This is a genomic window from Cupriavidus sp. GW821-FHT07C08, from assembly GCF_059419025.1.
The window spans coordinates 172253-228860 of record NZ_JBWKQZ010000004.1; the positions used below are offsets into that span (position 1 = coordinate 172253).

Genomic DNA, 56608 nt, shown 5'->3' on the forward strand with positions numbered 1-56608 from the left:
AACGGCAAGTCCGTGCGGCTTGACGGCGGCGCGCTCGATGCGGGCTCGGCCGCTGTGGTATGGGGCACGACCGGCACCAACGGCCAGCACGCCTACTTCCAGATGATGCACCAGGGCTCGCAGCTGGTTCCGGTAGACTTCATCGCCACGCTGGAACCCGTGAGCGACTTGCCCGGCCACCATACCAAGCTGCTGGCCAACTGCTTTGCACAGGGCGAGGCGCTGCTGCGCGGGCGCACCGCCGACGAAGTGCGCGCCGAGGGCGTGCGCGACGAAGCGCTGGTGCCGCACCTGGTGTTCGAGGGCAACCGGCCCAGCAATACGCTGCTGCTGCAGCGGCTGGACCCGTACCACCTGGGCGCGCTGCTGGCGCTGTCGGAACACCGCACCTTCGTGCAGGGTGCGCTGTGGCAGATCAATTCGTTTGACCAGTGGGGCGTGGAACTCGGCAAGAAACTGGCCGCGCCGATCCAGCGCGAACTGGAAGGCACGGCCGGCGCCGCCGCGCATGATGCCTCGACCGCCGCACTGATCCGCCGTGCCCAGGCAGTGCGGGCAACGGCCGCAAGCTAACCCGCGGCAGACAACACAGGAGACTCCGATGTCCACGCCCCTTCCCCGCTATGTCGTGTTCGGCGAAGCCCTGACTGACATGGTCCGCCAGGCCGACGGCAGCTGGCTGGGCCTGCCCGGCGGCTCATGCTGGAACGTGGCGCGCGTGGGCGCCCGGCTGGGCATTGCGACCGCCTTTGCGGGAGCCGTCAGCCAGGACCTGTTCGGCGATGACCTGGCCCAGGCCAGCGCTGACGCCGGCCTGGACAGCCGCTTCCTGCAGCGGGTGGCGCGCTCGCCGTTCCTGGCCTTTGTCGCGTCACGCCATCCGCCGCAGTACTTCTTTGTCGGCGACGACAGCGCGGACCTGCATTTCGATCCGGCGCGCCTGCCAGAGGGCTGGCGCCAGGCGGCAGAGGTGATCCACTTCGGCTCCATCAGCCTGGTGCGCCAGCCGCTGGCGGCACGGCTGTGTGAAGAAGCCACGCTGGCCGCAACGGCGGGCAAGCGCATTGCCTTCGACCCCAACTTCCGGGACCTGATGCGCGCACCGGGCTACGCCAACGTCCTCGCACACATGCTGCGGCTGGCCAGCTACGTCAAGATCTCCGACGAAGACCTGGCCGGACTCTTTCCCGCGCTCGATACCGACGCGGCACTGGCACAGGTACGCGCCATGGCGCCCGATGCAACCGTCATGCTGACACGCGGCGCGCATGGCATGACGTTGCTCAAGGGCAGTATTGTCGTCGAGCAGCCCGCGCTCGCAGTTGATGTGGCCGACACCGTCGGCTGTGGCGATGCGGCGATGGGCGGCTGGATGGCCGGCGTGCTGTCCGGCGCGGCGGGCGACCTTGCCGCGCAGGCGCGGCTGGCTGCCGCCGCGGCGGCCATTGCTGCGACCCGGGCCGGCGCGTATCCGCCGCGGCGCGAGGAAGTGGAAGAATTACTGGCTGCCTGAAGGGCCGGCGACAGGAGCCGCAAGCGATCAGCAACGGGAAAGCCGGAGCCAGCAAGGAAAGCCCTTTGGGAAAGCTCTGAATATGCGCCAGATTTCCAGAAAATAACCTCCTCGTTACATTGTCGGTGGCAAAGTGATGTGCTAGCCAGACGGGCCTTGGCCACAGACAAACGTTGTTCGGGCGTCTTATGGACGTACGAAACTATGCAAGCGGTCGGGCTCGCCATACTTATCACACTGTGATAGCATACCTATGCGCGACCGTAGCCTCGACACACTATTGGACCTGGATGGGCTCCGCTTCGTCATAGATGACGAAAGCTTGCATTGGGTGAAAATCGTGGTGCGCACCTGCCCTGTCTCGCAGGAACGCCCTCACGGACTGAGGTATTCGCTGACACTGCATGACAGGATTGGCTGCCGTTTGCTTGGCTTTGACAATGCGCACGGCATCAATGAGGGATCCGGGCCAGGAGTGCGGACGCGCATTGAATACGACCACCAACACATGGCGGCGGGGGTTCGATTCTACGACTACCAGGATGCTTCCACCTTGCTGGAAGATTTCTGGACAGAGGTCGACACGATCCTGCAGCAAAAGGAGTGAATGATGAGCGGCAACCTCAAGATTGGCATCGCCTCACTGGAAGACTTCAAGGCCCGCACCATGGCGATCGCCCGCGGCAAACTCAAGCCCGGAAAGGATGAGCCCAAGGTCTGGTTTCAATCGCTGGACGTGCTGGCAAAGGTCCTGTCCCCTGCCAATCGCCAATTGCTTGCGCTGATCGCGGAAACGAATCCTGAATCGCTCGAAGAGCTGTCGCAGAAAACCGGACGGGCCGTGTCGAACCTGTCGCGGACACTCCGCACGATGGAGGGCTACGGCTTGATTCACTTTGAACAAGGGCCACGCCGCAAGCTTGCTCCGCGCGTTGACTACAGCGGCGTGGAGCTTGAGCTTGCCTTTCACTAACGTCCGCTGACATGGTTGGCTGCATGGCCGGCGCGCTTGCCACTACAGCAGGAACGCCGGCCGCAGCAGCTGCCCTGGCGGTGAGCGCCGCGAAACTGCTGCTCTTGAGCAGGCGGCAATGTCCGGGCGGCAAATACTCTCAACGACGCGATCCCCCCGAGCCATGCGCTACACGCATGCATTCATGCGGAGAATTCGCTACCGTTCGCTCCCGTCCTTCTCCTAACATCGGCTGCATCATCTGCCAGGCCGGCATGCGCATCAGCAGGCCCTTACCACGGCAGCTGTCAAAGAGGAGGAACCCATGCAAAACAGTGCTGCGCCCACGAGCGCGCCCTACACACCGGCAGCGCCAGCGGCGCCCGCCATCCAGCCCAGCCAGCGCCGCCGCGCCATCATCGCCACGGTGATCGGCAATGGCCTGGAATGGTTCGATTTCACCGTCTACAGCTTCTTCGCGGTCATCATCGCGAAGCTGTTCTTCCCCACCGGCAACGACCTCAGCTCGCTGCTGCTGGCCGTGGCCACCTTCGGCGTGGGCTTCTTCATGCGCCCGGTGGGCGGCATCGTGCTGGGTATCTACGCCGACCGCGTGGGCCGCAAGGCAGCACTGTCGCTGACCATCCTGCTGATGGCGCTGGGCACCACGCTGATCGGCATTGCGCCGACCTATGACCAGGTCGGCATCTTTGCCCCGCTGCTGATCGTGGTGGCGCGCCTGATGCAGGGCTTCTCCGCCGGCGGCGAGATGGGTGGCGCCACCGCCTTCCTGACCGAGTACGCCCCGGCGCGCCAGCGTGCCTACTACTCCAGCTGGATCCAGGCCAGCATCGGCGTGGCCGTGCTGCTGGGCGCGGCGGTGGGCACCTTCGTCACCAGTTCGCTGAGCACCGAGGCACTCAACAGCTGGGGCTGGCGCCTGCCGTTCCTGCTGGGCATCGTGATCGGCCCGGTGGGCTACTACATCCGCCACCACCTCGATGAAACCCCGACCTTCCGCGACAACGCCGAGCGCGCCGATTCACCGCTCAAGGAGATCGTGCAGGCCTACCCGCGCGAGACCCTGGCCAGCTTCTCGATGGTGATCCTGTGGACGGTGTGCACCTATGTGCTGCTGTTCTACATGCCGACCTACGCGGTCAAGGTGCTGAAGGTGCCACAGGCCGACGGCTTTATCGCCGGCATGGCTGGCGGCAGCGCCATCATGGTGTTCGCGCCGCTGGTGGGCCTGCTGGCAGACCGTATCGGCCGGCGCGTGCTGCTGAGCGGGTCGGCGCTGCTGATCCTGGTGCTGGCGTGGCCGATGTTCACCTTCATCAACCATGTACCGGGGCTGTCGTCGCTGCTGGTGTTCCAACTGGTGTTCGGCGTGCTGATCGCCACCTACACCGGCCCGATCCTGGCGGCTTTCTCCGAGCTGTTCCCGGCGCGCGTGCTGTCGACCGGCCTGTCGGTGGCCTACAACTTCGCGGTGACGATCTTCGGCGGCTTTGCCTCGTTCATCATCACCTGGCTGATCGCCACCACCGGCAGCAGCATGGCCCCGGCCATTTACGTGATGATCGCCGCCGCCATCAGCCTGGTCGGCACCCGCTTCGTGCGCGAACCTTCCTACCTGCAACAACGCTGACATGTCCCAGAGTCCCCAGATCCTTTTCCACGGCGGCGATGTGCTCGAACCCGGCACGGGCGAGCTGCTGCGCGGCCACGATGTCCTGGTTGAAGGCGAGCGCATTGCCGCGGTCGGCCCGGCGATCGATGCCCCCAACGCACAGCGCATCGACGCGCGCGGCAAGACCGTGATGCCCGGCCTGATCGACTGCCACGTGCACGTGCTGGCCTCGCTGGCCAACCTCGGCCTGAACGCGGTGCAGCCCAACGTGCTGGTGGCTATCCGCGCGCTGCCGATCATGCAGCGCATGCTGGAGCGCGGCTTCACCACCGTGCGCGATGCCGGCGGCGCCGACTGGGGCCTGTCGCAGGCGGTTGCCACCGGGCTGGTGCCGGGCCCGCGCATCTTTGCGTCGGGCAAGGCGCTGTCGCAGACCGGCGGCCATGGTGATTTCCGTCCGCGCTCGGATGTGCTGGAGCCCTGTTCGTGCGCCTTCCGCGCCGGTGCCATCGCGCGCGTGGTGGATGGCGTCGACGCGGTGCGCCTGGCCGTGCGCGAAGAAATCCAGAAAGGGGCCAGCCAGATCAAGATCATGGCCTCGGGCGGCGTGGCCTCGCCCACCGACCCGATCGGCAACACCCAGTACAGCGAAGACGAGATCCGCGCGATCGTGGCCGAAGCCGAAGCCGCACAGACCTATGTGATGGCCCACGCCTACACCGGCCGCGCTATCACCCGCGCGGTGCGCTGCGGCGTGCGCACCATCGAGCACGGCAACCTGGTCGACCGCGCTGCCGCCGACGAGATGCGCAAGCACGGCGCCTTCGTGGTGCCGACGCTGGTCACCTACGACGCGCTTGCGCGCGACGGTGCCCGCCTGGGCCTGCCGGCCGACTCGGTAGCCAAGATCGAGACCGTGCGCCAGGCCGGCCGCGACTCGCTGCGCATCTATGCCGATGCCGGCGTGCCGATGGGCTATGGCTCGGACTTGCTGGGCGAGATGCACGACCACCAGTCCGAAGAGTTCCGCATCCGCGCCGAGCTGCTCGGCAATCTGGAAGCGATCCGCTCGGCCACCTCGATCGCCGCCGCCATCCTGCAGCGCGACGGCGAGCTTGGCACCGTGCGCGCCGGCGCACTGGCCGACCTGTTGCTGGTCGACGGCAACCCGCTGGCCGATATCGGCCTGATCGCCGGCCAGGGCGAGCGCCTGAGCGTGGTGATGCAGGCCGGCCGCATCCACCGCCGCGAAGGCTGACCCGGGCGGCGCGCCCCTCCCGCTGGCCTGCACCGGCGGTCTATCATGGGGGCCTCTCTGACCGGAAGCCCCCATGCGCATTTCCCCGCTCCCGCCCCTGCCCAACCTGGTCGCGTTTGAAGCCGCGATGCGCCACGGCAGCTTCACCCGCGCCGCGGCCGAGCTGCACCTGACCCAAAGCGCGATCAGCCGCCAGGTGGCGCAGCTGGAACGCTTTCTCGGGCGCAAGCTCTTTATCCGCGAACCGCGCGCGCTGCGCCTGACCGTCAGCGGCCAGCGCTATGCCGAGGTGGTGCAGCGCCTGCTGGTGGGCTGCGCCGAAGCGACCGAAGACGTGATGAAGGTGCGCAGCCATACCGCCTTGACGGTGGCGTGCTCCAGCGGCGTGGCGGTGCTGTGGCTGACGCCGCGGCTTGCCTCGTTCCGCGAGGCGCACCCCGAGATCCAGCTGCGCCTGACCGTCAACGACAGCCTGGCGTCACTGTCGCCGGCGGAGTTCGATATCGGCATGTACTACCTGCGCGAGGGTCCGCCGCCCGGACTGGCGGCGCGACGGCTGTATGGCGAGGAAGTGTTCCCGGTGTGTGCGCCGGGCTACCTGAACGGCCGCACGCTGACCCCGACCGCGCTGGCCAATGAAACGCTGCTGATGCTCGACGACGGCCAGCGCCAGTGGATGTCCTGGCAGACCTGGCTGGCCAGCCAGGGCTTGCCCGATGCCACGCTGCGCAACGTGCTGACCTCCAACCAGTACCCGATCCTGCTGCAGCTGGCCATGGAAGGCCAGGGCATCGTGCTGGGCTGGCGCCATATGATCGACGCCTGCCTGCGCGAAGGCCTGCTGGTGCGCGCCAGCGACGCCAGCGCCAGCCTGGGCGGCGGCTACTACGTGGTGTGGCCGCGCGACCGGATGGAACCGGCCGCGGCGCGGGCGTTCCGCAGCTGGCTGGTGCGGCAGGCGACACCTGCACCAGCCTGAGCCCTCACGATCCCGCCTTGTAGTTCGTATCCTTGACGATCTTGACCCACCGCGCCGCATCCTCGGCAATGGTCGCGGCGAACTGCTCCGGCGTGCCACCCACCACCTCGTAGTCGATCGCTGCCAGGCGCTGCCTGATCTCGGGCTGCGCCAGGATGCGGTTCACTTCCTGGTTCAGCCGCGTGACGATCTCCTTGGGCGTGCCGGCCGGTGCCAGCAGCCCCGCCCAGGAATTGAAGGCCATGCCGTCATAGCCGGCCTCATGCATGGTCGGCACATCCGGCAGCGCGGGCGAGCGCTTGGACGCGAACACCGCCAGCGGGCGCAGCTTGCCGGCCTTGATCATCGCCATGCCGTTGAACGGGTCGATGGTCATGTCGACCTCGCCCGCCACCACCGCCTGCATCTGCGGCCCGGTGCCGCGGTAAGACACGCTGACAACGTCCGGCGTGCCCGCCGCGGACTTGAAGGTGGCGCCGATCAGCTCGATCATGCTGCTGCCGGCCGACAGGCTCAGCGGCTTGGTCTTCGACTTGGCCAGCGCCACGAACTCCTGCACGGTCTTGGCCGGCACCGACGGGTGGACCACCATCACGAAGCCGATATTGCTGATCTGCGAGATCGGCGCAAAGCTCTTCAGCGGCTCATAGCCCGCCTTGTACAGCACCGGGCTGAGGGTCTGCGCGCCGGCGCTGTTCAGCAGCAGCGTGTAGCCGTCCGGCGCCGCGCGCGCCACGATATCCGTGCCGATGATGCCGTTGGCGCCGGGGCGGTTTTCCACCACCACCGACTGCTTGAGCGCTTCGCCGAGCTTCTGCGAAATCAGCCGCGCCACCACGTCGGTGGCCCCGCCTGGCGCAAACGGCACCACCATGCGGATCGGCTTGCTGGGATAGGTGTCACTCCAGGCCAGCGCGGGCATCGCGCCCAGCACGGCGGCGCACAGCATCAGGCGGCGGCGCGAAAACGGCTTCATTCGGGGGGTCTCCTGGACGGCGGTTGTCGAAATCCGGCGCCGGCACGACGCGCGGCCATCAGGGGCCCGGTGCGTGCCGATATTCATATTTATGAATTGAATTTTACGCACATAAATTTCGACGTCAACTGAGGGTATGTGCTGACAGCCCTCCGGGGCGCATGGCCGAGGGCGTCGCAGCCCGGTCGTCAGTGGGCTGACGCGAGGGTGAGGGAAAGCAGGGTTATCGAGAGACGATATCCTTCCTCATTGGCCCTAGCATGCCGAGCAACTCTTTCTGTTCCTGAGGCGGCACCTTGAATTTGGCGAGCGACTTCACCAGGTCTTCCACCAGCGCATCAAACTCGCCATTGGTGATTCCCATGCCGGCATGGGCGGTCCTCATGTCACGCCCGGAGTAAGTGCATGGCCCCCCTGCGCCAGCACAAATCTGTTCAACCAGTCTCGTCTTCAGGCGCGGAATATTGGCCGTGGCGAACTTTGCATTGATGCGCGCGTCGGCAGCAACATTTCCAACAAAATCGTCGACGACCGCTGTAATCGCCTGGATGCCGCCAAGCCGCTCGTATAACGAAGGCATGGTTGGCTTCGGCTTGTCCGGCATGGCGCAACCGCCGAGTCCAATCAATGCGGCCAGCAGAACGCCGTACAGAGAAGGCGGAATGCGCATGGTTGTCTCCTGCCACGGGCGGGAAGGTATTCGAGGGGGACGGGGCAGCGGCCTTAGCGAAACCGCGCGACAGCCTTCAGAAGGGAATCGCCACGCTGGGTGAGGCGGGGACACGCTTGACCGGAAGGCTGGTTTTCCAGCGTGACAAATTGATGCGCGAGCAGCGTGTCAATCGCCATGGGGTCCAGTTCTTCCGGGTTCGGGGCTTGCTTGACCAGAATGAGTGCGGCAAATTCATGAGGACTCAGCACGTTCGTCTCCTGCGTCTTTTTGATTTACTGGGAAGCGTTGATGACTATCGTCGCGCCAGGCGCCTGGTCCATGCGGCGAATTGCCCCCCTCTGCAAGGTGCTTGACCACCGGGCGCGTACCGCGCGCGCCGGGAAAATTCATTCAATACCGCCCTATACGAATTATCAAGGCGTGACATGAATTTTTTAAGACAGTCTTCGGCAAATAGACGTCCACGCGCGACTTGATGTACAACGCCTTCGACGCGGCTGCCGCGAACCCGCCGGGCCTACCACGGAATCGGCTGGCGATCGCGGAAGAACCCGCCGGTGGGGCCATCGTCGGGCAGCGTTGCCAGCCAGATCACAGTGTCGATGCCCTGCTCCGGCGAGCGCGGCGCATCGGGGCCGCCCAGGTCGGTGCGACACCAGCCGGGGCACACCGAGTTGACCTTGACGCCGCTATCCGCCATCTCGGCGGCCAGGATGCGCGTGACGGCATTCAGCGCCGTTTTCGAGATTCGGTAGGCCGGCACGCCGCGGCCCATCTCCGCCAGCTGCCCCATGCCCGAAGCCAGGTTGACCACCCGGCCGGCGCGGCTGGCGCGCAGCAGTGGCGCCAACGCCTGGGTGGTCCGCAGCACGCCGAACAGATTGGTTTCCAGGGTGCGGCGCAGGGTCTCGAGCGGCAGTTCGAGCAGGCTGGTGCTGTAGTGATCGAGTGAAACACCAGCGTTGTTGATCAGCACGTCCACGCGACCGAAGCGTTCGGTCAGCCAGCCGGCCAGCGCGGCCGCCGAGCCTTCCTCCGTGACGTCAAGGGGACGGCATGCAATCGGATGGCCCGCAAGCCGGAGTTCTGTCTCAAGCGCCGCGAGGTCCGTCGGCTTGCGCGCCGTGGCGACGACCAGATGACCTTCAACTGTGGCCAGACGGCGCGTGGCTGCGCGGCCCAAGCCGCGGCTCGCGCCGGTGATGACGGTAATGGGTTGGTTGACCATGCCTGAGTCCTCGCCGCTCGCGCAGATAATCATCTATACACCGTCGCCTGCAACCTTGTGTCAGCGGATCCCCCGGATCCTGGCCTGATTTGGAACCCGGATGTCGGAACAAATGAGGACCGAATTGGTTCTAATTAGCAAATACTGGTGGCGACGATGCTCAGACTAAGCAAGCTGACTGACTATGGCACGGTGATCATGACGCACTTGGCGCGAGACCCGGGCCGAATCCATAGTGCCGCCGAGGTCGCCGCCGCGATCGGCGTCGCGGTACCGACGGCAAGCAAGATTCTGAAGATGCTGGCAAGACACAACTTGGTGGAGTCCATGCGCGGTGCCAATGGCGGCTATCTGCTGGCGCGACCGCCGGAACAGATCTCGATCGCACAGGTGATTGACGCCATGGAAGGTCCGGCCGGCATGACCGAGTGCAGTGTCGCCGCCGGCCTGTGTGCGCAGGAAGGCCTGTGCGCCATCCGCGCCAACTGGCAATCGATCAATCGAGTCATCTTTAGCGCACTGAATGGCGTAACGCTGGCAGATATGGCGCAACCGGTATTGCACCCGGTGGATATTGGCGCCTTGCGCGCCCGACGCACAAACGGGCCGCAAGCCGACATTCTGTGATTCAGGTGACAGTGGCAAGTGAAGGCAGATCATGGCAACCCCGGCACGCAAGCTCGACGAACTGATCAACCAGGGCTATAAGCATGGCTTCTACACGGCCGTGGAGACGGACACGGTACCGTGCGGGCTGGATGAGGACGTGATCCGCATGATCTCGGCCATCAAGGGCGAGCCGGAGTTCATGCGGGAGTGGCGTCTCAAGGCCTTCCGCCACTGGCTGACGATGTCCGAGCCGCACTGGGCAACGGTCAAGCACCCGCCCATCGACTACCAGGCGATCGCCTACTATTCAGCGCCGCACTCCCAGAAGGCGGGACCGAAGACGCTGGACGAGGTCGATCCGGAGTTGCTGCGTACCTACGAAAAGCTGGGCGTGCCACTGCATGAGCGTGAACTGCTGGCAGGCGTGGCGGTGGATGCGGTATTCGACAGCGTCTCGGTGGCCACCACCTTCAAGCAGAAACTGGGCGAACTCGGCATCATCTTCTGCTCGTTTTCCGAGGCGGTGCGGGAGCATCCGGCGCTGGTGCAGCAGTATCTCGGCTCGGTCGTGCCCTATACCGACAACTTCTTCGCCTCGCTCAACTCCGCCGTGTTCAGCGACGGCTCGTTCTGCTATATCCCGCCCGGGGTACGCTGTCCGATGGAGCTGTCGACCTACTTCCGCATCAATGCCAGCAACACCGGCCAGTTCGAACGCACCCTGATCATCGCCGACCAGGGCGCTTACGTCAGCTACCTGGAAGGCTGCACCGCGCCGATGCGCGACGAGAACCAGTTGCATGCCGCGGTGGTGGAGCTGATCGCGTTGGAAGACGCACAGATCAAGTACGCGACCGTGCAGAACTGGTATCCGGGCGACAAGGATGGCAAGGGCGGCATCTATAACTTCGTCACCAAGCGCGGTGACTGCCGCGGCGCGCGCTCGAAGATTTCGTGGACCCAGGTGGAGACCGGCTCCGCCATCACCTGGAAGTATCCGAGCGTGATCCTGCAGGGTGACGACTCGGTCGGCGAGTTCTATTCAGTCGCGCTGACCAACCACTACCAGCAGGCCGACACCGGGACCAAGATGACGCACCTCGGCAGGAACACCAGGAGCACCATCCTTTCCAAGGGCATCTCGGCCGGCCACGGCCAGAATGCTTATCGCGGGCTGGTGAAGATGGCCAGGAGCGCGGTCGGCGCACGCAACTACTCGCAGTGCGATTCGCTGCTGCTGGGCGACAAATGCGCCGCCCATACCTTCCCTTATATCGAGGTGAAGAACGCCACCGGCCAGGTCGAGCACGAGGCCTCCACGTCGCGCATTGGCGAGGACCAGTTGTTCTATTGCCAGAGCCGCGGGGTCAGCGCAGAGGATGCGGTTTCGATGATCGTGAACGGTTTTTGCAAGGAAGTATTCAAAGAGCTGCCGATGGAATTCGCGGTGGAAGCCCAGAAGCTGCTGGGCGTGAGCCTGGAAGGCAGTATCGGGTAAACGTGGCGCGCACGGCGCGCGCCGCAGGGCGCACTGGATGAAAGAAGCCGGCCATGCTTGAGATCCGCAAGCTGCATGTCAGCGTAGATGACAAGCCCATCCTGCACGGCATCGACCTCGCCGTGAAGGCCGGCGAGGTGCACGCCATCATGGGCCCGAACGGTTCGGGCAAGAGCACCCTGGCCCACGTACTGGCCGGGCGCGATCGCTTTACCGTGACAGAGGGCGAGGTCCTCTATGACGGCACCAGCCTGCTCGGCATGCCGCCGGAAGAGCGCGCCCGCGCTGGCATCTTCCTCGCCTTCCAGTATCCGGTGGAAATCCCCGGCGTCTCCAATATCTACCTGCTCAAGGCGGGGCTCAACGCGATCCGCAAGCACCGCGGGCAGCCAGCGCTGGACGCCATGGATTTTCTCGCCCTGGTCAAGGACAAGCTCCAGCTCATGGAAATGGACCAGGACCTGCTTTACCGATCGGTGAACGAAGGCTTCTCCGGCGGCGAGAAGAAGCGCAACGAGATCCTGCAGATGGCGGTGCTGGAGCCGCGGCTCGCCATTCTCGACGAGACCGACTCTGGCCTCGATATCGACGCGCTCAAGATCGTCGCCAGGGGCATCGAGGCCATGCGCAGCCCGCAACGCGCGATTGTGCTGGTCACGCACTACCAGCGCCTGCTCGATTACATCGTGCCGGATCAGGTTCACGTGCTTGCGCAAGGCCGCATCGCCAGGTCTGGCGGGCCCGAGCTGGCGCGCGAGCTGGAGCGGCACGGCTATGCCGGGATGGAGTCTTCAACATGAGCGCAAGCGGACTGGAGCACTATCTCGCCGAGTTCGCCCGCGTCGAGGCCGCACTGCCCGGCCGCCGCCTGGGCTGGCTTGCGCACGCGCGCCGGCAGGCGCTGGACTATTTCGCCCAGGCCGGGTTCCCCACGCTGCGCCAGGAGGACTGGAAATACACCAGCGTGGCCGCACTCGAGCGAAGCCGCTTTGCCGTGGCACTGCCGCAGGCCGGCGACGGCCTGGACGGCGCGGTGGCAGCGCAGATCGAGGCGCTCGCCCTGGCCAGCGCGCACCTGATGGTGTTTGTCAATGGCGTGCACCAGCCGCAATGGTCGCGCATTGGTGCCCTGCCTGCGGGCACGGAGCTGGCCAGCCTGGCCGCGACGCTGGAGCGCGCGCCGGACTGCCTGGAAGCGCTGTTCGTGCGTCGCGCTAACGACTACCCGTCCGGTTTCGCCGCCTTGAACATGGCGTTCATGACCGACGGTGCCTATATCCGCGTGGCGGCCGGAACCGTCCCGGAACAGCCAATCCACTTGCTGTTCCTCGCCACGGCTGGCGAGCTGGCAACCCATGCGCGCAACCTCGTGGTGGCGCAAGCCGGCAGCCAGGTCTGCATCGTGGAGCATCACGCGGGCCTGGATGGCCTGGCCTATTGCACCAATACCATCACCGACATCGTTGCCGAGCGCGATGCGCAGGTCGAACATCACAAGCTGCAGCAGGAGAGCCTCAAGGCCTTCCATATCGCCGGCGTGAACCTGGACCAGCGGCATGGTAGCCGCGTCGCCTCCAGTTCCTTTGCCCTGGGCGGCGCCCTGGCGCGGGTCGACATCGAAGTCGGGCTGAATGCCGAGCATACCGAGTGCTCGCTGGACGGGCTGTATATGACCGGCGGGCGGCAGCATATTGACCACCACACCCGCATCGACCACGCCAGCCCGCACAGCAAGAGTCGCGAGTTCTATAAGGGCGTGCTGGCGGGCGCCTCGCGCGCCGTCTTCAACGGCAAGGTGGTGGTGCATGCCGATGCCCAGCACAGCGACGCGCATCAGTCCAACCGCAACCTGCTGCTGTCCGACAACGCCGAGGTCGACACCAAGCCGCAACTGGAGATCTATGCCGACGACGTCAAATGCAGCCACGGCGCCACCGTAGGCCAGCTCGATCCCGAGCAGATCTACTACCTGCGCTCGCGCGGGATGGACGATGCCGAGGCGCGTGCCCTGCTCACCTTTGCCTTCGCCGAGGAGGTCGTCAGGCGGCTCGGCCCTGCCCCATTGCGCACGCGGCTGGAAACGCTTTTGCGCGGCCGGCTGCCGGAGCCCGTGAAGGAGCTGCCATGAGCACGCCTGCGCATGAACTGATGGCCGTGGAGCAAGCTTTGACGGTCGCCAGCCCGGAGGTAGAGCGGCTGCGGCAGGATTTCCCTATCCTGCGCCAGACCATCAACGGCAAGCCGCTGGTCTATCTGGACAACGCCGCCACCACCCAGAAGCCGCAAAGCGTGATCGATTCCGAAGCGCATTACTATGCCGCGCTCAACGCCAATATCCACCGCGGCGTGCATACCCTGAGCCAGCGCGCCACAGATGCCTATGAGGCCGCGCGCGACGCAGTGCGAGACTTGATCAACGCCGCCGGGCGCGAAGAAATCGTGTTCGTGCGCGGCACCACCGAGGCGATCAACCTGGTGGCGGCAACTTTCGGCCAGCGTCTGCGCCCGGGCGACGAGATCCTGATCAGCGCGATGGAGCACCATTCCAATATCGTGCCGTGGCAACTGGCGTGCCAGCGCACCGGCGCCTTGCTGCAGGTGGCGCCGATCAACGATGCCGGCGAGCTGATGCTGGAGCAGTTCGCGCAATTGCTCGGCCCGCGCACCAGGCTGGTCGCGCTGACGCACCTCTCCAACGCGCTTGGCACCATCAACCCTGTGCGACACATCATCGAGCTGGCGCATTTCCATGGCATCCCGGTGCTGATCGATGGCGCCCAGGCCGTGCCGCACCTCAAGGTCGACGTGCAGGCCCTCGATTGCGATTTCTACGCGTTCTCCGGGCACAAGCTTTACGGCCCCACCGGCGTCGGCGTGCTCTACGGCAAGGCCGCGCTGCTCGATGCCATGCCGCCTTACCAGGGCGGCGGGGACATGATTCGCGAGGTCACGTTCCGCAAGACCACCTACAACGAGCTTCCCTACAAGTTCGAGGCCGGCACCCCCAATATCGCCGGCGTCATCGCCCTTGGCGCCGCCATCGGGTACGTGCGCGCGGTCGGCCTGGAAGCCATCGCCGCCCACGAGCACGCGCTGCTCGCCTACGCCGGCGCTCAGGCAGCGAGGATCGCCGGCCTGCGCATGATCGGCACAGCTGCCGACAGGGCGAGCATCCTCTCGTTCACCCTGGACGGCATCCATCCGCACGATGTCGGCACCATCCTCGATCAGCACGGCGTGGCGGTCCGTGCCGGCCACCATTGCGCCATGCCGGTGATGGAGCGCTTCGGCGTGCCTGCCACGGTGCGGGCTTCCTTCGCGTTGTACAACACGCGTGAAGAAGTGGATGCACTGTTTGCTGCCGTGCGCGCGGCACAGGAGGTATTCGCCTGATGTCTGACCTGCGCAACCTCTACCAGGAAGTGGTTGTCGACCACAGCCGCTCGCCGCGCAATTTCGGGCGGCTGGCGGCAGCGAACCGCAGCGCCGAGGGCTTCAACCCGCTGTGCGGCGACCGGTTGACGCTGTACCTGAGAATCCGCGACGGGGTGATCGAGGACGCCAGCTTCGAGGGCTCGGGCTGCGCCATCTCCACCGCCTCGGCCTCGCTGATGACAGAAGCGCTCAAAGGCAAGACCGAGGCGCAGGCGCGGGTTCTGTTCTCCGGCTTCCACGCGCTGGTGACCGGAGCGCCGGGGCAGGCCGAGGTGCCGATGGGAAAGCTGGAGGTCCTGGCCGGCGTGCGCGAGTTCCCGGCACGCGTGAAGTGCGCCACCCTGGCGTGGCATACCATGCAAGCCGCTTTGGAGAACAGCGCCAGGCCGGTCTCAACGGAGTAAAACCATGAGCATGATCGATTGGCTGCACAAGGCCAGGGAACACGAAGACAGGTTCGAGCCTGAGCCGGACAGCCTCGAGGGGCGGGTGATAGCGGCCTTGCGCACGGTGTACGACCCCGAGATCCCGGTCAATATCTACGACCTTGGCCTGATCTACCAGCTATCGGTGGACGAAGACAGTGGCAAGGTGGGCATCCGCATGACGCTGACCGCACCGGGCTGCCCGGTGGCGCAGACCTTCCCTGGCGTGGTGGAGGGCGCCGTGATGGAAGCCAGCGGGGTGGAAGAAGTCGAGGTGGAACTGGTGTGGGACCCGCCCTGGTCGAGAGAACGGATGAGCGAGGCGGCACGCCTGGAACTGGGGCTGCTCTGAAATGAGCGATTGGATCGATGTCGCCCAAGCCCAGGACTTCGCGCCCGGCACTTGCCGCAGCGTCGATGTCGATGGCGTCCAGGTCGCGGTATTCAATGTGGATGGCAATTACTTCGCCATCGAGGACCTCTGCTCGCATGAGGCCGAGCCGCTTTGCGGCGGCGACGTGGAAGGCCAGGAAGTCGTCTGCCCGCGCCACGGCTCGCACTTTTCCCTGCTGACGGGCGAGGCGCTGTCCCCGCCCGCCTACGAACCGGTGGCGACGTTCCCGGTCCGGGTGGCGGACGGCAAGGTGCAGGTCAGGGACGAGCGCGGGGAATAGGCGTACATCCCGAGTCGGTGCAAGATCAGTCACTTGGCCTGGAGCAATCTGGACGCACTGTCATCAGGCAGCACCGCCTTGCCATCCCCGTCGATCCCACCTCTAATAGTCTTGAGTACCGTCCAGGCGACCAACGACGGCCAGGAGGCGAAATGCGCTGCACCAGTTGCGGTTTCGCGAACCTTGCGGGAGCCAACTTCTGTGAGGCATGCGGGGCAAGGCTTGGCCGAGCCTGCCCACAGTGTGGCGAAGAGGCCACTGCAGCCGCGAAGTTCTGCCGCGCTTGCGGCTTTGCGCTGTCCGACGCCCCTGCCAGCACTGCTTCCACGCCAGTGCTGCCTGCGGCCACGGCCCCGGTCCTCTACACGCCGCCCCACCTTGCCGGGCGCATCCTGGCCGAGCAGGCTGCAATGGAGGCCAGGGGCGAGACTGCCGGCGAGCGCAAGACCATCACCGCGCTGTTTGCCGACATGGCGGGCTCGACCGCGCTGACGCAGGACCTGGACCCCGAAGACGCGCGCCGGCTGATTGACCCCGTGGTGACGCTGATGATGGAAGCCGTCCACCACTATGAGGGCTATGTGGCCAAGTTCCTCGGCGACGGCATCCTGGCGCTGTTCGGCGCGCCGATTGCCCACGAGGACCATGCCTTGCGCGCGCTCTACGCGGCGCTGCGCATGCAGGACGCGATGCATCGCCACAGCGACCGCGTGCGGCTGGAGCAAGGCATCCCGCTGCAGATCCGGATCGGCGTCCACACCGGCGAAGTCGTGGTGCGCTCGATCCGCAAGGATGACCTGCATACCGACTACGATCCGGTCGGGCACACCATCCATATCGCTTCGCGCATGGAGGGTATTGCCACGCCGGCGTCGATCCTGGTCAGCGAATCGACCCACAGGCTCACCGAAGGCTATTTCGAGTTCACGGCGCTGGGGACCACCCATGTCAAGGGCGTGCGCGACCCGCTCGCGGTGTATGAGGTGGTTGGCCTGGGGGCCTTGCGCACGCGCCTGCAGGTGGCGGCGCACCGCGGCCTGGCCAGGTTTGTCGGGCGCCAGGATGAGCTGGCGCACTTGCACGCGGCGCTGGAGCAGGCCAAGGCGGGTCACGGGCGCATTGTTTCTGTGGTCGGCGAAGCGGGGGTCGGCAAGTCCCGGCTGTTCCATGAATTCAAGGTCAGGTCGCAGCAGGGCTGCCTGGCGCTGGAAACCTTTTCGGTCTCGCACGGCAAGGCTTTTGCCTACCTGCCGCTGATCGAGATGCTGAAGAGCTATTTCCAGATCACGGCGCAGGACGGCGACCGCAGCTGCCGCGAAAAGGTGACCGGCAGGCTGCTGACGCTGGACCGTTCGCTGGAAGAGCACCTGCCCTACCTGCTCTACCTGCTCGGCACCATTGAGCCTGACTCGCCGTTGCCGACCATGGACCCGACCATCCGGCGCCAGCGCACCTTCGACGCCATTGCGCGGCTGCTGGTCCGGGAAAGCCTCAACCAGCCACTGGAAGTCATTTTCGAAGACCTGCAATGGCTGGACGGTGAGACCGAGGCGTTCCTCAACATGCTGATCGACCATGTACCCGGCGCGCGGATCCTGCTGCTGGTGAACTACCGGCCGGAGTACAGCCATCACTGGAAGGCGGACGGGCATTATTCGCAGCTGCAGCTGCAGCCGCTGGGGCAGGCGGAGGCGCAGGAACTGCTGACCGCGCTGCTCGGGGACGACCGCAGCCTGGTGCCGCTGAAGCGGCTGATCCTCGACAAGACCGAAGGCAACCCCTTCTTCATGGAGGAAGTGGTCCAGACCCTGGCCGAGGAAGGCACGCTGCTCGGCCAGCCCGGCTGCTACCGCATCGAGACCGCGCCGGCCCTGCTCCATATCCCCACCACCGTGCAAGGCGTGCTGGCCGCCCGTATCGATCGGCTGCCGCTGGCCCAGAAGGAGCTGTTGCAGACGCTGGCCGTGATCGGCAAGGAGTTCCCGCTGAGCCTGGTCCTGCGCGTGACCGGCTTGCCGGAAGACCACTTGCATCCGCTGCTGGCCGACCTGCAGGCTGCGGATTTCGTCTACGAACGTCCGGCGTTCCCCGAGGTCGAGTACGCCTTCAAGCACGCGCTGACCCAGGAGGTGGCGGGCAGCTCGCTGCTCACCGAGCGGCGCAGCGCCTTGCATGAAAGCTCCGCCCAGGCCATCGAGGCGCTCTTCCATGGCCGGCTCAAGGACTACTGCAGCGAACTGGCGCACCACTACAGCCTCAGCGGCAACATCCCGAAGGCGGTCGAGTACCTGCACTGCGCCGGCCAGCAGGCACTGCTGCGCTCCGCGCAGGCCGAAGCGATCCGGCACCTGAGCACCGCCATCGACCTGATCAAGCGGCAACCCGACAGTGCCGAGCGCGCGCGCCAGGAACTGACGCTGCTGCTTGCGCTCGGGCCCGCGCTGATTGCGGCCCGGGGCCAGGCATCGCCCGAAGTGGAGGGCAATTACCGGCGGGCGCTGGCCTTGTGCGAGCAAGGCCAGCAGACGCCCTACCTGTTCTCGGCACAACTGGGGTTGTGGGCGTTCTATCAGCTGCGTGCGCAATACCAGGTCTCGCTGCCTTTGGGCAAGCGGCTGCTTGCGCTGGCCATGAAGTCGCAGAAGCCCAAGCAACTGGCGGAGGGCCATCGCGCGATTGGCGCCACGCTGTTCCGCCTTGGCATGCTGGACGCTGCGCGCAAGCACGTGGAGGCGGTGCTCGCGGTGCCGCATCCTGAGCAACCCGCGTACGACTTCCTGACCGGCTACGGGCGCGACCCGGCCGTCCACGCCACCAGTACGCTGGGCTGGATCCTGTGGTACCAGGGGTTGGCGGACCAGGCACTGGCGCGCTGCCAGGAGTCGCTGGCCATGGCGCGGGCCCGGCCGGATGCATACAACCTTGCGCTGTGCCTGGTATTTGCCGCGGAACAGCATCGATGCCGGCACGAAGTCCGGCTGACACAGGAGTATGCCGAAGCCGCCATCGCCATCTCGGGCGAACAGGGTTTTCCGATCTACCTGTCGTGGGGCACCGTCCTGCAGGGCTGGGCGATGGCGGAGCTGGGCAGTCACCAGGAAGGCGTTGCGCTGACGCGCCAGGGCGTAGCCGCCTATGAGGCCACCGGCGGCAGACTGGGCATGCCGAACCTCCTGGCCCTGGTTGCAGAGGCCTGCGGCAGGGCAGGCCAGACCACCGCCGCGCTGGACGTGCTCACGCAGGCACAGGCGCTGGTGGAAGAGACCGGAGAGCGGCTCGATGAGTCAACCGTGTACCGGCTGCGCGCCGAGATGCTGCTGCAGCTGTCGGCAGAGCACCCCGCGCCGCCAGCCGCGCAGGAGGAAGCCGAGGCCTGCTTGCACCGGGCCATCACGGTCGCCCACGAACAACGTGCAAAGCCGCTGGAACTGCAGGCCACCCTGAGCCTGGCCCGGCTGTGGCGTCAACAAGGCAAGGGCGACGCGGCGCGTGAAGCGCTGGCCCGGATCCATGGCAGCTTCAGCGAGGGCACCGATACCGCGGACTGGCGGGAGGCCCAGGCGCTGCTCGAAGCGCTGGCCGCCGACCAGACCAATACCACGGAGCGCCCGCACGCATGACCCCGACGCCAGGCCTCCCCCTGCAAGACCGCTTTGTCGCCCTGTGGACACGTGCGGGCGGCACGCGCGCGGCCGACGTCTATGCCGATCTCGCCCGTTGCTACGGTGAACCGACGCGGCACTACCACACCCTCGACCATGTCCGCCGCTGCCTGCACGACCTGGACTGGGCGCGCAGCGCGATACCGGATACCGACGAGGTGGAACTGGCGCTCTGGTGCCACGACGTCATCTACGTGCCCGGCGCCACGGACAACGAGCAACGCAGCGCCGAATGGTTGCGCCATTGGGCAGGCGGCACCATCGCCGCCGCCGCGCGCGTGGCCGCCCTTATCCTGGAAACCACCCACGCCGAAGTGCCGGCAAGCCTGGCCGGCCGCTTCACCGCCGATATCGACCTGGCGGCGCTGGGCTGCAGCCGCGCGCGCTTCCAGGAAAATGGCGCCAACCTGCGGGCCGAACGCACCGACCTGGACGACGCCGCCTATGACGCCGCCGAGCGCGCCTTCCTGGGTGCGCTGCTGGCCAGCCCACGCATCTACACCACCGAGCTGTTCCAGGCGCGCTACGAGGCGCAGGCACGCGCCAACCTGACGTGGCGGCTGGCGCAGCCGGTCCGGCCTACAGGAACTCTCCGCTGATATCGATGCTGGAGCGCCGGCCCACGCTGTCGTAGTGCTGCTCCAGCCACCGGCTCGCTTCTTCCCGGCCCTTGTCGCGCAGCGAGCACAGGAAGTCCCAGTCGGCGTTGTACTTGGTGGAGACCCCCAGCGCGGCCATGGTCTGGTCCGAGCGGATCGAGTGGATCCACATCTCCTTCATCTCCGTGCGGTCGACCTTGCCCTGCTGGATCAGCGACGTGACGAAGGCAATGGCGCGCATCTCGCGCATCAGCGACGAGTTGAAGCTGACCTCATTGACGCGGTTCAGGATATCCGCGGCCGTGGTCGGCACACCGTGGCGCACGATCGGGTTGATATGGACGATCACGACATCGTGGGTCTGGCAGTGATAGATCAGCGGAAAGATCGCCGGGTTGCCGACATAGCCGCCATCCCAGTAGTGCTGGCCGTCGATGCTGACCGCCTGGAACAGCGTAGGCACGCAGGCCGAGGCCAGCACAGCGTCGATGCTGAGTTCCTCGGGCGGGAAGATGCGTATCCGGCTGGTCTCGATATTGGTCGCACACAGGTACAGCTGGATCGGGCAATGCTCGCGCAGTGCCGCAAAGTCGACCTGGCTGCCAAGCACTTCGCGCAGCGGATTCAGGTTATTGGGATTGAACTGGTACGGCGACAGCAGGCGCAGCGCGATGTCGGCCATCGCATACATCGGGGAATGGTTCAGGCCCAGCGTATGGCTGCTTTTGAACCAGGGCAGCCACCGGAACGGGTTGTAGCGCTGCGCCGAGTACGCGATCGCCTTCCAGAAATCATGCAAGGCCAGGCGTGCGCCGTCACTGCCGCCCTGCAGCAGCCCGTAGGCCAGCACCGTGGCGTTCATGGCCCCGGCGCTCGTGGCGCTGACGCCTTCGATCGCCAGCCTGCCATCCTCCAGCAGCCGGTCGAGCACGCCCCAGGTAAAGGCGCCATGCATGCCGCCGCCCTGCAGGGCGAGCGCCACAGGCTTGGGTTGTGCAGGCTCTGGCTGCATGCGTTCTTCCCTTCAGCGGCGGCAACCCGCCATGATCAAGTGTAGGGAAGAACTGTGCGTGCAGCGTAGTGCCGGACGCGCGCAGTGGCACACACCACGCATGCCCTGGCCAGGGGACGATACGCTGGCGCACAAGGCAACTGAGCCAGGCAGCGGCCAGGTACTACAATGGCCGCATAAAAAGCAGAACAGCTCTCCTTCGTGCGTCAAATACCTCACTTTCCGGCCCAAAAAACCATTTCCCGCCCGGCCTCCCTGATCGTGGCCGCCAGCCTTGTCCTGGTCTGCATGATCGCAGCCCTTGGCGCGCTCGCGCTGGTGCAGATGCGCAGAGATGCACTGGACAATGCCGGCGAGGCCGCGGCCAACCTGGCGCTGACACTGGAACGCAGCATCACGCGCAACCTGCAGATCCATGAACTGGCGATCGGAGGCGTGGTGGAAGCCATGCACGATCCCGCACTGCTGGCGCAGCCGCCGGCGCTGCGCCAGCGGCTGCTCTTCGACCGCTCGATCAATGCCGAAGACATGGGCTCGCTGCTGGTCACCGACGCCAACGGCATGCTGGTGTTCGACTCGCACCAGTGGCCACCGCGCCCGGTCAGCGTCTCTGACCGCGACTACTTCCTGGCGCACCGTAGCGGCGATCACAGCGGCCTGTTCCTGAGCCGGCCGTTCCAGCCGCGCCTGACGCCGGAGAACAAGTCCATCGGCATCAGCCGGCGGCTCTCCGGGCCGGACGGCAGCTTTGCCGGCATCGTGGTCGGCACCTTGCGCCTGAGCTACTTCCGCAAGCTGTTCGATGGCGTAAGCCTTGGCGCGGGCGGCACCCTGACGCTGCTGCGCACGGACGGCACCATCATCATGCGGCGGCCCTATGAAGCCGAATCGATCGGGCGCGACATCTCCGGCAACCCGTCATTTGCACCACTGCTGCAAGGCACGCAAGGCACGTTTATCAGCGTCGCGGCAGTCGACGGAATCCAGCGGCTCTACAGCTTCAGGCGCATTCCTGGCTTTCCGCTGCTGGTCGTGGTGGGACGCGCCACCCACGACGTGCTGGCACCGTGGCACAAGCGCGCCTGGGTGTTCGGCGCGCTGATCATCGCGCTGAACGCGGTCATCATCGCGCTCTCGGTATTGCTGTCGCGCCAATGGCGGCGCCGCGCCGAGATGGAAGAGCACCTGCGCTGGATGGTCAACACCGATGGCCTGACCGGCCTGGGCAGCCGCCGCGCGCTGGACGATGCCGCCGACGTGGAATGGCGGCGCGCGCGGCGGCACGGCGAGCCATTGTCGCTGCTGATGCTCGACGTCGACCATTTCAAGGAGTTCAATGACCGCTACGGACACCAGGCCGGTGACGATGCGCTGGCCGCGGTGGGCGCTTGCATCGAGCGCCATGTGCGGCGGCCGGGCGACTATGCGGGGCGCTATGGCGGCGAAGAGTTTGCCATCCTGTTGCCCCACACCAACGCAGCCGGCGCGGCCGCCATGGCCGAGACCATCCGCGCCGCCGTCCAGGCCTTGCGGATTCCGAATGCGGCCGGCGCCGACGGGCACTTGACGGTCAGCATCGGTGCGGTGACCGATGCCAACAACGCTGGCAACGAAAAGGATTTCGCGGAGCTGCGCGCCTTTCTCCGTGCCGGCGACGAAGCGCTCTACCTGGCCAAGCGCTCCGGGCGCAATTGCGTCGCAACCTTCGGCGCGACGACGGCGGTGGCAATAGCGCCCTGAACGCGTGCCGCTGCGTGCTCGCTACACAAAGTGCCTATGCCCGCCAGACCTGCAGCAGATCCCACGCCGGCTCTTCCCCTTCCGGCTGTGGCAACGCTTGTGCCTCCGCCAGCATCGCGCCGGCCTGCGCCTGCAGCTTGTCCAGGCAGCGCGACAGCACGCGCGCCTCTTCCGCCGTCAGGCAGCCAGCCAGCCGCGTATTGAAGTCCCGCGCCTGCACGAACGCTGCACGGTAGACGGCTTCGCCTTGCTCGGTCAGCGTGAAGGCTGCTGCGCGCCGGTCCTGGGTACGCGTTTCGCGGCGGACCAGGCCGCGTTCCACCAGGGCGTGGACGGCGCGGCTGGCTAGCACCTTGTCCAGGCCGGCGCTTTCGGCCAGTTCGGTCAGCCGGGTGCCGGGCTGCTCGCCAAGGAAGGAAATCATGCGCCATTCGCGCCGCGTGACGCCCGCCCTGGCGCGCAGGTGCAGCGCCGCGGCGCCCAGCGCGACGCGGTTCAGGTGGTAGACCCGGTAATTGATGAAATCCGCCAGCCGCTGCGGCCGCTGCAGGCGGTTGCCGCTGTTGTCGTGTGCCATGCCACACCTGCCAATTAGTTGACTTTGTCAATTATATCGACGGGTGTTAGCTTGCATCGACGCCGCTTGCCGGTGGACAACAAACTGGAGACATCGTGAGCCCTCGCACCTTCCTTCCCCGATTCGCCGCTTGCCTGCTGGCCGTTGCCACGGCATGGTCCGCGCCCGCCAGCGCGCAATCGGACCGTCCGCTGCGCATCCTGGTGGGCTATCCGGCCGGCGGCACTGCCGACCTCGCCGCACGCCTGGTCGGCGACAAGCTGCGCGAGACCCTGAACCAGACCGTGGTCATCGAGAACAAGCCCGGCGCCGGCGGGCGGCTGGTGATGGACTACGCGCGCACGCAGCCGGCCGACGGCAATACGCTGGTGGTGGCCAACTCGGCGGTCATGACGATTGCGCCGCTGGTCTACCGCAAGCTCAACTACGATATCCAGCGCGATTTCACGCCCGTGGCGCAGGCCGCCAACTTCCAGCTGGCGCTCGCCACCGGGCCGGCCAGCCCGGCACGCACGCTGAAGGACTATGTGGCATGGCTCAAGGCCGGTCCGCAGAACAACTCCTACGCCTCGCCGGCGCTGGGCAGCATCCCGCATTTCTTCGGGCTGATGATCGGCAAGCAGGTTGGCATCGACATGCTGCACGTCCCCTTCAACGGCTCGGCGCCGCTGATGAGCGCGCTGGTCGGCGGGCAGGTGCCGGCTTCGGTCGACACCCTTGCTGACCTGACCGAAATGCACCGCGCCGGCAAGATCCGCGTGCTGGCAACTTCCGGCACCCGCCGCTCGGTGGCGCTGCCCGATGTGCCGACCTTCACCGAACTTGGCTACAAGGGCATCGAAGGTGAAGGCCGCTATGGCCTGTTGGCACCCGCGGGCACGCCGCGCCCGGTGCTCGACAAGCTCAACGCCGCCATCGTCAAGGCCGTGCAGTCACCGGACGTGCGCGATAAGTTCCTCAAGCTGGGGCTGGAACCCGCAACCGGCCCGGCCGATGCCTTTGCCGGCGTGCTCAAGGCTGACGCCGGCAAGTGGGCACCGGTGGTCAAGGCGTCCGGCTATACCGGCGACTGAAGCGCGGCAAACCGACCATGACCATCCGCAATACCCTCTTCATCATGTGCGACCAGCTGCGGCGCGACCACCTGGGTTGCTACGGGCATCCGGCGCTGCGCACGCGCAATATCGATGCGCTGGCCGCGCGCGGCGTTCGCTTCGACCGCGCCTTCGTTACTTCCGGGGTCTGCGGCCCCAGCCGCATGAGCTTCTATACCGGCCGCCATGTCAGCAGCCACGGCGCCACCTGGAACCGCGTGCCGCTGTCGGTCGGCGAAGTCACGCTGGGCGAATACCTGAAGCACAGCGGCCGCGCGCTGGCGCTGGCGGGCAAGACCCATATGATGCCCGACAACGCCAACCTGAAGCGGCTGCACCTGGATGGCGGCACCGAGCTGGAAACGCTGCTGCGCAGCGGCCACTTCACCGAAGTTGACCGCCATGACGGCCACCACGCCGAACCGCGCAGCGCCTATGCCGACTGGCTGCGCCAGCAAGGCTACGACAGCGCGGATCCGTGGACCGACTACGTGATCAGCGCCGAGAACGAACGCGGCGAGATCGTCTCCGGCTGGCACATGCGCAACGCCGGCCTGCCCGCGCGCGTGGCCGAGCCGCATTCCGAGACCGCGTACACGGTGGACCAGGCGATGCAGTACATCGCCACGCGCGGCGATGATCCATGGGTGCTGCACCTGTCGCTGGTGAAGCCACACTGGCCCTACCTGGCGCCCGCGCCCTACCACGCCGCGTATTCGCTCGACGACTGCCTGCCGCTGCAGCGCCACGAGGCCGAGCTGGAAGACCCGCACCCGGTGCTGTCGGCCTACCGCACGCAGGAAGAATGCGCCAACTTCATGCGCCAGGAAGTGTCGGACACGGTGCGCCCCGCCTACCAGGGCCTGATCCAGCAGATCGACGACCGGCTCGGCCAGCTATGGGAGCAACTCGAACGCCTGGGCCGCTGGCAGGACACGCTGATCGTCTTCACCGCCGACCATGGCGATTTCCTGGGCGACCACTGGCTGGGCGAGAAGGAGCAGTTCTATGACACCGTGCAGAACATCCCGCTGGTCGTCTACGATCCCTCGCCGCAGGCGGATGCCACGCGCGGCACCGCGCAGGCCAGCATGGTCAGCGCGGTCGACGTGGTGCCGACGGTACTGGACGCACTGGGCCTGCCGCCGGCCGACCACCGCATCGAGGGCCGCTCGTTGCTGGACCTGACGCGCGCGGGCGAGCGTGCCGATGCCGGCAGCTGGCGCGATTTCGTCGTATCCGAACTGGACTACGCCTATCGCGGCGCTCGCGTGGCGCTGGGCCGCCATCCTGGCGAGTGCCGCGCCTGGATGGTGCGCGACGCGCGCTGGAAATATGTGCACTGGCAAGGGTTCCGGCCACAGCTGTTCGACCTGCAGAACGATCCGCAGGAATATTTCGACCTGGGCAGCGACCCCGGCCACGAAGCCGTGCGCAGCGCCATGCGCTTGCGGCTGCTGGAGTGGTTCTGCACGCTCAAGCCGCGCGTGACGGTGACCAACGAAGAGGTGGCGGCCAAGACCAATGTGTACAAGCAGGCCGGAGTGTTCTTTGGCGTGTGGTGACTACGCGCCGCGCCACCTGCGGTCCGACGACGTGCCCCTGCCCGAATGGCGTATCCTTTGAAGCGAGGGATGGGGGGCCGATGTTCGGACCGGCAACCGGAGCGATCATGAAAAACACCTGGATCCTTGTGGCGGACGAATCCCTCGCCCGCATCTTTGCCTCGCACGCCTCAACCGCGCCAATGGCGCTGGTTGAGGAAATCACTGACGCGGCAGCTCATGGCGACCGCGCGGACCTGCGCCGCGACGCCTACGGCCGGCGCGGCCACGCCGCGGTACAGGGCGACGCCGGGCACCCCGGTGCTCACCAGGCCGGGCCGTCCACCGTCACATCCTCGGCCGGCGAGGATGAACTGCACCAGGAAGCGCAGCTGTTTGCCCGCCGCGTGGCGGACTATCTTGCCGATGCGCGCAACAAGCAGCGCTTTGACTCCCTGGCGCTGATCGCGGCGCCGCGTTTCCTGGGCCTGCTGCGCAAAGCCCTTCCCGCCGGCGTCACGGACGTCGTCACGAAGGAAATTGGCAAGGACTTCACCCACGTGCCCAACAGCGACCTGCAACAACGGCTGGCCGACGAAAACATCATTCCCGCGCGCCGCGACGCGCGCGTCATTACCGGCCGGGACCGGTCGTGAAGCCGCGCAGCCGCCGGTGCCAGGCCACTGGCGGCTGCGTCGGCGTCAGCGGGCCGTTCCCGAACCGCTGGCTGCACCGCTGCTGCCGCTCGATGTGCCGCTCGGGCTGGTCGTGCTGGTCGCGCCGGACGTGCCGGTAGAAGTGCTGGAGCCAGGCGTGCCGTAGCCGCTGCGGCTGCGGTTCTGTTCCGTGACCGAGCCCGAGCCGGACAGCGAGCCGGAGCCGGTGGTGCTGCCGGTGGCGGTGCAACCTGCCAGGATGCCAAGTGCGAGCAGGGCAGTGCCGATGCCTAGGGTTGTTTTCATGTCTTCCTCCATCTAGCAGGTTGGCGGCAAGCCTTGCTGCACGGCGCAGGCTGCCGGCGAGCGCGCCGGAACGCAGCTCTGCTGCGGAAGACGCAACTGACGTACCAGTGGGGCTATGCGGCCATCGGCGCGGGCTGTGTTAGCAACCCGGCGCCCGGCATTGCAGGAAAGTTACATGACTGCGGCCCGGCCGCAGTAAGAAGTGCGCGCTGCGGGTAAAAGTTACCGCGCCGGCGCAGTTCAGTATCGCCTGAAGATGCCAGGCATCTGCCCTATCGCGTCAGTGTCCACTTGTAGGCATAGCGGTCCGGACGGAACAGCAGTTCGCCGCAGAACAACGGTGTGTCGTCGATGTCACGCGGCGTGCTGCGCAGGCGCAGCAGCGGTTCGCCCTCGGCAACACCGAGCCGGCGCGCCACGTCCGCGGGCGCGGCAACGGCGGTGGCTTCCATCGCCACTTCCTTGAACCGGTATCCCAGCCGGCTTTCAAACAGCGACATGGCGTCGTTGGTTTCCAGGTCCTCCTGCACCAGCCGGCGCATCAGCGGCTCCGGACCCATCAGGGTGAAATGCGCGACGGCCGCGTCGTCCCAGTACCGCACGGTGGCCACGCTCAGCACCTTCTCGCCCGGCTGCAGACGCAGCGCCGCGGCCACATGGGCCGGCGCGCGCACCAGCCGTACCGACACCAGCTTGCCGTAGGCAAGCTGGCCACGGGCGCGTCCGGTTTCATAGAAGCCGGTCAGCGCGCCAAGGCTGGGCGTGTCTGAGGGACGGGTCACGAAACTGCCCTTGCCGTTGACCTTTTCGATCAGGCCGGCATTGTGCAGCCCGGACAGGGCCTGGCGCACGGTGATCCGGCTGACCGCGAATTCCGTCACCAGTTCCGCCTCGGAAGGCAGCTTGGCGCCGGGCGCCCATGTGTTGCTGGCAATCCGCTGGCGAATCTCGTTTTCAATCTCTTTGAACCTGGGCAGCGCCACGTGTGTTCCGCCCGGGGCGGCTCCGAATGCTGGGTGGAACGGATTATACCTATCATGATAGGTCGTGGCGCGACCCTATTGACCTGTCATAACAGGTAATGGCAGTATCGCCCATCAGCAGCTTCTTGCTCCGTCAGGAAAGCACCGCCATAAGGCCGCCCAGGAGACACAGAAATTGAATACCAACGCATTGCAAGGCGCCGCCAGCCCGGCGGCCGAGTTCGACTACATCGTGATCGGCGCCGGGTCTGCCGGGTGCGCCGTTGCTGGGCGCCTGGCCGAGGACATGGACGCAACGGTGGCGCTGCTCGAGGCCGGGCCGCATGACCATCACTTTTCAGTCTGGGCGCCGGTGGGCATTGCCGCAATTGTTCCGAAGGCCGGCCCGCGCAACTACGCCTACTACACCGTACCGCAACCGGGCCTGAACGGCCGCCGCTCCTACCAGCCGCGCGGGCGGGGCCTGGGCGGCAGTTCCTCGATCAATGGCATGGTCTATATCCGCGGCCATCGCCGCGACTACGACGACTGGGCTACGCTGGGTTGCCGGGGCTGGGGCTTCGACGACGTCCTGCCCTACTTCCGCCGCAGCGAGCGCAATCCCCGCCTGGCCGGCCAGGAACATGCGCTGCACGGCAACGACGGGCCGCTGCACGTGAGCGACCTGCGCTCGCCCAATCCGTTTGCGCAGCGCTTTGTCCAGGCCGCGATACAGGCCGGCCTGCCTCACAACGACGACTTCAATGGCCACAGCCAGGAAGGCGTCGGCCTGTACCAGGTGACGCAGCGCAACGGCGAACGCTGGAACGCGGCGCGGGCCTACCTGCACAGCGGCAATGCCGCGGACACGGCGCTGAATGGCGGCCGTCGCGGCCTGGCGGTCCTGACCGATACGCAGGCGCTGCGGTTCTTGTTCGAAGGCAAGCGCGCTGTTGGCGTGGAAGTGGTGCGCGGTGGGGCGGTGCAGATCCTGCGCGCACGGCGCGAGATCGTGGTCAGCAGCGGCGCCTTCAACTCGCCGCAGTTGCTGCTGGCGTCCGGCATCGGTCCGGCCGCGCAACTGCGCAGCTTCGGCATCGATGTGGTCCATGATCTCCCGGGTGTGGGCGAGAACCTGCAGGACCATCTCGACATCATCGTCAACAAGCAGCTGCAAACGACAGAGCTGTTCGGCAAGACCGGCCGCGGCATGCTGCGGCTGGCGCGCGAGGTGATGCGCTACCGCCGCAGCCGCACCGGCATGGTGTCGTCGAATATCGCCGAGGCCGGTGCCTTCCTGCGCAGCCGCCCCGAGCTGGACATCCCGGATGTGCAGCTGCACTTTGCCGTGGCGCTGCTCGGCAATCGCAACCTGGGCAATCTTGGCCACGGCTACTCCTGCCACGCCTGCGTGCTGCGCCCGAAGAGCCGCGGCCATGTGCGCCTGCGCGGCGCCGACATGCGCGAGACGCCGGGGATCGATCCGCGCTTCCTGTCGGCCGAGGATGACATGGCCGGCATGGTCGAAGGCGTGCGGGCAATCCGCCGCATCTTTGCGCAGCCCGCGCTGGCGCAGCATGGCGGGCGCGAAATCCTGACCGACGCTTTCGGCCCCGACAGCAGCAATGAAGCCGCCATCCGCGACTTCGTGCGCGCGCATGCGGACACGGTCTACCACCCGGTCGGCACCTGCAAGATGGGCGTCGACAGCATGGCGGTGGTCGACCCGGAACTGCGCGTGCACGGCGTGGAAGGCCTGCGCGTCGCTGACGCATCGATCATGCCGACGCTGATCGGCGGCAACACCAACGCCCCCGCCATCATGATCGGCGAAAAGGCTGCGGACCTGATCAAGGCCTCGCTCCGCTGAGCCGGCCGCTCGCCCTGCATTGGCAACCACAACACCGAGGAGACACCCCATGCAAGCCACTGCCGCAGTCACCATCAGCCCGGAAGCCTACCGGGCGCAGGACAATGAAGCCTTTCCCTTTACCGTGCGCCGCTGCACGCCGACGATCGGCGCCGAAGTCGAAGGCATCGATTTCCGCGAGACGCTGGACCACGAAACCTACCTCTCGCTGCGCCGCGCGTTGCTGAAGTACAAGGTGCTGTTCTTCCGCAAGCAGGCGATCACGCCGGCCCAGCACGTGGCCGTGGCGCGCCGCTTCGGCGGGCTGGAAGTGCATCCGATGTTTACCAACCACCCGGAACATCCCGAACTGGTTGTATTCGGGCGCGATGGCACGACGCGCGGACGCGAGAACGTTTACCACTCGGACGTTAGTTGGCGTGAGATTCCGTCGATGGGTTCGATGCTGCGCTGCCTGGAATGCCCGGAAGTCGGCGGCGACACCATCTGGATCAACATGGCCGCGGCCTACGAGAACCTGCCTGAGAACATGAAGGCCCGCATCGCCAACCTGAAGGCCGTGCACGACGCGATGCCGACCTTCGGCTCGGCGCTGAACGAGGAAAAATACGCGGAGATGCGCGCCAAGTTTCCGCCGATGGTGCACCCGGTGGTACGCACGCACCCGGAAACCGGCGAGAAGATCCTGTTCGTCAACGAAGCCTTCACCACGCATTTCGTCAACTTCGCCAAGGAACAGCCGTACCGCATCGGCTCCGACTACCGGCCCGCGGAGCTGGACCTGCTGCAGTACCTGTACCGCCAGGCCGCCGCGCCGGAGTATCAGGTGCGCCTGCGCTGGCAGCCGGACACCATCGCGCTCTGGGACAACCGCTCGACGCAACATTACGCGGTGCAGGACTACTTCCCGGCCGTGCGCCATATGAACCGCGCCACCATCATCGGCGACCGTCCGGTCTGACCGTCCCCATCCAAAGACAATCCGAGGCAACCGGCATGAACATCGTCGACAAGTTCTATATCAACGGCAAGTGGGTGCAGCCCGCGGCGGGCGCGACCCAGGCCGACATCATCGACCCGGCCACCGAAGCGGTCGCGGGCAAGCTCGCCATGGGCACCGCGGCGGACGTGGACCAGGCCGTGGCCGCAGCGCGCGCGGCCTTCCCGGCCTGGTCGGTGTCCACGCGTGAAACGCGCATCGCCCTGCTCGAACGCATCATCGCCGCCTACCAGGCGCGCACGGGCGACCTGGCGCAGGCGGTGCGCCAGGAGATCGGCGCACCGATCACGCTGGCCACCAACCTGCAGGCCGCGATCGGCGTGGCACAGCTGCAGGCAACGCTGCAGGCGCTGCGCGACTTCGAGTTTGAAACCACGCGCGGCAAGAGCTGCATCCTGCGTGAGGCCATCGGCGAGGCGGCGCTGATCACGCCGTGGAACTGGCCGCTGAACCAGATCGCGGCCAAGGTGGCGCCGGCGCTGGCGGCGGGCTGCACGGTGGTGCTCAAGCCATCCGAGATCGCGCCGCTGGACGCCCGGATCTTCGCCGAGATCATGGATGCCGCGCAGACGCCGCCGGGTGTCTTCAACATGATCTATGGCGAGGGCCGCGCGGTGGGCGCGGCGCTGTCGTCGCATCGCGACGTCGACATGGTCTCCATCACCGGCTCGACCCGCGCCGGCGTGGAAGTGGCCATCAGCGCCGCGCCCACGGTCAAGCGCGTGGCGCAAGAACTGGGCGGCAAGTCGCCGATGATCATCCTGGACGATGCCGACCTGCAGGCAGCGGTGACCAGCGGCGTGGCGCAGTGCATGGCCAACACCGGACAGACCTGCATCGCGCCGACGCGCATGCTGGTGCCGCGCTCGCGCTATGAGCAGGCCGTGCAGATCGCCGCCGCCGTGGCCAACGCGGTCAAGGTGGGTGCCCCCACCGACCCCGAAACCGAGATGGGCCCGATCTCCAACCGCGGCCAGTACGACAAGGTGCAGCGCCTGATCGGAGTGGGCATCGAGGAAGGCGCGCGCGTGGCCGCAGGCGGCCCCGGCCGCCCCGACGGGCTGGAACGCGGCTTCTATGCACGCCCGACCATCTTTGCCGACGTGCGCAATGAAATGACCATCGCCCGCGAAGAGATCTTCGGGCCGGTGATGTGCCTGCTGCCGTACGACACCGAAGACGAGGCCGTGGCCATCGCCAATGACACCGAGTTCGGCCTGGCCGCCTACATCGCCTCGTCCGACCCGGCGCGCGCGCGCAGGCTGGCCGCCCGCCTGCGCGCCGGCAGCGTGCGCATCAACGGCGCGACGATGGACCTCACCGCACCGTTCGGCGGCTACAAGACGTCCGGCAACGGGCGTGAATACGGCCCCGAAGGCATCGCCGAGTTCCTTGAAACCAAGACGGTGACTGGCTGAGCCTGCGCGCTCCTCGCCTGCAGTCACCGGACCGCCCGGTCGTGCAGCGACATGCTGTCGGCCGGGCGGTGTCGCTTGTAAGGCGCCTCGCTGCCGCGCTTGTCTGACATGCGCAGGCGGCGGCGTCCGACAGCCGCCGCTTGCCGGCCAGCTATCTTCATAGCAGCGCCAGGCCTTTTGCCGGGGCGCCCGGCCATGTCGACCATCCCCGATTCCGCGGCTCCTTCGCTGCCCCCTGCCCCACCCGTTCCGTTGCCCGCCGACGGTACCCCGCATGCTGGCGCCGACGCGCCTGGCACCGTGGCTGCAATGCCTGACACTGTCGTGCCAGGTGACGCCGCCACCGCCTCGCTGCAGCGCGCCAGCATCGCGCTGGTGGTGCTGGCCACGCTCTTTTCGCTGTACGCCGTGCATATCGCACGCGACTTTCTCATTCCGGTCGTGCTCGCGATCGTTCTGGCCTACCTGCTGGACCCGCTGGTGTGCGCGTTGCAGCGGCTGGGCCTGCCGCGCGCGCTGGCAGGCACCGTGGTGCTGCTGGCCGTGCTGGGCGTCCTGCTAAGCGGCGCCTACCTGCTGCAGGGGCAGGTGGAATCGATCGTCAACAGCCTGCCCGATACGGCCAGAAAGCTGTCGCGCTCGGTGGGCGCGCTGATGAGCGGCGACGATTCCATGTGGCAGAAGGTACGCCGCGCGGCAACCATCCTCAGCGGTACCGGCCAGCCCCCGCCCGCGCGCGGCACGCAGGTGGTGGTGGAGCAAACGCCCGCACAGATCCACAACATGCTGCTGGCCGGCTCGGTCAGCGTCTTCACCATGGCCGGACAGGCGGTGGTGGTAGTCTTCCTGCTGTACTTCCTGCTGCTGGCCGGCGATACCTTCAAGCGCAAGTTCATCAAGATGGCCGGGACCACCATTTCCGAGAAGAAGATCAGCGTGCATATGCTGGACGAGGTCAACCTCGCCATCCGCCGCTATATGGGCATGCTGCTGGTGACCAATGCGGCCCTGGGCGCCTGTACCTGGCTGCTATTGAAGTGGCTCGGCGTGCACAACGCCGGCAGTTGGGCGATTGCGGCTGCGGCGCTGCACCTGGTGCCCTACTTCGGCGCCATGGCGATCGCGGTCTGCCTGGGAGTGGTGACGCTCATGCAGTTCGGCACGCTCGGCATGGCGGCCGCGGCGGCGGTCGGATCGCTGCTGATCGCCACGCTGATCGGGTCGGTCGTCACCACCTGGATGACCGGCCGCATGGCGCGCATGAACGCGGTGGCCGTATTTGTTGCACTGCTCCTGTTCACCTGGCTCTGGGGCGCGTGGGGCATGTTGCTCGCCATCCCGCTGATCACTATCGCCAAGGTGGTTGCCGATCACATTGAAGGACTGGAAGTGGTGGCAGAGTTCCTTGGTGAATAGCCGTTACGCCGCCGCCCAACGGCACTATCGTTCCGCCGCTATACTGGAAAAGCGAATGCTGCACCACAGCATTCTTGCTACGCCGGGGATAGTGCGGAGGAAAACAATGATGTCTTTATGCGACCTGTGCGAGTCGCAGCTGGACCGGCCTGGCCACGTGCCACCGCATCCCAGGCTGGTGAAGTCGGCGACCTTGCGCACCGCCAGTGGCCAGAATGCGTTTGTGTACCGTTGCGAGCACTGTGGCCAGACCCTGCTGCTGGCCTCGCCCGATGGCGAGGCGCCCGACCGCTGGACCCGGCTGGATGCCGACGGATGGAACTGAGCGGGGATGGCCCCCGGCCTGACTTGCGCTCGCGCAAATCAACGGCTTGCGTATGTGGGCATAATTCCCCCAGCAGTTTCCCAACCGCAAGCCATGGCCAAGAAATTTCCCCTGCATCCCCGCCACCCCGAGCGCATCTGCTGGGGCTGCGACAAGTACTGCTCCGTAGACGACATGGGCTGCGGCAACGGCTCCAGCCGCACGCAGCACCCCATTGAACTGCTCGGCGACGACTGGCTTGAATGCGGCGACTGGGGTATCGAGGCACCGTCCGCGGCCTCACCTGCCGGCCCGCCCAAGACCTCCACCTAGTCAGCCGGACTACAATCGTTGTCTCAGGCTTCCACAAGACGCCCGGCATCGCCGGCATCCACCGAGACAACCATGCTGAACCTCCAGGACTCCTCTCTGCTGCGGCAGCAGTGCTATATCGACGGCCGCTGGATCGACGGCGAGCGCCGCATCGATGTCACCAACCCGGCCACCGGCGAGCGCGTGGGACAGGTCCCGCAACTGGGCGCCGATGAAACCCGCCAGGCCATCGAGGCTGCCAACCGCGCGCTGCCGGCCTGGCGCGCCCGCACCGCCAAGGAGCGCTCGGCGCTGCTGCGCAAATGGTTCGAACTGATCATGGCCAGCCAGGAAGACCTGGCGCGCATCATGACCGCCGAACAGGGCAAGCCGATCGCCGAAGCGCGTGGCGAAATCGCCTACGCGGCCTCGTTTATCGAATGGTTTGCCGAGGAAGGCAAGCGCGTCTATGGCGACACCATTCCAGCGCCGGTCAGCAACCAGCGCATTGTCGTGACCAAGGAGCCGGTGGGGGTATGCGCGGCCATCACGCCGTGGAACTTTCCCGCTGCCATGATCACGCGCAAGGCCGGCCCGGCCCTGGCGGTGGGTTGCACCATGGTGCTCAAGCCGGCATCGCAAACCCCGCTGACAGCGCTGGCGCTGGCGGCCCTGGCCGAGCGCGCGGGCATTCCGGCCGGGGTGTTGTCGGTGGTGACCGGCTCGGCCGGCGCCATCGGCGGCGAGATGAGCAGCAACCCGCTGGTGCGCAAGCTCACCTTCACCGGGTCGACCGAGGTTGGCCGCGTGCTGATGGCCCAGACCGCGTCGACGATCAAGAAGGTGTCGATGGAACTGGGCGGCAATGCGCCCTTTATCGTGTTCGACGATGCCGACCTGGATGCGGCGGTGGAAGGCGCAATTGTGTCCAAGTACCGCAATGCCGGCCAGACCTGCGTCTGCGCCAACCGCATCTACGTGCAGGCGGGCGTGTATGAGGCGTTTGCGCAGAAGCTGGTGGCGGCAGTGGCGGCCCTGAAGGTCGGCAACGGCATGGACGATGGCGTGCGCATCGGCCCGCTGATCGACGACAAGGCCGTGGCCAAGGTGGAAGAGCATATCGCCGACGCGCTCGGCAAGGGCGCGCGCCTGCTGCAGGGCGGCCAGCGCCATGCGCTGGGGCATTCTTTCTTCCAGCCGACCGTGCTGGCCGACGTCGGCCCCGGCATGCTGGTCGCGCGCGAGGAAACCTTCGGCCCGCTGGCGCCGCTGTTCCGCTTCGAAACCGAGGATGATGTCGTCGCCATGGCCAACGACACCGAGTTCGGCCTGGCCAGCTACTTCTATGCCCGCGACCTGGGCCGGGTCTGGCGCGTCTCTGAACGCCTGGAATACGGCATGGTGGGCGTCAATACCGGCCTGATCTCCAACGAGGTGGCACCGTTCGGCGGCGTCAAGCAGTCTGGCGTGGGCCGCGAGGGCTCGCACTACGGCATAGAGGATTACCTGGTCATCAAGTACACCTGCATGGCCGGTATCTGACCTGGCCGCGCCTTAGAACGTCTTAGCACGCCGTGTCCGCGCACACGGCGCGCCGGGGCTCGGGGCACCTCCGGCAGGTGTCGCGAAAGCACGCGATCCGGTCATGGACACGCTGCATCTGCTCCAGCTGGTAGCTGGCGCGCGCAGCGCTGTAACAGGTGCCGAACTCATACAGGGCGCCATCCGCCGCGCGAGACAGTCCTTCCAATGCCTGCGCCAGCTCCCGCCCTTCCACGCTGCGGTGGCGGCGCAGGCGCCAGGACAGAGCCTCCTGGCCCTGCGCAAGCAGGCTCTGTTCAAGGTAGCCAAGCTGCTCGGCAACGGCCTGCGCGCCATGCAGCGCCGACAGGTAGGCACACACCACCGCGAGCCGCTGGTTCATCTCGCCGCCCCGGCCCAGCAATTCGCGCGCACAGGTACGCAAGGTATCCGCGTCGAACGATTTGCCTTCGTCGGCGGCCTCCTGCGCATAGGCGGCCAGCGGCAGCACCGTGACTGCCAGCCCTGGCGGCAGCACGCTGGTGAAACGGCTGGCGATGGCGTGCTGCAACGTGCTGTCCAGTTCGCAGCAGGTGGGCACAGCGGCATCGACATAGAATTCCAGCGCCGGCAGCCGCCCGTGGCCCATCGACACCACGGCACGCGCAGGCGGGTGCCCGGCCATCGCAAGCACCTCGAGGCCGGCCTCGACACAGCGCTGCTCATCGGGCTCTGCCCCCAGTGCCTGCACAATATCCTGCATTTGCAGCGTGCCCGTGATTTCCATGCGCCTAGCCCCGGGCAGGTGGCCTCCCCGGCGGCCGGGGTCGGTCGCCATTCGCTTCCATTCGACTTGCGTCATCGCATTGCCCGTCATACAGCCTCCGATTTTGGTTCCACTACCCGCGCTGCGCGGCCATCACGATGGCCGCGTGCATGTTCTGCAGGGCATGCAATGGTTCGGCGCCGGTCAGCGCGGCCAGCAGCATGCTGTCTTCCAGCCGGAATCGGCACAGCACCAGGTTGGAGCGCGCCAGCGCCACCATCTGCTGCGGCGTGAGCGCGGCCAGCACACGGCCCACCTCGCGCCCGATGCCGAGCCGGAACAGGGCCTCGGCCTCGTTCTCGCGCATCAGCCGCTGCACCAGCAGCAGGTAGGCGAGGTTCAGGTCCTTGATTTCCCGCAGGCTCTCGCTGACCGGGTCGCTGGCCGGCCCTTCACACGCGGCGCCAGCCTGTGTGGCACGTTCCATTGCGTCCTCTCGCCTGCCGGGGTTAGTCATTCGACTGGCACAGCCTGGCCACCGGCCGTGCGGGATGCAAGCCGGCGGGTATCGCGCGGGCCGCGCCGGACACCTGCTCATCGCACGCAGGCCGGTGCGCGGAGATCATCGGGCGCTCGGCGATGGCCCGCAAGGCAGGCTTGTCGAGCAGCGAGATGGTGCGGTGCCTCACCCGGATCAGCCCGCAGTCCGCCAGCCGCGAGAATTGCCGGCTGACCGTTTCCAGCGTCAGGCCGATATAGCTGCCGATCTCCTCCCGGCTCATGCGCAGCACGAACTCCGAGGACGAGAAGCCGCGCGCCGCAAAGCCTTCGGCCATCCATAGCAGGAAAGTCACCAGCCGCTCTTCGGCGGTCATCAGCGCCAGCATGGTCTGCAGTGCGCGCGAGCGCTGCGCCTGCCCGCAGAGCGCGAGGAACAGCTGGTTGGCAAGCGCCGGCATGCCGGCGGCGGCGCCGCGCAGCGCGTCCACGCCGAGCGTGCACAGCTTGGTGTCTTCCAGTGCGGTGGCATAAGACGCATAGTACGGATGCGCCAGGCTGTCCAGCCCGACCAGGTCCCCGGGGAAATGGAAGCCAACTACGTGCGTGCGGCCGTCTTCCGTGGTCACGTGGGTCTTGACCGTGCCGACGCGGATTGCGTAGAGCGAGGTCACGGGGTCGCCCAGCAGGTACAGGCACTGGCCCTTGCGCAGTCGCACCGTGCGCTGGATGCCCTGGGCGCCGCCCGGCAGCCCCCGCGTGCCTCCCAGGCAGAAGCGGGCCAGATGGCACCCTGCGCTGCACGGCATGCCGTCGCACGGCAGGTGGCATTCGTCAAACTGTGTCATTGGCGCCCCTGGATGGAAGACCTGAAAGCCCTTGTGCCACCATTCTATGGAGCCAGCTTCTGCGGGCAATCCGCACATTCTGATTTGCCGTACGGAAGCTTCCGATCCTGACCAGCGCCCGGGGCGCCCCTGCCGCACCGGGACGCCGGCCATTCGCCCTGCCAGGCTGCGTGCAGGGGTATCCTTGTTGCAAGACCAGGACCGGATGCGCTGGCGCCCACGCTGGCAGGACGCCGTTCAGGACATGCCATGACAAGACACCCCGACGACCCGCAGCAACCTGCCGGAAGCGCACCTCGCCCCGACGCTGGCGAGCCATCGGGCGAGCGTTCGCACGAGATCCGGGCCGACCTGCTGCCGGATGTGCCTTACCAGACCCTGGTGGACTCCGTTCAGGACTACGCCATCTTCACGCTTGACGTCGGCGGCCATGTCTCCAGCTGGAACAAGGGGGCGGCGCGCATCAAGGGCTATGCCCGCGAGGAGATCCTGGGCAAGCACTTCTCGCAGTTCTACACACCGGATGCGATCGCCCGGAACTGGCCGCAAGCCGAGCTGAAGGCCGCGGCCGAACAGGGCCGGTTCGAGGACGAGGGGTGGCGCGTGCGCAAGGACGGCAGCCGCTTCTGGGCCAACGTCGTCATCACCGCCCTGAAGGACGCCGAGGGCCGGCTGATCGGCTTCGGCAAGGTCACGCGGGACATGACCGAGCGGCGCCGTGTCGCCGAGGCCCTGCGCCAGAGCGAAGAGACCCTGCGGCTGCTGGTGGAGGGGGTCAAGGATTACGCCATCTTCATGCTCGATCCCGACGGCCATATCGTCAGCTGGAATTCCGGTGCTTCTTATATCAAGGGCTACCGCCGCGACGAGATCATCGGCCGTCATTTCTCGGTGTTCTATCCGCAGGAGGATGTCGCCGCCGGCAAGCCGTCACGGCACCTGGCGCTGGCGCGGCGGGTCGGGCGCGTGGAGGACGAAGGCTGGCGCGTGCGCAAGGATGGCTCGCTGTTCTGGGCCAATGTCACCCTGACAGCGGTTTACGACGAGTCACGCACGCTGCGCGGCTTTGCCAAGGTGACGCGGGACATGAGCGAGCGCCGCCGCCGCGAAGAGCTGGAACGCTCCAGCCAGCGCATGAATGAGTTCCTTGCCACGCTTTCGCACGAACTGCGCAATCCGCTGGCGCCGGTGCACAGCGCGCTGGCGGCGATGCGGCTGGCGCCGCAGGACGCGGCGCTGGCAAACCGGAGCCTGGCCATGATCGAGCGCCAGGTGACCCACCTGAGCCGGTTGGTGGACGACCTGCTCGACATCGGGCGCATCACCTCCGGCCGGATCGAGCTGCGCATGGAGCCGGTCGAGTTCAACGAGATCATCGCGCTGGGCGTCGAGGCAGCGCGGCCGGCGCTGGATGCCAAGTTGCAGTGCGTCGACGTGCAGACCCATGCCGGCTCGATCCCGATGCACGCCGACAAGACGCGGCTGGTGCAGGTCATGCAGAACCTGGTGCTCAATGCATCGAAGTTCTCGCCGCCCGGTTCGTCGGTGACGATCGCCACCACGATCCAGAACCGCACACTGCAGGTCCAGGTGATGGACCAGGGCCGCGGTATCGGGCCACACGCCATCGACGACATCTTCAACCTGTTCATGCAGGAAAGCCGCCCGGGCGCCGACGTTCAGGGCGGGCTGGGCATCGGCCTGTCGCTGTGCCGGTCGCTGGTAGAGCTGCACGGCGGCACCATCGATGCCGCCAGTGCCGGGCCGGGACAAGGCAGCACCTTCACGCTGCGCCTGCCGCTGCCGGCCTCGCGCAAGGAAGACGCCCGCCCGGGCGCAGCACTGCCGGCCCAGGCTCCGGTTGCGCCCGAGCTGCAGGCGCAGCGCATCCTGCTGGTCGATGACAACCGCGACGCCGCCGACAGCCTGGCCATGCTGCTGGAACTGTGCGGCCACGACGTGACCATTGCCTACGACGGCGCCGAAGCCCTGCACGTGGCGCCGCGCTGCCGCCCGCATATCGCGCTGATCGACCTGGCCATGCCCGGCATGGACGGCTTCGAGGTGGTGCGCGCCATGCGCGGCCTGGCCGGCACCGAGCTGACCCGCTTCGTGGCGCTGACCGGCTTCGGCCAGCCGACGGACCGGCAGCAGACCGAGGCAGCCGGCTTCGACGCGCACCTGGTCAAGCCAGTGGAGCTGGAAACGCTGTTCGGCACCATCGCCCGGCTGCGCCAGCCAGAGTGACCCGCTCCGGCACCGAACCCGACCTTCGCCAATCCCAAACACGCGCCTGCCGGCACTGCGACACACTGACGGCCATTCCATCGCACCAGATCACAGAAAGGAGACAGCGATGCAAGGTTGGATCAGGCGTGCAGCCGCGGGGCTGGTATTTGCGTTCACGGCCACGGCCGCCGGTACCGCGCTGGCGGACTATCCCGACAAGCCGGTGCGGCTGGTGGTGCCCTTCCCGCCGGGCGGCGCCACCGACCTGCTGGCGCGCGAGATCGGCAACGCGCTGTCGGCGCGGCTGCACCAGCCGGTGGTGATCGACAACCGGCCCGGCGCCGGCGGCAACCTGGCGGCAATTGCGGTGGCGCGGGCCCCGGCCGACGGCTATACGCTGCTGTTCGGCACCTTTGGCTCGCTGGCGGTCAACAAGAGCCTCTATGACAAGCCTGGCTACGATCCGCTGAAGGATTTCGCACCGGTGGCTTCGGTCGCCTACCTGCCCAACGTGCTGGTGGTGCATCCCAGTGTGCCGGCGCGCACTGTGCAGGAGCTGCTGGCGCTGGCGCGCAAGGAGCCGGGCAAGCTGACCTACGGCTCGTTCGGCAACGGCTCGTCGTCGCACCTGGCGGGCGAGCTGTTCACCCACCTGGCGGGTGTCAATATCACGCACATTCCGTACAAGGGCAGTGCCGCGTCGATGACCGACTTGATCGGCGGGCGCATCACCATGATGTTCGACAGCGTCTCGACCGCGCTGCCGTATATCCGCGACAGCCGCGTGCGCGCGCTGGCGGTGACCACGCAGAAGCCCTCTGACCAGCTCCCCGGCGTGCCCACGCTGGCCGCCGCCGGCGTGCCCGGGTACGAGCTGACCGCGTGGTTTGGCGTGGCCGCGCCGGCCGGCACGCCCAAGGCGGTGATCGACCGCCTCAACGGCGAGATCGTGGCGGCGCTGAAGCAGCCGGACCTGGCCGCCAGGCTGGCCAGCCAGGGCACCGTGCCCTTCCCCGCCACGCCGGCGCAGTTCGGCAGTTATATGCGCGCGCAGTACGAGAAGTGGGACAGCCTGATCAAGTCGGCCAATATCAAGCTGGACAACTGATGGCCTGAGTTCAGGCCGTGTCCGGCGCGCCAAAGCGCCACGACAGCCGCCGCGCCGCCTGCCCCACCAGCGCGGCAGTGGCGCCTGCGGTGCTGCTGTCAAAGCTGCCGCTCGAGCCCATCACGGCGATCACCAGCGCCAGGCTGCCGGTGTGATCGAATACTGGCGCAGCCAGCGTGTCGATGCCCGGCACCGGGTGGCTCAGCGCATTGTCGAGCCGGGCCGCGCGCACCTGTGCCAGGCGCCCGGCGTAGGCCGGTGCCAGCTTGCCGCCGGGTTCAAGCACTTTCGCCGCGGCGACGCCGGCCATGCGCAACTCGTCCTTTTCCAGCAGGCCCGCCAGCACGTTGGCTGGCAGGTATGCGGCGGCGGTGCGGCCAATCGCGGTATGGACCAGCGACAGCACGGTGCCCACGCGCAGGCTCACGTGCTGCGGCCGCGCCGATTCCTCCAGCCGGACCACCGTGGGCCCCAGCGGCCCCAGCACTGCCATGGCCACGCTCAGGCCCGTGGCGCCGGCCAGCTCGACCACCTCCGGTTCCGCCTCGCGCGTCGGCGACAGCCGCTGCAGCGCGATCAGCCCCAGTTCCAGCCCCAGCGGTCCGCACAGGTAGTTGCCGGCGGCGTCGCGCGCCAGCAGGCCGGTCTTCTGCAGGCTGACCAGGTGCGGGAACGCCTTGGCCGGCGGCATGCCCGCGGCCAGCGCCAGGTCGCGCAGTGCCAGCGGCCGGCCGGCAGCCACCAGCGCCACCAGCAACTGGCCGGTGCTGTCCAGCGACTGGATGCCGCGCTGCGGCTTGCCGCCTTCCAGGTCTTGTTGGGCTTCTGTCGCGCGGGTCATGCCGGGCGCTCCTGTTCATCGCGCAGTGCGGCGCCGATGTCCGCCGCCGCGGCCTGCAGGGCCTGCGCTGCCGCGCCGTGCCAGTCCACGTCGATGGCGCCGGTCGATCCCACCAGCGTCAGCACCAGCCGCAGCACGCCAGCAGCGTCGAGCACCGGCACGCTGAGGCTGCTGACGGCCGGGCTGGGCGTGTCGATGCTGCGCTCGATGCCGCGCTCTCGGATCTCTCCCAGGCTGGCGCTGAAGGCGGCCAGGTCGGGCCCGGTCGCGCCCGGCTGCTGCGCGCGCCATAGTGGCTGCCACAGTGCCGGCGGCTGGAAGGCACAGAACACGCGCCCGGTGGCCGTGGCCGCCAGTGCCATCACCGTGCCCACATGCAGGTTGACATGCAGCGGCACGCTGGCCGGCACATAGCGCACGATGGTCGGGCCCTGCGGCCCGGCAATGCTGATTGCCACGCTGAAGCCAGACGCCTGCGCCAGCGCATCCACCCGGGGCTGCGCGGCGCGCCAGGCGGCGTCCTGCTCCAGGTGCAGCATGCCCAGCTGCAGCGACAGCGGACCGGGCTCGTAGCGGCCGGAGAGGTGGTCGCGCTTGATCAGGCCGAGCCGCGTCAGGCTGACCAGGTAGGCATGCGCCTGGGCCGGCGCCAGCTGCGCCGCCTCGGCCAGCGCGGCCAGCGGCATTGGCGCGCGCGCGGCGGCCAGCGCCGCCAGCAGGCGCCCGCCCACCTCCACGCTCTGGATGCCGCGCTGCGCCTTGTCGGCGCGCGCAGCGGGCTCGCCCGCCTGCGTTCCTGCTTCCCCAGCCTTGCGCCTGGCCATTGCCATCCTGTGTGATCGGAAAACCCGGATATTAATCGAACGCCTCCCCTTGCCGTGCACACACGGGTTTACCCGCCTGACTCTGACCTGCTTCCGATGGCGCTCGCGGCACGTCCAAATAATTTGTCATAGGCTAATCATTTCGCTATTGATTAATTTTCCAACGTTTCCTAAGATGGCACTACCCCGTCCGAACACGGCGAACCACGTCGTGAGACACCCATAGAAACGGGGGCGAGACAGCCCGCGCGGCCAGCGCAACGCAGCCATCCTGCCCGACCGGTGCCGTCTCGCCTCCCCACACAAAGGAAAGACGCCATGTCCAAGGCATTCGCATCGCAGGCCGACCTGGAAGCCAAGCAGGTCACCTTCACCCAGCTGTCAGAGAACGCCTGGGCCTACACCGCCGAAGGCGATCCCAATTCGGGCGTGGTCATTGGCGACGACGGCGTGCTGATCGTCGACACCACCGCCACGCCGGCCATGGCGCAGGACCTGATCGCCCGCATCCGCACCATCACCGACAAGCCCATCAAGTACGTGGTGCTGTCGCACTACCACGCGGTGCGCGTGCTGGGCGCGTCGGCCTACTTCGCCGAGGGCGCGCAGCAGGTCATCGCCAGCCGCGGCACCTACGAGATGATCGTCGAGCGCGGCGAGGCCGACATGAAGTCCGAGATCGAACGCTTCCCGCGCCTGTTCGCCGGCGTCGAAACCGTGCCCGGCCTGACCTGGCCGACGCTGGTGTTCGAGAAGGAAATCACCCTGTTCCTGGGCAAGCTGGAAGTGCGCATCGCCCACCTGGGCTCGGGCCATACCAAGGGCGATACCGTGGTCTGGCTGCCGCAGCAGAAGGTGCTGTTCTCCGGCGACCTGGTCGAATACGACGCCGCCTGCTACTGCGGCGACGCCCAGCTGGAAGACTGGCCGGCCACGCTGGACGCACTGCAGGCACTCAAGCCGGAAAAGCTGGTGCCCGGCCGCGGCCCCGCGCTGACCACGCCGGAGGAAGTGAAGAAGGGCATCGCCTACACCAAGGACTTCGTCACCACGCTGTTCCAGGCCGGCAAGGAAGCCGTGGCCGAGAAGCTCGACCTGAAGGCCGCGATGGCGCACACCCGGCGCGCGATGGACCCCAAGTTTGGCCAGGTCTTTATCTACGAGCACTGCCTGCCCTTTGACGTCTCGCGAGCCTATGACGAGGCCAGCGGTGTCCGCCACCCGCGCATCTGGACGGCCCAGCGCGACCAGGAAATGTGGGCCGCACTGCAGGACTGACCTCCAAAAAGAATAAGTCGGGCAACAAGCTATGGATGGAGACACAGGCATGAGCAGCATCGATTACCAGCGGCTGTCGTTCGAGTACCAGCCCTGCGCCGAGCAACAGACAGGGGCCGCTCCGGCCATCCACCCGGTCGTCGTGGTCGGCGCCGGGCCGATCGGCCTGGCCACCGCCATCGACCTGGCGCAGCGCGGCGTGCGCGTGGTGCTGGTGGATGACGACTGCACGCTGTCCACCGGGTCGCGCGCAATCTGTTTTTCCAAGCGCACGCTGGACATCTTCGACCGGCTGGGCTGCGGCGAGCGCATGGTCGACAAGGGCGTGCGCTGGCACGTCGGCAAGGTGTTCCTGCGCGACCAGCAGGTCTACAGCTTCGACCTGCTGCCCGAGAGCGGCCACCGCCGCCCGGCCTTCATCAACCTGCAGCAGTACTACGTCGAAGGCTACCTGCTGGAGCGCGCGCAGGCGCTGCCCAATATCGAGATCCGCTGGCGCAACAAGGTGGTCGGGCTGGAGCAGCGCGGCACGCCCGAGGCCGGCGTGGTGCTGACCATCGAGACGCCTGAAGGCTGCTACCCGCTGGCGGCGCGCTACGTGGTGGCCGCCGACGGTTCGCGCAGCCCGATGCGCAAGCTGCTGGGCCTGGACAGCAAGGGCCGCACCTTCCACGACCGCTTCCTGATTGCCGACGTGAAGATGGAAGCGGATTTCCCGAGCGAGCGCTGGTTCTGGTTCGACCCGCCCTTCCATCCCAACCAGTCGGTGCTGCTGCACCGCCAGCCGGACAACGTCTGGCGCATCGACTTCCAGCTCGGCTGGGACGCCGACCCGGTGCTGGAGAAAACACCTGAGCGCGTGATCCCGCGGGTGCAGGCGCTGCTGGGCAAGGACGTGAAGTTCGAGCTGGAATGGGTCAGCGTCTATACCTTCTCCTGCTTGCGCATGGACAGCTTCCGCCACGGCAATATCCTGTTCGCCGGCGATGCCGCGCATGGCGTGTCGCCGTTCGGCGCGCGTGGCGCCAACAGTGGCATCCAGGACGCCGAGAACCTGGCCTGGAAGCTGGCCTATGTGCTGCAGGGCCATGCCTGCGACAAGCTGCTGGACACCTACGCCAGCGAGCGCGAATACGCCGCCGACGAGAACCTGCGCAACTCCACCCGTTCCACCGACTTCATCACGCCCAAGAGCGCGGTCAGCCGCGTGTTCCGCGATGCCGTGCTGACGCTGTCCAGGCGCCATGCGTTTGCGCGCACCCTGGTCAACAGCGGGCGGCTGTCGGTGCCCGCGGTGCTGCAGAACTCGCCGCTGAACACCGGCGACGACGCCCAGGGCTATGCCTGCAAGCTGGTGCCCGGCGCGGTCTGCTGCGACGCGCCGGTATCCGGCGCGCAGGGCGCGGGCTGGCTGCTGTCGCACCTGGGCGGGGACTTCACGGTGCTGCTGTTCGGCAACCCTGACGCCATAGACGCGGGCACGCTCGCCGACCTCGCCGCGCTGAAAGACAGCGGCGTGCCGCTGCAGCTGGTCTACGTGACCGACGCCGCGCAGCCGGCGGTGACCTGCACCAATGCCACCGTGCTGCGCGACGACGAGGGCCTGGCCGCCGCGCGCTACGGTGCCACGCCCGGCACCTGCTACCTGATCCGCCCGGACCAGCATGTCTGCGCCCGCTGGCACCGCCCCGACCCGGCCGCGATCCGCGCCGCGCTGGCGCGCGCCACCGGCGCCGACCTGCGCGCCCCGCAGCCCGGCCGCATGGCCGCCTGAGACCGGCCAGACCTGCACCGCGGAGACTCATATGCCCAATACGCTCAACACCCAACCCAACCTGGCGCGGCCCGACGACTTCTACGAAGCGCTGATCGAGATGCACCGCGACCTCGACGAGGCGCAAAGCCAGGCCGCCAATGCGCAGCTGATCCTGCTGCTGGCCAACCATATCGGCGACCACGATGTGCTGCTGGCCGCCATGGCCGCCGCGCGCGAAGGCGTGACTGAAATGCCGCCCGCCACGCCCGCCTGACCTGATACAGGCGCGGCACCGCCGCGCCTGTCCTGTTCTTTTCCCAGCACCATCCCGGGCCAACGCGCGCAAGACGCTGCCCGCTGGCGGAACCCTCCGGCTGCCCGCCGCCGCAGCCACCACCGTACGGAGACAACGTTCATGAGCCATCCGGTCTCAGGGGATCTTTCGTCCCTATCCAGCCTGACGTCCCCCACCCTGCCCCCCGCCGCACTGGCTGCGCACGATGAAGATGCGCTCTACCGCAAGGTCTGGCTGCGCATCATCCCGTTCCTGTTCGTCTGCTACGTGGTGTCGTTCCTGGACCGCATCAACATCGGCTTCGCCCAGTTGCAGATGAAGCACGACCTGGGCTTCAGCGACGCCATGTACGGCCTGGGCGCCGCTGTCTTCTACGTCGGCTACGTGCTGTGCGAAGTGCCCAGCAACATGCTGCTGGCGCGCTTTGGCGCGCGGCGCACGTTCACGCGCATCATGGTGCTGTGGGGCCTGGCCTCGGTGGCGATGATGGCCGTCTCCACCCCAACGCAGTTCTATACGCTGCGCTTCCTGCTGGGCGTGTTCGAAGCCGGCTTCTTCCCCGGCATCGTGCTCTACCTGACCTACTGGTTCCCGGCGCGCCGCCGTGCCGCGGTCATGGCGATCTTTTTTGCCGGCGTGGCGGTGGCGGGCGTGCTGGGCGGGCTGGTGTCCGGCTGGATCATGCGCGACATGGCCGGCGTGCTCGGCCTGCAGGGCTGGAAGTGGATGTTTGCGATCGAGGGCGCGCCCGCGGTGCTGCTGGGGCTGGTGGCCGCGCGCTGCCTGGTGGATGGCCCGCAGCAGGCCAGCTGGCTGACCGACGGCGAACGCGCCCACCTGGCGCGCGACACCGCCGCGCAGGCACATGCCGGCGGCCATTCGCTGCAGGCGTTGCGGCAGGTGCTGGGCAACCCGCGCGTGTACCTGTTCGCCTTTATCTATTTTTCGCTGACCTGTGGTTCGCTGGCGCTGAGCTTCTGGATGCCGCTGATGATCCGCGACTTCGGCATCACCGACGTCATGTCGATCAGCCTGTATTCGGTGGTGCCCAATGCCGTGGGGGCGGTCGGCCTGATCCTGATCGCGCGCCATTCCGACCGCACCGGCGAGCGCCACCGCCACTTCGTGCTGTGCACGGCAGGCGGCGCGCTGGCCCTGGCGGCGCTGACGCTGCACCTGCCCAGCCTGGCGGTCATGCTGGCCATCCTGTCGGTGGCCGCGGTGCTGATCTTTGCCGCGCTGCCGGTGTTCTGGTCGCTGCCGCCCAGCTACCTGCCGGGCGCGGGCACGGCCGCCGGCATCGCCTTCATCAGCAGCATTGGCATCACCAGCGGCATCGTCAGCCCGTGGGTGATCGGACAGATCAAGACCCAGACCGGGAGCCTGGACCATGCCCTCTACCTGCTCGCGGCGCTGCTGCTTGCCAGCGGACTGGCCATGTGGCTGGGTGTGCCAAGGCAGCCCGCGCGGCCGGCCTGAACCGGGCCGCAGGCGTCTTCAAAACCGGAATGTCCGCACCCGCGGGGTGCGGCGTTCAGTGGGATCGGCCGCAGGGGATGACGGAGGCGATTTCCTCGCGCATCACCTCGACCACGTCGTCGATCTCCAGCCCTTCGGCCGTGACCAGCACGTCCTGTCCGCGGCCGATCGCGTAGACCACGCCGCGCCAGCGGCCGGGCTCGACGGCCTCGCACAGGCGGATATTGAATTCGGTGTCCTGATCCTGGCTATACACCGTCACCAGGTCGCCCACCTGGGGAGTGCGCACCGCTTCTCCGTCGAACGCCCGGGCCACCACGGTCACCGGCGACTGCGTCAGCCCCCTGGCAAATCTTGCACGCATGGTCCGCTCCTCTTTTTGCGATCCAAGTCCAGCTTACAAGAGGCCGCACAAATAACCAGGGATTTCCATCGAAAAGTGGAACCTGATGCCCTTTGCGGCTGTCAGACGGCGCCGGATAGACAGCGCGCACAGATGCGCCACAATGAAAGCACCGAGTGTCGAGGAGACCCAACATGGGCAGCAACATACACGTCGTGCCGCATGACGAAGGCTGGGATGTGATCCACGAGGGTGCGCGCTATGCGGAATCGCACCACGCCACGCAGGAAGAAGCAGTTGCGGCCGGCACCACGAAGGCGCAGCGCGAGCACGTCGAACTGCTGATCCACGGCCGCGACGGCCAGATCCGCTCGCGCAGCAGCTTCGGCCACGATCCCCGCAACGTGCCGGGCTAACAGCCGGCGCCAGGACCCGACCACAGGTCAGTACATGCGCATGCCGCGGCCAGGATGGGCTTCGGAAGCCCCGGTCCGCGCCACGCGCAGGTGGTTGACCAGGTCCTTCACGCCGAAGGTCTCGTCGGCAATATCCTCGATCCGGTACTTCTGCAGCCGGTCCGGCACACTGCCCTCCAGCGTCACCACACCCTGCTCGACCCGGACTTCGACATCGCTCAGGTCCAGCCGCGCGCTGCGCGAGAGCTGCTCGCACAAGTCTTCGAGAATGCGCTCGTCCGTGCGCTGGTAGTTGCGCGGCCCCACCGGCCGCGGCCCGCCCCGGTAGAGGTCCATGCGCTCGTTGTAGCCGGTGAACTGGCGGTAGGGATCGGCCAGGCCCCGCGTGCGCGGCGCCGGCGCGTCCGGCGGCATGCGCTCCGGCCGCCATTCCCGCGCCCCGCGGCGCCCGCCAGACTCGCCCGGGTCCACCGGCTCGTCATAGTCGTAGACCCCGTAGGCGCCCATATAGTGGCTGCGCATATCGGCTTCAGGCACGGCGCTCTCGTGCCACGGCTGGCCGCGCCAGTTGTCTCTGCGATCCATCGTCGTCTCCGCTAGCCCCGATTCGTCAGTTCGTCTGCATCCTGCTACTTCTGCCGCGGCGGCACCAGTCCGCGGTCCGGCGCGCGCAATTCGCCCTTGCGCAACTGCCGCACCGCACACGCCAGCGCGCGCGCCACGTTGTCCACTTCGCCCTGTACGCCAGGGTCTTCGTCCAGTGCCACGTGGCTGGTGGCATAGGGCTCGTAGTAGCCGATATACCGGTCCAGCCGCGCCTGCGGGCCCGCATCGATCAGGCCCATCCAGTCCAGCCAGTCTGCCAGCGCGCGACGCACGCCCTCGGTGCCAGCCACGTCGCCGTGCACCACCAGTCCGTAGGCGCGCCCGGACAGGTGCTTGGGATAGTCCCAGCCGGACAGCTCCAACGCCTTGGCACGCACCACGTCCTTGCCATGCGTGCTGGTGGGGTCGGGATTGCCGCCGTCGGCACAGACCAGCCGGTCCATCATCAGCTTCAGCGGGCTGGCGGCCTGGTACCAGTACACGGGCGTCACGATCAGCACACCGTGGCAGGCCGCCCAGCGCGGATAGATTTCGTTCATCCAGTCGTTGACCTGGCCCAGCGCATGGTTGGGATAGCAGCTGCACGGCCAGTGGCACAACGGCATTGCCGTCGACACGCACGCCTTGCACGGATGGATGCGCAGGTCGGCATCTGAAGCGAGCTGGCTCAGGTCGAGCAGGTCGACCTCGATGCCGTCCGCCTCCAGCCGTTCCCGTGCGCGCCCGGCCAGGCGCCAGGACTTCGACATCTCGCCCGGGCAGGTGTAGTCGTTGCGCGCCGCGGCGCACACCAGCAGCACGCGCGATGGCGTGGCGGGATCGGCCTGGCGCTGCTGAGCGCTGCGCACGGCCTCGCTGGCGGCGCGCCACTCGTCGGAGAGCTCATAGTCCGGATCGGCATGGCCAGGCCCGGCCTTACGTGTCAGGGGTGCCTTGCGGCCTTCCTGGTAGGCGTCCCAGGCGATGCGTTCGAGGCGGTCCAGCGCCTCATCCTCCTGCCGGTACGCGGGATCCGTGAAGCGCGCAAGAAAGCGCTGGCGGAAAGTGTCGCGCGGCAGCGGGCTGGTCACCTGGCCCTTGCGCACATCTTCCGGGTTGCCGGGATGGCGCGGCGCACGCGGCGCATCGTGCGATGGCCGGGCTGGCTTGGGCGGCTGCTCGGGCATGACGGTCTCCGTACGGGATGCATGTCCCGCAGACATGCAAGATGAGCGCCATCCCCGGGCGGCATGCATTGCGCGCGGCGCCCTGCGTGGCGGCCGGCCGCGCGTGCAATTCGTTCGTTACCTTGTAAGAAATGCGGTCTCGGGCCGGCGGCTACGGGCTTGCCGGCGGCGTCCGGTACTGCTGCTGCAGCACGCGAAACAGCTCGTGGCTGACCTGTACCCCACGGTACTGGCGGCGCACCACGGCGCGCAGGCGCGCGCCCAGCACCTGCGCGCGCAGGGCCCGCGCATAGCGCCGCTGCACGGCGTGCTCGCGCTTGCTGACCGCTTGCAGGATGGACCGGTCCGAGCCGTGCTTGCCGATGGCGCGTCCAGCCGACGCAGCCGAAGCTGCCGTCATGTCGGGCAGCTGCCCCAGGTCAAGCAGGCACGCCTGCAGTTCCCGCGCCGCTTGCGCAAACGCATTGGCGCGGCTGGTGAGCAGCGATTTCAGGTGGGGATTGACGGCGGCCAGCGCTGCGCCGCGGCAGCCAAGCTCGCCTTCGCGCGATGCCGCAATCAGCGCATTGAGCAACAGGATCTTCTTCTTCGCCATGACACATCTGCCCTGGTCCGCGCGCGGACCTGTGAAGTCACCGATCGGGGCCGGCTGCCGCCGGCGGTTGCTCGCTCGCGCCGGACGTGCGCCGCACACCGGGCTCGTGCAAGGATAGCGGCTCGATCCGCGCGCCGCCAGTGGCGGCAAGCGCGCGGTGCGAGGCGGGCGGCCACGCCTTGCGGGCCTCGTGCATGCCGCGCAGGTTCATCGCGATCAGCGCCAGCTGCAGAACGACCAGCGCGTAGGCGCCGCCGTGCCAGCCCCAGGCAATCCACAGCACGTTGCTGACAAGGAAGACCCAGAAACCGGCCCGCCGGCGCGCGGTCCGGCGTGAGCCGACCAGCCAGGTGGCCACCACCGTCACCACCATCGCCGGCCATTGCGCTGCCTCCAGCCACCAGTCCATGCATCTCCTTCCGCGGCCGTCCCACCGTGCCGGGAACAACACGCGCTGCCCGACAGGGGCAAGAAGCGTACCGGCGGGGGCACCGCGCTCCATCGGCCCCACTGCCCTGCGCGTTCTTTCCATCGGCACGGCGCGCACCGGTAGATTTTACAAGCAGTACAGCATCGCGCACATGACGTGCCGCGGCGCTTGCCCTTGAGGCGCCTTGGCCAGGCGCGCAATGGCGACTGGCCGGGCGCGCTGGCACGCACTTCGCATGGCTGTGCCATTCCGCCGGCCGGCCGCGAGGCGCCGGACCGGGATTCTTGTTGCTCCATCGGAGCGAAACACCGGGAGGATTTTGTGCGGATCTGCCAGATCGACCTGAGCGGAACGCCCGATGCCGATGAACACGCGCTCCAGCGCGTGGCGGCACTGGGCTTCGACCACGTACTGATCGGCGGCTGGCCGCACCTGCCCGGCGAAGGCGCTTTCGCGGCTTGCGCCCGGCACGGGCTGGCCCCGCTGCTCGACATCTCACTGGACCGCTATGCGGTCGACCACGCCGACGGCGCCGGGCCAGCTCCCGACCCTGGCTGGGTCGACAGTGCGACCCCAGCCTTCGCCCCACACGAGACCGACAGCCACATCCCCGGCGCGCGCCTGCGCTGGCATGAGCAGCGCGCGGCCGACGCGCTGGTGCAGTGGTGGGCGGCCCGGCTACGCCAGGCCTGGGCGGCGGGCGCGGCAGGGTTCTGCTGCCGTGCGCCGGCACGCGTGCCCGGCCGGCATTGGGCCGCGCTGACCGGCACGCTGCGCAGCGATGCCGTGCCGGCACAGGCGCGCGGTGCACCGTGCTTCCTGGCGTGGACGCCCGGACTGACGCCGGCGCAACTGAATGACCTGGCGCCCGCCGGCTTCGACGCCGCCTTCTGCTCGCTGCCATGGTGGGACTTTCGCAGCCCCTGGCTGACCGAGGAAATCGCGCGGCTGCGCCCGTTTGGCCGGGTGCTTGCCGCCCCCGCGCTGACGCCGGCAAGCCATGACGCGCTCAGCGCGCGGCGTGCCCTGTGGACCGCCGCGGCGATCGGCGACGGCATCCTGGTGCCGGCCGGCTTCGAGATCGGCGGCGCGCTGGCATGCGACCCGCTGGCCGCGGATGGCGCCGTGCATCAGGGCGCGCCGTACGACATCACCCATGAGCTTCTGGAAACCAATACCTGGCTGGCTGCGCGCGATCCGACACCGGCCCTGGCCGTGCGGCTGCTGAGCGGACCCGATGCGCCGCTGACGGTGCTGGCACGGCTGCCTGTGCCGAACGGCGCCTGCGCCCCGCCCGACGCGGCAGGCAACCGTAGCGACCCTGCGGTACCCGATGGCGCCGCCGCCCTGGCAGTGGTACTCAATCCGGACCCCGCTGCGCCCGCCACGCTGGGCGCCGACCGCGTGCTGAGCGCGCTGCCGCACGCCAGCGCACACCTGGAATCGTCACTGGGTGGCCCGGGCGGGACGCTCGATGCCAACCACCGGCTCGATGCGCTGGCCAGCATTACGCTGGCGCCCGCCGATATCCGCCTCTATGAAGTGCCGCCGGTGCCCCTGACGCGGCCCGGCATGCCGGCCGCCGACGCGCGCGCGCCGCACGGCCATGAAACGCTGGCCGCCACTGGCCTGGGCAGCGTGGTGGCCGCGATGGAGGCCCCGCGTATCGCCATCGAGCACGTCGAGCCCGCCTGCAACGAAGGCCGCTTCGCCGTGCGGCGCGTGGTGGGCGAGCGCGTGACCGTCAGTGCCGATATCTGGATGGATGGCCACGACAAGCTTGCCGCTGCGGTGTTGTGGCGTGCGCCGGGCGAGACTGGCTGGCACGAAGCGCCGATGCAGCCCGTGATCAACGACCGCTGGGAAGGCAGCTTCCCGCTGGTGGCGCTGGGCCGCCATGAATTCACGGTCGAGGCCTGGCGCGACACCTTCGCCAGCTGGCTCGACGAGATCGGCAAGAAGCGCGCGGCCGGCCTCAACGTGGCGCTGGAGATCGAGGAAGGCGCGCGGCTGGTGGCCGATGCGCTGCTGCAGCCTGCCAGGAACGGGAAGCAGGGCAATGGCAGCAAGGACAACCGGAAAGTACCCACGAACAGCGAGCTCTCGGCCATCGTCGACGAACTGACCACCGCTGCCGGCGATGACGCCCGCCGGCAGGAGATCCTGCTGTCGCCACGCACGGCGGCCACGATGCAGGCAGTGATGGCAACCCCGGCGGGGCGCCCGTTTGCCTCGCGTCATCCGGTGGCCATGCCGGTCGAGGCCGATCGCCTGGCCGCACGCTACGCCAGCTGGTACGAGCTGTTCCCGCGCTCGCAAAGCAACGACGAGACCCGCCACGGCACCTTCGACGATGTCATCGCCAGGCTGCCCGCCATTCGCGCGATGGGCTTCGACGTGCTCTACTTCACGCCGATCCACCCGATCGGCCGCACCCACCGCAAGGGCCGCAACAACAGCCTGCGTGCCGAGCCGGGCGATCACGGCAGCCCCTACGCCATCGGCGGCAAGGAAGGCGGCCACGATGCGCTGCATCCCGAGCTCGGCACCTTTGAAGACTTCCGCCGCCTGCGCGACGCGGCGGCCAGACATGGCCTGGAGCTGGCACTGGACTTCGCCATCCAGTGCTCGCCCGACCATCCGTGGCTGCGCGACCACCCGGAATGGTTCGCACACCGCCCCGACGGTTCGCTGCGCTATGCCGAGAACCCGCCCAAGAAATACGAGGACATCGTCAACGTCGATTTCTACGCCGCGGCGCCCGCGGGCGCCGCGCTATGGCAGGCCCTGCGCGACGTGGTGATGTTCTGGGCCGATCAGGGCGTACGCATCTTCCGTGTGGACAACCCGCACACCAAGCCGCTGCCGTTCTGGGAGTGGATGATCGCCGACGTGCGCGCGCGCCACCCCGACACCATCTTCCTGGCCGAGGCCTTTACCCGGCCGAAGATGATGGCGCGGCTGGCCAAGCTGGGCTTCAGCCAGTCATACACGTACTTCACCTGGCGCAATGCCAAGTGGGAACTGACCGAATACCTGACCGAGCTGACGCAAAGCCCGCTGCGCGACTTCTTCCGCCCGCACTTCTTCGTCAACACGCCTGACATCAACCCCTACTTCCTGCACCAGGGCGGGCGCCCCGCGTTCCTGATCCGCGCGGCGCTGGCCACGCTGCTGTCGGGGCTGTGGGGCATGTACAGCGGCTTCGAGCTGTGCGAGAGCGCGCCCTTTGTGCTGGACGGCAAGGTGCGCGAGGAATACCTCGATTCCGAGAAATATCAGCTGCGCGTGCGCGACTGGCAGCAGCCCGGCAATATCGTTGCGGAGATCTCACGGCTCAACGAGATCCGCGCCGGGCACCCGGCGCTGCAGAACCACCTGGGGCTGCGCTTCTACCATGCCGGCAGCGACGCGGTGCTGTGGTTCGCGCGCTTCATGCCGGGCACCGACTACCTGTTCGGCGACGACGTGCTGCTGGCCGCGATCAACCTGGACCCGCGCACGGCGCACGAGGCCGATATCGAAATCCCGTTGTGGGAATGGGGGCTGCCCGACCAGGCCGGCCTGGCGGTGCACGACCTGATGCAGGGCCGGCGCTTCGAGCTGCGCGGCAAGCACCAGCGCATCCGACTCGATCCGGGGCAACTGCCCTTCTCGGTCTGGCATGTGCGCCCGCTGGAGCGTCCCGCCCCCCGCCCACCCGCAGCGCCGGCCTCGACCGACCCGCACGGCGCCTGACAGGGATACGTGGAGACACGGATGAAACGCCTTACCGAAACCGGCAGTGCCGACCTGCTCAACGCCGATCCGCTCTGGTACAAGGACGCGGTCATCTACCAGCTCCACATCAAGTCCTTCTACGACGCCAACGGCGATGGCGTGGGCGATTTTGCCGGGCTGCTGGCCAAGCTCGACTACCTAGTCAACCTGGGCGTGGACACCGTCTGGCTGCTGCCGTTCTACCCGTCGCCGCGACGCGACGACGGCTACGACATCGCCGACTACCGCAATGTCCATCCCGACTACGGCACGCTGGCCGAGGCCAGGCGCTTCGTGGCGGCGGCCCATGCACGCGGGCTGCGCGTGATCACCGAACTGGTGATCAACCACACCTCGGACCAGCACCCCTGGTTCCAGCGCGCGCGCAAGGCCAAGCCCGGCTCTGCCGCGCGCCGGTACTACGTGTGGTCCGACCACGACCAGTCCTACGCGGGCACCCGCATCATCTTCTGCGATACCGAGAAATCCAACTGGAGCTGGGACCCGGTGGCCGGCGCCTACTTCTGGCACCGCTTCTACTCGCACCAGCCGGACCTGAACTTCGACAACCCGCAGGTGCTCAATGAAGTGCTGTCGGTGATGCGCTTCTGGCTCGACATGGGCATCGATGGCCTGCGCCTGGACGCCGTGCCCTACCTGGTCGAGCGCGAGGGCACCAGCAACGAGAACCTGCCGGAGACACACGCGGTCATCCGCCATATCCGCGCCCACCTGGACCAGCACTTCCGCGGGCGCATGCTGCTGGCCGAAGCCAATATGTGGCCCGAGGACGCGCAGCAGTACTTCGGCCTGACCGGGCCCGAGCCGGAGGGCGACGAATGCCACATGGCCTTCCACTTCCCGCTGATGCCGCGCATGTACATGGCGATCGCCCGCGAAGACCGCTTCCCGATCACCGACATCATGCGCCAGACGCCGGAGGTGCCGCCCAACTGCCAGTGGGCCATCTTCCTGCGCAACCATGACGAACTGACGCTGGAGATGGTGACCAGCAGCGAGCGCGACTACCTGTGGGAGGTCTACGCCACCGACCGGCGCGCGCGCATCAACCTGGGCATCCGCCGCCGGCTGGCGCCGCTGATGGAACGCGACCGCCGCCGCATCGAGCTGATGAACAGCCTGCTGTTCTCGATGCCGGGCACGCCGGTGATCTACTACGGCGACGAGATCGGCATGGGCGACAACATCCACCTGGGCGACCGCGACGGCGTGCGCACGCCGATGCAGTGGTCGCCCGACCGCAACGGCGGCTTCTCGCACGCCGACCCCGAGCGCCTGGTGCTGCCGCCGCTGCAAGGCCCGCTGTATGGCTACGAGGCCGTCAACGTCGAGGCGCAGGCGCGCGACCCGCATTCGCTGCTGAACTGGATGCGGCGCATGCTGGCGCTGCGGCGCAAGCACCACGCCTTTGGCCGCGGCACGCTGCGCTTCCTGTTTCCCGGCAACCGCAAGATCCTGGCCTACCTGCGCGAATACGAGGACGAGCACATCCTGTGCGTGGCCA

General features: G+C 67.4%; 55 protein-coding genes (2 of these 55 cut by a window edge). 37 read left to right on the forward strand and 18 right to left on the reverse strand.

All coding sequences use genetic code 11. The features are described 5' to 3' along the window. The 7 genes from pgi to AC07UK_RS07725 form a co-directional block, all read left to right on the forward strand. A protein-coding gene (gene pgi / locus AC07UK_RS07695; protein WP_436223229.1) for a glucose-6-phosphate isomerase crosses the window boundary here: on the forward strand, positions 1-573 show its 3' portion. The gene continues 1062 nt to the left of window position 1, outside the view; only the last 573 of its 1635 coding nucleotides appear in the window; its start codon lies beyond the left edge, outside the window; it ends in the stop codon at positions 571-573. A 28-nt stretch (positions 574-601) separates the two neighbouring features. Next, positions 602-1513 carry a carbohydrate kinase family protein gene (locus AC07UK_RS07700; RefSeq protein WP_436223228.1) on the forward strand — a complete coding sequence of 304 codons (912 nt, stop codon included), beginning with the start codon at positions 602-604 and terminating at the stop codon, positions 1511-1513. Between the two features lie 253 nt (positions 1514-1766). Next, the gene (locus tag AC07UK_RS07705) at positions 1767-2120 is read left to right on the forward strand and encodes a toxin-antitoxin system TumE family protein (protein ID WP_436223227.1); all 354 of its coding nucleotides are present in this window, start codon (positions 1767-1769) and stop codon (positions 2118-2120) included. Beyond that, positions 2121-2486: an HVO_A0114 family putative DNA-binding protein gene (locus tag AC07UK_RS07710; protein WP_436223226.1), complete on the forward strand. Its 366-nt coding sequence runs from the start codon at positions 2121-2123 to the stop codon at positions 2484-2486. 304 nt (positions 2487-2790) lie between these two features. Further along, positions 2791-4116, forward strand: coding sequence for an MFS transporter (locus AC07UK_RS07715; RefSeq protein ID WP_436223225.1), 1326 nt, complete (start codon positions 2791-2793; stop codon positions 4114-4116). A 1-nt stretch (position 4117) separates the two neighbouring features. Further along, positions 4118-5356 (forward strand): metal-dependent hydrolase family protein, encoded by a 1239-nt coding sequence (locus tag AC07UK_RS07720; protein WP_436223224.1) that lies wholly within the window; start codon positions 4118-4120, stop codon positions 5354-5356. A 73-nt stretch (positions 5357-5429) separates the two neighbouring features. Further along, positions 5430-6335 (forward strand): LysR substrate-binding domain-containing protein, encoded by a 906-nt coding sequence (locus AC07UK_RS07725; protein ID WP_436223223.1) that lies wholly within the window; start codon positions 5430-5432, stop codon positions 6333-6335. A 4-nt stretch (positions 6336-6339) separates the two neighbouring features. Here the strand turns inward: AC07UK_RS07725 and AC07UK_RS07730 are convergent, their stop codons facing one another. From AC07UK_RS07730 to AC07UK_RS07745, 4 genes are all read right to left on the reverse strand, one after another. After that, a complete protein-coding gene (locus tag AC07UK_RS07730) occupies positions 6340-7311 on the reverse strand; it encodes a Bug family tripartite tricarboxylate transporter substrate binding protein (protein ID WP_436223222.1) in 972 nt (323 codons plus the stop codon). Positions 7312-7534: 223 nt separating this feature from the next. Further along, a complete protein-coding gene (locus AC07UK_RS07735) occupies positions 7535-7981 on the reverse strand; it encodes a group I truncated hemoglobin (protein WP_436223221.1) in 447 nt (148 codons plus the stop codon). A 53-nt stretch (positions 7982-8034) separates the two neighbouring features. Beyond that, the gene (locus AC07UK_RS07740) at positions 8035-8232 is read right to left on the reverse strand and encodes a hypothetical protein (protein WP_013953165.1); all 198 of its coding nucleotides are present in this window, start codon (positions 8230-8232) and stop codon (positions 8035-8037) included. A 269-nt stretch (positions 8233-8501) separates the two neighbouring features. Further along, the gene (locus AC07UK_RS07745) at positions 8502-9212 is read right to left on the reverse strand and encodes an SDR family oxidoreductase (protein WP_436223220.1); all 711 of its coding nucleotides are present in this window, start codon (positions 9210-9212) and stop codon (positions 8502-8504) included. A 156-nt stretch (positions 9213-9368) separates the two neighbouring features. Between AC07UK_RS07745 and AC07UK_RS07750 the strand changes: the two genes are divergently transcribed. The 10 genes from AC07UK_RS07750 to AC07UK_RS07795 all read left to right on the forward strand — a co-directional run bounded on the left by AC07UK_RS07750 (position 9369) and on the right by AC07UK_RS07795 (position 20114). Next, on the forward strand, positions 9369-9839 hold the full coding sequence (locus tag AC07UK_RS07750; protein WP_436225282.1) for an SUF system Fe-S cluster assembly regulator: 471 nt from the start codon (positions 9369-9371) through the stop codon (positions 9837-9839). Positions 9840-9870: 31 nt separating this feature from the next. Then, positions 9871-11319: a Fe-S cluster assembly protein SufB gene (gene sufB, locus AC07UK_RS07755; RefSeq protein ID WP_436223219.1), complete on the forward strand. Its 1449-nt coding sequence runs from the start codon at positions 9871-9873 to the stop codon at positions 11317-11319. A gap of 53 nt (positions 11320-11372) precedes the next feature. Beyond that, positions 11373-12119, forward strand: a complete 747-nt coding sequence (gene sufC, locus AC07UK_RS07760) for a Fe-S cluster assembly ATPase SufC (RefSeq protein ID WP_013953169.1) — start codon at positions 11373-11375, stop codon at positions 12117-12119. Further along, positions 12116-13447, forward strand: coding sequence for a Fe-S cluster assembly protein SufD (gene sufD, locus AC07UK_RS07765; RefSeq protein ID WP_436223218.1), 1332 nt, complete (start codon positions 12116-12118; stop codon positions 13445-13447). Before sufC ends, sufD begins: the two co-directional genes overlap by 4 nt. After that, on the forward strand, positions 13444-14712 hold the full coding sequence (locus AC07UK_RS07770; protein ID WP_494685578.1) for a SufS family cysteine desulfurase: 1269 nt from the start codon (positions 13444-13446) through the stop codon (positions 14710-14712). The genes sufD and AC07UK_RS07770 overlap by 4 nt, the downstream gene beginning before the upstream one ends. Beyond that, entirely contained in the window at positions 14712-15158 is a 447-nt protein-coding gene (sufU, locus tag AC07UK_RS07775; protein ID WP_013953172.1) for a Fe-S cluster assembly sulfur transfer protein SufU, read from the forward strand. Before AC07UK_RS07770 ends, sufU begins: the two co-directional genes overlap by 1 nt. A 4-nt stretch (positions 15159-15162) precedes the next feature. Beyond that, positions 15163-15531, forward strand: a complete 369-nt coding sequence (locus AC07UK_RS07780) for an SUF system Fe-S cluster assembly protein (protein WP_436223216.1) — start codon at positions 15163-15165, stop codon at positions 15529-15531. 1 nt (position 15532) lies between these two features. Then, the gene (locus AC07UK_RS07785; protein WP_436223215.1) at positions 15533-15853 is read left to right on the forward strand and encodes a non-heme iron oxygenase ferredoxin subunit; all 321 of its coding nucleotides are present in this window, start codon (positions 15533-15535) and stop codon (positions 15851-15853) included. A 152-nt stretch (positions 15854-16005) separates the two neighbouring features. Further along, positions 16006-19473 (forward strand): adenylate/guanylate cyclase domain-containing protein, encoded by a 3468-nt coding sequence (locus AC07UK_RS07790; RefSeq protein WP_494685579.1) that lies wholly within the window; start codon positions 16006-16008, stop codon positions 19471-19473. Further along, positions 19470-20114 carry an HD domain-containing protein gene (locus AC07UK_RS07795; protein WP_494685580.1) on the forward strand — a complete coding sequence of 215 codons (645 nt, stop codon included), beginning with the start codon at positions 19470-19472 and terminating at the stop codon, positions 20112-20114. Before AC07UK_RS07790 ends, AC07UK_RS07795 begins: the two co-directional genes overlap by 4 nt. Here the strand turns inward: AC07UK_RS07795 and AC07UK_RS07800 are convergent. After that, positions 20095-21126, reverse strand: a complete 1032-nt coding sequence (locus tag AC07UK_RS07800) for a patatin-like phospholipase family protein (RefSeq protein ID WP_436223212.1) — start codon at positions 21124-21126, stop codon at positions 20095-20097. The two genes, AC07UK_RS07795 and AC07UK_RS07800, sit on opposite strands and share 20 nt — an antisense overlap. Positions 21127-21387: 261 nt before the next feature. Here AC07UK_RS07800 and AC07UK_RS07805 point away from each other — a divergent pair, with 261 nt between their 5' ends. Further along, positions 21388-22866 (forward strand): sensor domain-containing diguanylate cyclase, encoded by a 1479-nt coding sequence (locus AC07UK_RS07805; RefSeq protein WP_494693869.1) that lies wholly within the window; start codon positions 21388-21390, stop codon positions 22864-22866. Positions 22867-22900: 34 nt separating this feature from the next. Here the strand turns inward: AC07UK_RS07805 and AC07UK_RS07810 are convergent, their stop codons facing one another. Further along, on the reverse strand, positions 22901-23443 hold the full coding sequence (locus AC07UK_RS07810; protein ID WP_436223210.1) for a MarR family winged helix-turn-helix transcriptional regulator: 543 nt from the start codon (positions 23441-23443) through the stop codon (positions 22901-22903). A 95-nt stretch (positions 23444-23538) separates the two neighbouring features. Between AC07UK_RS07810 and AC07UK_RS07815 the strand changes: the two genes are divergently transcribed. From AC07UK_RS07815 to AC07UK_RS07825, 3 genes are all read left to right on the forward strand, one after another. Beyond that, positions 23539-24516 carry a Bug family tripartite tricarboxylate transporter substrate binding protein gene (locus tag AC07UK_RS07815; RefSeq protein WP_436223209.1) on the forward strand — a complete coding sequence of 326 codons (978 nt, stop codon included), beginning with the start codon at positions 23539-23541 and terminating at the stop codon, positions 24514-24516. Positions 24517-24533: 17 nt separating this feature from the next. After that, on the forward strand, positions 24534-26102 hold the full coding sequence (locus AC07UK_RS07820; RefSeq protein ID WP_494685582.1) for a sulfatase-like hydrolase/transferase: 1569 nt from the start codon (positions 24534-24536) through the stop codon (positions 26100-26102). 107 nt (positions 26103-26209) lie between these two features. Further along, positions 26210-26737: a host attachment protein gene (locus AC07UK_RS07825; RefSeq protein WP_494685583.1), complete on the forward strand. Its 528-nt coding sequence runs from the start codon at positions 26210-26212 to the stop codon at positions 26735-26737. A 45-nt stretch (positions 26738-26782) separates the two neighbouring features. Here the strand turns inward: AC07UK_RS07825 and AC07UK_RS07830 are convergent, their stop codons facing one another. Both AC07UK_RS07830 and AC07UK_RS07835 read right to left on the reverse strand, forming a co-directional pair. Then, positions 26783-27043: a hypothetical protein gene (locus AC07UK_RS07830; protein WP_013953183.1), complete on the reverse strand. Its 261-nt coding sequence runs from the start codon at positions 27041-27043 to the stop codon at positions 26783-26785. A 272-nt stretch (positions 27044-27315) separates the two neighbouring features. Then, the gene (locus AC07UK_RS07835) at positions 27316-28026 is read right to left on the reverse strand and encodes a GntR family transcriptional regulator (RefSeq protein WP_436223206.1); all 711 of its coding nucleotides are present in this window, start codon (positions 28024-28026) and stop codon (positions 27316-27318) included. A gap of 175 nt (positions 28027-28201) precedes the next feature. On the opposite strand from AC07UK_RS07835, the gene AC07UK_RS07840 reads away from it, so the two are divergent. The 7 genes from AC07UK_RS07840 to gabD all read left to right on the forward strand — a co-directional run bounded on the left by AC07UK_RS07840 (position 28202) and on the right by gabD (position 35867). After that, positions 28202-29875 carry a GMC family oxidoreductase gene (locus tag AC07UK_RS07840; protein WP_494685584.1) on the forward strand — a complete coding sequence of 558 codons (1674 nt, stop codon included), beginning with the start codon at positions 28202-28204 and terminating at the stop codon, positions 29873-29875. 49 nt (positions 29876-29924) lie between these two features. Next, positions 29925-30836, forward strand: a complete 912-nt coding sequence (locus AC07UK_RS07845) for a TauD/TfdA dioxygenase family protein (RefSeq protein WP_436223204.1) — start codon at positions 29925-29927, stop codon at positions 30834-30836. Positions 30837-30871: 35 nt separating this feature from the next. Then, positions 30872-32293, forward strand: coding sequence for an aldehyde dehydrogenase family protein (locus tag AC07UK_RS07850; RefSeq protein ID WP_494685585.1), 1422 nt, complete (start codon positions 30872-30874; stop codon positions 32291-32293). Between the two features lie 195 nt (positions 32294-32488). Further along, positions 32489-33709: an AI-2E family transporter gene (locus AC07UK_RS07855; RefSeq protein WP_436223202.1), complete on the forward strand. Its 1221-nt coding sequence runs from the start codon at positions 32489-32491 to the stop codon at positions 33707-33709. Between the two features lie 109 nt (positions 33710-33818). Beyond that, positions 33819-34034 (forward strand): hypothetical protein, encoded by a 216-nt coding sequence (locus tag AC07UK_RS07860; RefSeq protein ID WP_041228903.1) that lies wholly within the window; start codon positions 33819-33821, stop codon positions 34032-34034. Positions 34035-34127: 93 nt separating this feature from the next. After that, positions 34128-34346, forward strand: a complete 219-nt coding sequence (locus AC07UK_RS07865) for a DUF3079 domain-containing protein (RefSeq protein WP_013953188.1) — start codon at positions 34128-34130, stop codon at positions 34344-34346. Between the two features lie 72 nt (positions 34347-34418). After that, positions 34419-35867 carry an NADP-dependent succinate-semialdehyde dehydrogenase gene (gene gabD, locus AC07UK_RS07870; RefSeq protein WP_436223201.1) on the forward strand — a complete coding sequence of 483 codons (1449 nt, stop codon included), beginning with the start codon at positions 34419-34421 and terminating at the stop codon, positions 35865-35867. A 22-nt stretch (positions 35868-35889) separates the two neighbouring features. Here gabD and AC07UK_RS07875 read toward each other — a convergent pair whose 3' ends face one another. The 3 genes from AC07UK_RS07875 to AC07UK_RS07885 form a co-directional block, all read right to left on the reverse strand. Then, positions 35890-36633 (reverse strand): hypothetical protein, encoded by a 744-nt coding sequence (locus AC07UK_RS07875; RefSeq protein ID WP_436223200.1) that lies wholly within the window; start codon positions 36631-36633, stop codon positions 35890-35892. Between the two features lie 112 nt (positions 36634-36745). Continuing rightward, on the reverse strand, positions 36746-37099 hold the full coding sequence (flhD, locus tag AC07UK_RS07880; protein ID WP_436223199.1) for a flagellar transcriptional regulator FlhD: 354 nt from the start codon (positions 37097-37099) through the stop codon (positions 36746-36748). A gap of 22 nt (positions 37100-37121) precedes the next feature. Next, positions 37122-37958, reverse strand: coding sequence for a helix-turn-helix domain-containing protein (locus AC07UK_RS07885; RefSeq protein WP_494685586.1), 837 nt, complete (start codon positions 37956-37958; stop codon positions 37122-37124). A 249-nt stretch (positions 37959-38207) separates the two neighbouring features. Here AC07UK_RS07885 and AC07UK_RS07890 point away from each other — a divergent pair, with 249 nt between their 5' ends. Both AC07UK_RS07890 and AC07UK_RS07895 read left to right on the forward strand, forming a co-directional pair. Then, on the forward strand, positions 38208-40205 hold the full coding sequence (locus AC07UK_RS07890; RefSeq protein ID WP_436223196.1) for a PAS domain-containing hybrid sensor histidine kinase/response regulator: 1998 nt from the start codon (positions 38208-38210) through the stop codon (positions 40203-40205). A 109-nt stretch (positions 40206-40314) separates the two neighbouring features. Next, positions 40315-41295 carry a Bug family tripartite tricarboxylate transporter substrate binding protein gene (locus AC07UK_RS07895; protein ID WP_494685587.1) on the forward strand — a complete coding sequence of 327 codons (981 nt, stop codon included), beginning with the start codon at positions 40315-40317 and terminating at the stop codon, positions 41293-41295. A 10-nt stretch (positions 41296-41305) separates the two neighbouring features. On the opposite strand, the gene AC07UK_RS07900 is transcribed toward AC07UK_RS07895, so the two are convergent. Together AC07UK_RS07900 and AC07UK_RS07905 are read right to left on the reverse strand one after the other, a co-directional pair. Then, the gene (locus tag AC07UK_RS07900; RefSeq protein WP_436223194.1) at positions 41306-42136 is read right to left on the reverse strand and encodes an IclR family transcriptional regulator; all 831 of its coding nucleotides are present in this window, start codon (positions 42134-42136) and stop codon (positions 41306-41308) included. Continuing rightward, positions 42133-42960 carry an IclR family transcriptional regulator gene (locus tag AC07UK_RS07905; RefSeq protein ID WP_436223193.1) on the reverse strand — a complete coding sequence of 276 codons (828 nt, stop codon included), beginning with the start codon at positions 42958-42960 and terminating at the stop codon, positions 42133-42135. Before AC07UK_RS07905 ends, AC07UK_RS07900 begins: the two co-directional genes overlap by 4 nt. Positions 42961-43278: 318 nt before the next feature. Between AC07UK_RS07905 and AC07UK_RS07910 the strand changes: the two genes are divergently transcribed. The 4 genes from AC07UK_RS07910 to AC07UK_RS07925 all read left to right on the forward strand — a co-directional run bounded on the left by AC07UK_RS07910 (position 43279) and on the right by AC07UK_RS07925 (position 47768). After that, positions 43279-44238 (forward strand): MBL fold metallo-hydrolase, encoded by a 960-nt coding sequence (locus AC07UK_RS07910; protein WP_013953196.1) that lies wholly within the window; start codon positions 43279-43281, stop codon positions 44236-44238. 49 nt (positions 44239-44287) lie between these two features. Next, positions 44288-46012, forward strand: a complete 1725-nt coding sequence (locus AC07UK_RS07915) for an FAD-dependent oxidoreductase (RefSeq protein WP_494685588.1) — start codon at positions 44288-44290, stop codon at positions 46010-46012. Between the two features lie 31 nt (positions 46013-46043). Then, a complete protein-coding gene (locus AC07UK_RS07920; protein WP_436223191.1) occupies positions 46044-46268 on the forward strand; it encodes a DUF2783 domain-containing protein in 225 nt (74 codons plus the stop codon). A gap of 141 nt (positions 46269-46409) precedes the next feature. Continuing rightward, a complete protein-coding gene (locus AC07UK_RS07925; protein ID WP_436223190.1) occupies positions 46410-47768 on the forward strand; it encodes an MFS transporter in 1359 nt (452 codons plus the stop codon). A 55-nt stretch (positions 47769-47823) separates the two neighbouring features. Here the strand turns inward: AC07UK_RS07925 and AC07UK_RS07930 are convergent, their stop codons facing one another. Continuing rightward, a complete protein-coding gene (locus tag AC07UK_RS07930; protein ID WP_010814535.1) occupies positions 47824-48132 on the reverse strand; it encodes a hypothetical protein in 309 nt (102 codons plus the stop codon). Between the two features lie 173 nt (positions 48133-48305). Here AC07UK_RS07930 and AC07UK_RS07935 point away from each other — a divergent pair, with 173 nt between their 5' ends. Further along, positions 48306-48527 (forward strand): DUF2188 domain-containing protein, encoded by a 222-nt coding sequence (locus AC07UK_RS07935; RefSeq protein ID WP_316157151.1) that lies wholly within the window; start codon positions 48306-48308, stop codon positions 48525-48527. Between the two features lie 27 nt (positions 48528-48554). Here the strand turns inward: AC07UK_RS07935 and AC07UK_RS07940 are convergent, their stop codons facing one another. The 4 genes from AC07UK_RS07940 to AC07UK_RS07955 form a co-directional block, all read right to left on the reverse strand. Beyond that, complete coding sequence (locus tag AC07UK_RS07940) at positions 48555-49112, reverse strand: BON domain-containing protein (RefSeq protein ID WP_494685589.1); 558 nt, start codon at positions 49110-49112, stop codon at positions 48555-48557. A gap of 44 nt (positions 49113-49156) precedes the next feature. After that, the gene (locus tag AC07UK_RS07945) at positions 49157-50299 is read right to left on the reverse strand and encodes a flavodoxin family protein (protein ID WP_494685590.1); all 1143 of its coding nucleotides are present in this window, start codon (positions 50297-50299) and stop codon (positions 49157-49159) included. Between the two features lie 151 nt (positions 50300-50450). Then, on the reverse strand, positions 50451-50894 hold the full coding sequence (locus tag AC07UK_RS07950; RefSeq protein ID WP_153953481.1) for a PA2169 family four-helix-bundle protein: 444 nt from the start codon (positions 50892-50894) through the stop codon (positions 50451-50453). A gap of 37 nt (positions 50895-50931) precedes the next feature. Further along, positions 50932-51303 (reverse strand): hypothetical protein, encoded by a 372-nt coding sequence (locus AC07UK_RS07955; protein WP_436223187.1) that lies wholly within the window; start codon positions 51301-51303, stop codon positions 50932-50934. A gap of 342 nt (positions 51304-51645) precedes the next feature. Here AC07UK_RS07955 and AC07UK_RS07960 point away from each other — a divergent pair, with 342 nt between their 5' ends. Then, complete coding sequence (locus AC07UK_RS07960) at positions 51646-55062, forward strand: maltotransferase domain-containing protein (RefSeq protein ID WP_494685591.1); 3417 nt, start codon at positions 51646-51648, stop codon at positions 55060-55062. A gap of 21 nt (positions 55063-55083) precedes the next feature. Beyond that, positions 55084-56608: the 5' portion of a maltose alpha-D-glucosyltransferase gene (treS, locus tag AC07UK_RS07965; protein ID WP_494685592.1), read on the forward strand. It continues 1841 nt past the right edge of the window; the window shows 1525 of its 3366 coding nt (coding positions 1-1525); the start codon lies at positions 55084-55086; the stop codon falls past the right edge of the window.

Coding starts and splice junctions, on each gene's coding strand:
- AC07UK_RS07700 (WP_436223228.1), top strand. CDS start 602: ATGTCCACGCCCCTTCCCCGCTATGTCGTGTTCGGCGAAGCCCTGACT.
- AC07UK_RS07705 (WP_436223227.1), top strand. CDS start 1,767: ATGCGCGACCGTAGCCTCGACACACTATTGGACCTGGATGGGCTCCGC.
- AC07UK_RS07710 (WP_436223226.1), top strand. CDS start 2,121: ATGATGAGCGGCAACCTCAAGATTGGCATCGCCTCACTGGAAGACTTC.
- AC07UK_RS07715 (WP_436223225.1), top strand. CDS start 2,791: ATGCAAAACAGTGCTGCGCCCACGAGCGCGCCCTACACACCGGCAGCG.
- AC07UK_RS07720 (WP_436223224.1), top strand. CDS start 4,118: ATGTCCCAGAGTCCCCAGATCCTTTTCCACGGCGGCGATGTGCTCGAA.
- AC07UK_RS07725 (WP_436223223.1), top strand. CDS start 5,430: ATGCGCATTTCCCCGCTCCCGCCCCTGCCCAACCTGGTCGCGTTTGAA.
- AC07UK_RS07730 (WP_436223222.1), bottom strand. CDS start 7,311: ATGAAGCCGTTTTCGCGCCGCCGCCTGATGCTGTGCGCCGCCGTGCTG.
- AC07UK_RS07735 (WP_436223221.1), bottom strand. CDS start 7,981: ATGCGCATTCCGCCTTCTCTGTACGGCGTTCTGCTGGCCGCATTGATT.
- AC07UK_RS07745 (WP_436223220.1), bottom strand. CDS start 9,212: ATGGTCAACCAACCCATTACCGTCATCACCGGCGCGAGCCGCGGCTTG.
- AC07UK_RS07750 (WP_436225282.1), top strand. CDS start 9,369: ATGCTCAGACTAAGCAAGCTGACTGACTATGGCACGGTGATCATGACG.
- sufB (WP_436223219.1), top strand. CDS start 9,871: ATGGCAACCCCGGCACGCAAGCTCGACGAACTGATCAACCAGGGCTAT.
- sufC (WP_013953169.1), top strand. CDS start 11,373: ATGCTTGAGATCCGCAAGCTGCATGTCAGCGTAGATGACAAGCCCATC.
- sufD (WP_436223218.1), top strand. CDS start 12,116: ATGAGCGCAAGCGGACTGGAGCACTATCTCGCCGAGTTCGCCCGCGTC.
- AC07UK_RS07770 (WP_494685578.1), top strand. CDS start 13,444: ATGAGCACGCCTGCGCATGAACTGATGGCCGTGGAGCAAGCTTTGACG.
- sufU (WP_013953172.1), top strand. CDS start 14,712: ATGTCTGACCTGCGCAACCTCTACCAGGAAGTGGTTGTCGACCACAGC.
- AC07UK_RS07780 (WP_436223216.1), top strand. CDS start 15,163: ATGAGCATGATCGATTGGCTGCACAAGGCCAGGGAACACGAAGACAGG.
- AC07UK_RS07785 (WP_436223215.1), top strand. CDS start 15,533: ATGAGCGATTGGATCGATGTCGCCCAAGCCCAGGACTTCGCGCCCGGC.
- AC07UK_RS07790 (WP_494685579.1), top strand. CDS start 16,006: ATGCGCTGCACCAGTTGCGGTTTCGCGAACCTTGCGGGAGCCAACTTC.
- AC07UK_RS07795 (WP_494685580.1), top strand. CDS start 19,470: ATGACCCCGACGCCAGGCCTCCCCCTGCAAGACCGCTTTGTCGCCCTG.
- AC07UK_RS07800 (WP_436223212.1), bottom strand. CDS start 21,126: ATGCAGCCAGAGCCTGCACAACCCAAGCCTGTGGCGCTCGCCCTGCAG.
- AC07UK_RS07810 (WP_436223210.1), bottom strand. CDS start 23,443: ATGGCACACGACAACAGCGGCAACCGCCTGCAGCGGCCGCAGCGGCTG.
- AC07UK_RS07820 (WP_494685582.1), top strand. CDS start 24,534: ATGACCATCCGCAATACCCTCTTCATCATGTGCGACCAGCTGCGGCGC.
- AC07UK_RS07825 (WP_494685583.1), top strand. CDS start 26,210: ATGAAAAACACCTGGATCCTTGTGGCGGACGAATCCCTCGCCCGCATC.
- AC07UK_RS07830 (WP_013953183.1), bottom strand. CDS start 27,043: ATGAAAACAACCCTAGGCATCGGCACTGCCCTGCTCGCACTTGGCATC.
- AC07UK_RS07845 (WP_436223204.1), top strand. CDS start 29,925: ATGCAAGCCACTGCCGCAGTCACCATCAGCCCGGAAGCCTACCGGGCG.
- AC07UK_RS07850 (WP_494685585.1), top strand. CDS start 30,872: ATGAACATCGTCGACAAGTTCTATATCAACGGCAAGTGGGTGCAGCCC.
- AC07UK_RS07855 (WP_436223202.1), top strand. CDS start 32,489: ATGTCGACCATCCCCGATTCCGCGGCTCCTTCGCTGCCCCCTGCCCCA.
- AC07UK_RS07860 (WP_041228903.1), top strand. CDS start 33,819: ATGTCTTTATGCGACCTGTGCGAGTCGCAGCTGGACCGGCCTGGCCAC.
- AC07UK_RS07865 (WP_013953188.1), top strand. CDS start 34,128: ATGGCCAAGAAATTTCCCCTGCATCCCCGCCACCCCGAGCGCATCTGC.
- gabD (WP_436223201.1), top strand. CDS start 34,419: ATGCTGAACCTCCAGGACTCCTCTCTGCTGCGGCAGCAGTGCTATATC.
- AC07UK_RS07875 (WP_436223200.1), bottom strand. CDS start 36,633: ATGGAAATCACGGGCACGCTGCAAATGCAGGATATTGTGCAGGCACTG.
- flhD (WP_436223199.1), bottom strand. CDS start 37,099: ATGGAACGTGCCACACAGGCTGGCGCCGCGTGTGAAGGGCCGGCCAGC.
- AC07UK_RS07885 (WP_494685586.1), bottom strand. CDS start 37,958: ATGACACAGTTTGACGAATGCCACCTGCCGTGCGACGGCATGCCGTGC.
- AC07UK_RS07890 (WP_436223196.1), top strand. CDS start 38,208: ATGACAAGACACCCCGACGACCCGCAGCAACCTGCCGGAAGCGCACCT.
- AC07UK_RS07895 (WP_494685587.1), top strand. CDS start 40,315: ATGCAAGGTTGGATCAGGCGTGCAGCCGCGGGGCTGGTATTTGCGTTC.
- AC07UK_RS07900 (WP_436223194.1), bottom strand. CDS start 42,136: ATGACCCGCGCGACAGAAGCCCAACAAGACCTGGAAGGCGGCAAGCCG.
- AC07UK_RS07905 (WP_436223193.1), bottom strand. CDS start 42,960: ATGGCCAGGCGCAAGGCTGGGGAAGCAGGAACGCAGGCGGGCGAGCCC.
- AC07UK_RS07910 (WP_013953196.1), top strand. CDS start 43,279: ATGTCCAAGGCATTCGCATCGCAGGCCGACCTGGAAGCCAAGCAGGTC.
- AC07UK_RS07915 (WP_494685588.1), top strand. CDS start 44,288: ATGAGCAGCATCGATTACCAGCGGCTGTCGTTCGAGTACCAGCCCTGC.
- AC07UK_RS07920 (WP_436223191.1), top strand. CDS start 46,044: ATGCCCAATACGCTCAACACCCAACCCAACCTGGCGCGGCCCGACGAC.
- AC07UK_RS07925 (WP_436223190.1), top strand. CDS start 46,410: ATGAGCCATCCGGTCTCAGGGGATCTTTCGTCCCTATCCAGCCTGACG.
- AC07UK_RS07930 (WP_010814535.1), bottom strand. CDS start 48,132: ATGCGTGCAAGATTTGCCAGGGGGCTGACGCAGTCGCCGGTGACCGTG.
- AC07UK_RS07935 (WP_316157151.1), top strand. CDS start 48,306: ATGGGCAGCAACATACACGTCGTGCCGCATGACGAAGGCTGGGATGTG.
- AC07UK_RS07940 (WP_494685589.1), bottom strand. CDS start 49,112: ATGGATCGCAGAGACAACTGGCGCGGCCAGCCGTGGCACGAGAGCGCC.
- AC07UK_RS07945 (WP_494685590.1), bottom strand. CDS start 50,299: ATGCCCGAGCAGCCGCCCAAGCCAGCCCGGCCATCGCACGATGCGCCG.
- AC07UK_RS07950 (WP_153953481.1), bottom strand. CDS start 50,894: ATGGCGAAGAAGAAGATCCTGTTGCTCAATGCGCTGATTGCGGCATCG.
- AC07UK_RS07955 (WP_436223187.1), bottom strand. CDS start 51,303: ATGGACTGGTGGCTGGAGGCAGCGCAATGGCCGGCGATGGTGGTGACG.